The organism is Bradyrhizobium sp. SPXBL-02, from assembly GCF_051853065.1.
Lineage (GTDB): Bacteria > Pseudomonadota > Alphaproteobacteria > Rhizobiales > Xanthobacteraceae > Bradyrhizobium.
This window is the reverse complement of sequence record NZ_CP182474.1, coordinates 1520276-1575492: the sequence shown is the minus strand read 5'-3', so window position 1 is coordinate 1575492 and position 55217 is coordinate 1520276. Positions and strand designations below refer to the sequence as shown.

Below are 55217 nucleotides of genomic sequence, written 5' to 3'. Positions count from 1 at the left end.
CGTTCAAGCCGAACGCGGAGCTGATGAACTACCGGGACAACAACCCGTTCTGGATCTCCTCGCCGACGCTGGCGCACATCAAGCATCTGTTGTTCAACACCGCCTATCCGCAATGGCTGAAGACGACGATGCTGGTCGCGATCGGCTCGACCACGCTGTCGCTGATCGCGTCTACGCTGGCGGCCTATGCGATCGAGCGCCTGCGCTTCCGCGGCAGTCCCTATGTCGGCCTCGGCATTTATCTCGCCTATCTGGTGCCGCCATCGATCCTGTTCATTCCGCTCGCGACCGTCGTGGTGCAGTTCGGCCTGTTCGACTCGCCGCTGGCCCTAATCCTGGTCTATCCGACCTTCCTGGTGCCGTTCTGCACCTGGCTCCTGATCGGGTATTTCAAGTCGATTCCTTACGAGCTCGAGGAATGCGCGCTGGTCGACGGCGCGACGCGCCTGCAGATCCTGCGCCGGATCACGCTGCCGCTCGCGGTGCCCGGGCTGATCTCGGCCGGCATCTTCTCCTTCACGCTGTCCTGGAACGAGTTCATCTACGCGCTCGCCTTCATCCAGAGCGGCGCCAACAAGACGGTGCCGGTCGCGATCCTGACCGAGCTCGTCACCGGCGACGTCTATCAATGGGGCGCGCTGATGGCGGGATCGCTGCTCGGCTCGCTGCCGGTCGCGATCTTCTACTCGCTGTTCGTGGATTATTACGTGTCATCGCTGACGGGGGCGGTAAAGGAGTAGACGAAGCTGCGGCCTTTGGCCCGGCTTCACAATCCTGCAACATGCGATCCGCATAAGCGTTGCGTCCGCCAACAGGAGACGCACATGCGCGCGACTTTTCTTTGCACCGTCGCCACGATGATTCTCACCGCGAGCACCGCGCTCGCGCAGAGCGAGGGCGAATTCCCCGCCAAGCTCGCCGGCCACGTGGTGATGCCGGCTGAAACGTTCATCGAGGCGCCGGCCGATGCCCCCGCCGATCTCAAGGCGGCGGGCAAATATACCACCGGCAAGCGGGTCGACGCGCCCGGCACCGTCATGGGCAAGTCCTTTGAACGTCCGACCGGCGTGTCGCTGCCGTTCAAGGGCCAGCCTCTGCAGGGCCATTCCGGCATCAAGACCATGCCCGACGGCACGTTCTGGGTCCTCACCGACAACGGCATGGGCGCGCGCGCGAACTCGCCGGATTCGATGCTGTACCTCAACCGCTACAAGATGGATTGGGCCAGCGGCAAGATCGAGCGGCTGGAGACCATCTTCCTGCACGACCCCGACAGACGCGTGCCGTTCCGCATCGTGCATGAGGACACCCAGAAGCGCTATCTCACCGGCTCCGATTTCGACACCGAAGGCTTCCAGATCGTCGGCGACACCTTCTGGATCGGCGACGAATTCGGCCCCTATATCCTGAAGGCGGACAAATCCGGCAAAATCCTCGGCGTGTTCGACACGGTGGCCGACGGCAAGCCGGTGCGCTCGCCCGACAATTGGGCGGTGGGAACGCCGGCCGCGCCGGGCGCGACCTACACCAACGTCAATCTCCGCCGTTCCAAGGGCTACGAGGGCTTCGCCGCGTCGAAGGACGGCAAGTTCCTCTACGGCCTGCTCGAGGGACCGCTGTGGGATGCCGAGAAGAAGGATTGGGAGAAGGTCGACGGCAAGGAAGCCTCCCGCATCCTCGAATTCGACGTCGCCGCGGAGAAATTCACCGGCCGCTATTGGCAATATGTGTTCGAGCAGAACGGCAACGCCATCGGCGACTTCAACATGATCGACCAGGCCTCCGGCCTCGTCATCGAGCGCGACAACGGCGAAGGCACGGCCGACAAGGCCTGCCCGCAAGGCCAGCGCGGCGAGAACTGCTTCCCCGACCTCGCCAAGTTCAAGCGCGTCTACAAGATCGAGCTGACCGACGCCAATGTCGGCAAGCCCGTGCGCAAGATCGGCTATGTCGACCTGATGAAGATCAGGGATCCCGACAAGAAGGCGCGCAAGTCGCTCAACGAGGGCGTCTACACCTTCCCGTTCTTCACCATCGAGAACGTCGATCGCGTCGACGACACCCACATCATCGTCGGCAACGACAACAACCTGCCGTTCTCCTCCAGCCGCGATCCCAACAAGGCCGACGACAACGAATTCGTGCTGCTCGAGGTCGCGGATTTCCTGAAGGCGAAGTGAGCGCCCCACCCTCATTGTCATCGCCCGGCTTGACCGGGCGATCCAGTACGCCGCAGCAGTCCTGATGAATCTCGCTGCCTCTGGAATACTGGATGCCCCGCCTTCGCGGGGCATGACACCGAGGGCTACCTCACCGTAAATGCCACCGGAATGGTGAAGCTCATCGCGCCGTTCTTGATCTCATCCGGGATCGGCGGGAACGGGGAGGCCTGGCGGAGCATGGACATCGCCTGGGCGTCGAAGGCGGCGATGCCGGACGCACCACTGAGGCGGCTCGACGTCACCTGCCCGCTGCGGCTGATGGTGAAGCTGAGCCTTGCAACGCCGCGCTGGCCGCCGCCGCCGGCCGGATAGGAATGGAAGCGCATCAGATGCGCGCGGACGCGTTGGTTGAAGGATGCGACCGCGGCGGCCGTCGCACCCGCACTCATGGCGGATGCCATGGGCGCCTCACGCTCGGCGCGCGGCGGTGCGCTGGTGCGCGGCGCCGGAATTGCGTCCGACGGCCTCTTTGCCTCACGTCGAACCACCTTCGGCTTCTCCTGCGCGGGCTTTTCGACCGGCACGATTTTCGCCGGCGCGGGCCTGGCGGGCGTCGGCTCAAGCTTCTGCTCCGGCGGCGCGACCACCTCCGGCCTTTCCTGCGGCGGCGTCGGCGCGATGGTCTCCTCGACGGCCTGCTGCTGCACCGGCTCCGGCGGCGAGGCATCCGCCTCCTGCATCAGCGGCCCCGGCGCGACGTCGTCCAGCGTCGGCTGCGGCGCCGATGTCACCGGCGACATGTCGACCATGATCGCAGGCAGGCTGACGCCCTGCTCGGGCTGCGTCCTGAGCCAGCTCATTGCAAGCAGCGCGGCGGCGACATGCAGCGCCACGATCACGCCCGCCGACAGGCCCCAGCGCGCGCCGTCGCGCTCGCCGAGCGGCTCGTGCAGGGCGAAGGCATTCGCGGCCATCAGCTGCGTCCGTCGAGGCCGACGAGGGCGACCTTGAGATAGCCGGCGTTGCGCAAGGTGTTCATCACCTCCATCAGCTCGCCATAGGAGACGGCCTTGTCGGCACGCAGATAGATGCGCTCGTCCTTGCGGCCCTTGGTGGCGGCATCGAGCGAGGTGCTGAGCACGTCGCGAGCGACGACATCCTCACCGACCGCGATCGAAAGGTCCGGCTTGACCGTGACGAAGACCGGCTTGTCGGGCCGTGGTGCCGGCTCGGCCGCCGTTGCCGGCAGATCGACGCCGATGTCGACGGTGGCAAGAGGCGCTGCCACCATGAAGATGATCAGGAGCACGAGCATCACGTCGATGAACGGCGTGACGTTGATCTCGTGCGTGACCTCGAGCTCGCCGGCATCGCCGCGCGAGCCGAGCTTCGATGTCCCGAGCCTGGCGGCCATGGCCTACTCCGCAGCTCGCGCCAGACGGAAATGGCCGTGGTCGCGCTGGCGGCTCACCAGCAGCATGAGCTGCGCCGAGGCGTCGCCGAGCAAAGCGCGGTAATTGGCGATGCCGCGGACGAGGTGATTGTAGATCACCACCGCCGGAATCGCGGCGACGAGACCGAGCGCGGTCGCGAGCAACGCTTCGGCGATGCCGGGCGCGACCACCGCAAGACTGGTGGTATGGCTCTCGGAGATGCCGATGAACGAATTCATGATACCCCAGACAGTACCGAACAGGCCGACGAACGGCGCGATGGCGCCGATGGTCGCGAGCACGCCAGTGCCGCGCGCGATCTGCCGGGCCATCGCCGCCTCGACCCTTTCCAGCCGCAACGCGATGCGCTCCTGCAGGCCGTCATCGACGATGCCGCCGGAGAGCTCGGCCTCCCTGGCGCAGGACTGGATCAGCTGCGCGACCGCGTCGCGCGCGTCGCCGGTCCGTGCGCATGCTTCGCCCAGCGTCATGTTGCCCTCGAGGGCACGTGTCCGCTGCACGGCGAGCGAGGCCTTGCGGCGCAGCTCGACGGTCTTGGCGAGCCACACCGTCCATGTCACCAGCGAGGCGATGGCGAGGCCGACCATCACGACCTTCACGACGATGTCGGCACCGAGAAACATGCCCCAGGGCGACAGATTGCGCGGCAACAGCGCCGCGTCGATCGCGAAGGCCGGAGCCGGCGCGAGCGCCAGCGCGATTGCTGGGATCACATGCCGAAGCGTGGATTTGCTCTGCATCCTGATCTCCCCAGGTTGAAGCAAACTAGAGTGCGGGCGCGATCCGGTCCGCAAGCTGCCGGAACCGTGCCAGCTGATCCGCCCGCAGCGCCCTCGTCTCGTCGCGGCCGACGAAGACCTTGAACATGATGCCGCCGTCGGCGTTCACGAAGGCGACGAAGGCCGACACCTTGCCCATGAAGGGCCGCTCGACGAAGGCAATTCCTGCGCAGCGCTCGTGGCGGAGATGACCGTGCAGGCCCTTCGGCTGCATCAGGTTGAAATAGCCGCGGCCGACCTCGCCCGCAGGGATCGATCCCGTGAACTCGAAGATCGCGTCATCGGTGTGCACGATCAGCGTCACCTCGCCCCATTCCGAAATGTCCTGCATGGCGGCGGGGAAATGCTCGCCGCCTCCCATGCGCACCATGGACGGCGGCAGCGCCTCGATCACCGCGCGCGGGGTGACCTTGCGCTCGCGCGCAACGTCCTCGACCACCGCGCCGGGATTGTCGGCCATGTACGCCTTGAGATCGGCGAGTTCGGTGCTCAGCATGTCCGGCTTCCTTTCGTCATCGGCCGCGATCAGGCCGCCGCGCTCGCCTTGCGCTCGGTCATGATGACCTCGAAGCCTTCGAACTTCGGATGACCGAGATAGAGGCTCTCGCCGGTCTTGTTGTCGGCGCGCGCATGAGCGCGGCGGAATTCCTCCGAGCGCGTCCAGGCCTCGAAGGCCGCCTTGTCGACCCACACGGTATGCGAGGAATACAGCGTGTGGTCCTCGGCGACCGGCCCCTTGAGCAGATGGAATTCGACGAAGCCCGCCATGCTGCCGAGATAGGACTCGCGGGTCCGCCAGACGGTTTCGAACGCGGTTTCCGAGCCGGGCTTCACCTGGAAACGATTCATGGCGATGAACATTCGACTTTTCTCCTGTGACTTGTAGATCGGCAATTGCCGATCGGATCTTTCATGACGGATCGAAAGCCACGCTGACGCATCAGCGTGGCTTTCGAGATCAGCTCGACATCCCTGGAGAGAACCTCCGGTGTCTCCCTCAGGTGCCGCCAAAGTGGTACTTGAGACCTCCCTTGATCACGAGCCCGGCACCGGCGCTCGCCCACTTCACGTCATTTTGCGTGTCACCCGTGCTACCGACCGGAATGGCGTACGGCCGATAGTAGCGGTTGAAGAGGTTCTCGACCGAGAAGTTGAGCGTGAAATCGCGCGTCGGGTGATACTGCGCGTAAAGATTGACGAGATCGTACGACGTCGCCGGCGTGTAGGTCCTGGGGATGTCGTAGTCGGCGATTGCCGACGTCCACATCATCGAAAGGATGAGGGTGCGGTCGAGCAGACGCACGCCGGCCGTCGTCGTGATCTTCTGCGGCGGAATGCTGTAGAGGCCGAAGCCGGTCTGGAGATTCTTTCCGCTCTGATAGGTCCCGGAGAGGCCGAAGAACCACAGGTTCGCGTCATACATCGCCTCGGCCTCGACGCCTTGAATGAGCGCGGACGCCACGTTCTGATACTGCAGGAACGGAAGCACCGTGATCGACGGTGCCGGTGGCGGCCCGGTCGGGACCACGAGCGGGTTTCCGTAAGCGACCTGATCGATGAAGTCGCTGATGTCGTTGCGGAACACGTTGATCTTGCCGCGCAGCGTGTCGCCCGCCGTGAAGAGATCGTTCTTCTTGATGTTGAAGCCGATCTCCTTGTTCTTGCCGATCTCGGGGCGCAGGTTTGGATTGGGCACGAAGCAGAAGGTCGAATCCGCGCCCGGTCCCGGCGTGCCCGACGGACAACGGAAGAACGAGTCGTTGACCGTCGCGCCGGCATGTGGCCCGCTCACCAGCGTCTCCGTGATCGAGGGCGCCCGATAGCCTTCCGCGTAGCTGGCATAGGGGGTCACCACAGCGGTCGGAACGAGAGCAACGGTGATCTTCGGCGAGAGGCGATCGCCGCCCGACGACGACGCCGAGGAAAGCTGATAATTGTCGTAACGGAGCGCACCGATCACCTCGAGCATCGAGGTGTAGTTCGCCCTCCACTGCACGAAGCCGCCCGATACCGTGCGCTGACCGCCGGGGGTCGTGACCTCGGATGTACCGGTCCTGTCTTGAGATGACACCTTGTCCTGGAACGCATCCAGACCGTAAGTCACCGCGTGGCGCCAGCTTCCCGTTTCGAAGCGCGTCGTGTTGTGCACATCGATGCCGATCGTATCGAGCAGGTATCCGCGATTGCTCCCGATGCATCCCGAGACGGCGTTGCCGGGCACGCCGCCGCAATAAACGGAGGGCGTCGCAGTGGTGTGCCGGGTCTTGATCTGGTCGTTCTCGGTGCGATTCCAGTAGATCTTGGCATCCCAGTCGAACCACTGATCGTCCGGCTGCGCGTATTTCCAACCGAGCGTCGTGGTGTAATTCTTCACGTTGGACGCGTAGATGGATGTGCCGCTCAGATTGTTCGTGCCGTTCGCATTGGTCGAATTGGGATCGCCCGCGCGCCGCGGTGGTTGGCCCACACTGAAGATGTCCTCCTGGAAGATGGCGCCGAGCTTGACTTCGTGGCCGTCGGCCGGACGAACCGTCAGCTTGGCGATGCCGCTACTCAGACGGTTGCCAGTGTTTGCGACTTCATAGCCAGTACCGTCCTTGTAGCTCTCCTGAGTCGAATAGGTCCCCCCTGCGAATACGTCGACATTGGGATTGACGTGAACACCGCCAAAGGCGGATCCGAGTGCACGTCCGTAGTTGCTGCCGAGGATGGTTTTCACGTCGACGCCCCAGCGCTCTCCCACGCGGACAACGTCCTCGATGTCCTTGGTGCGGAGCGAGGCCACGCCGCCGATCGCACCGGAGCCGTAGATGTTCGCGGTCGGCCCGCGCACGATGTCGATGCCGCTGATCAATTCCGGATTGAGGAAGAACGAACCATTGGCGAAGTGACCGGTGCGCTGGTAGTTCTGCCGCGCGCCGTCGACCACGACGGCAACACGGCCGAAATCCTGGAGGCCGCGGATGTTGATCGAGGTGGCCGGATCATCGCCGCGATTCTGAACCCAGACGCCGGGCAAGTTGTATATGAGATCGCCGATGGTGCTGGCTTGGCGGGCTTCGATCTGCTCGGACGACACCACACTGACCGGCGCCAGCGCGTCGACGGCGCGCTCTTCCGTCTTGGTCGCCGCAGCCGTGATCGTGTCGAGCACCTGAACGGGTGCCGTGCTGCCAGCCTGGGCGCGCGCATTCAGGGCGTCAGGCGTCGGCTGCTGTGCGACTTGCGGCTTCGCAGGCTTGCGCTTGGCCTGTTTCGGTCGTTCGGAGGACGCGTTTTCACTCTGCGGCGATGCGGTCTGCGCGAGACTGCCTTCCGCCGTCATTGCCGCAATTGAAACCACCGACGCGCCCAAAATCAGGGCGCGCGCATACCTAGCCCCGTCAGCCATATCAGCCCCAGCCTGCACTTCACTTTAGTTTTTGATTTCGTCTGGCTGGCGTGCGCTCGCAACGCGAGCGACTGGCTGGCTGATTGTCTCGAGAGGCGGGCAAGTTCCCCGCTGCCAGAAATGGTTACGTGGCAACACTCTGACGGTCAATGACATCAGGTTGCAGTTTATATCGATTGTAAACTGCGAACGTTGGAATGCGCTTGGCGCCGCCTATACAAACGGGCGGTACTCCAAGTTTTCGAAAGCGCATCACACCGACTATGTCAGCAACATCAGGAGACAGCAGCGGCAGCGCGGCAGGGCCGGCACAAAGCCCTTCCGCAACAACGCGAACGCTCACCATGCGCGGGAGCCGCATCGACAGCCGCGAGCTGTTTGCCGCCGAGCGCGAGATCATCATTGCGCATGGCGAGGACAGTTATCGTCTCCGCCTGACCTCGCAGAACAAGCTGATCCTGACGAAGTAATTGCAATGACATCTTGCCGCACCCTCGTCAGTCTTCTGCTCTCCGGTGGAATCGCGTTCGCGTCTGCTGCGCACGCCGCGGGCATCACCGTGCATGACGCGCGCAATCGCGACGTCACTGTTGACGATTTTGCCCGCACGGTGTCGATCGGCGGCGCCATCACCGAGATCCTCTATGCGCTGGGATTGGAAAGCCGGCTGGTCGGCGTCGACACCACGAGCCTTTATCCGGCGGCGGCGCTGCACGACAAACCCAATGTCGGCTATATGCGCCAGATCTCGGCCGAGGGCGTGCTCGGTCTCAACCCGACGCTGATCCTGGCGATCCAGGGCTCGGGCCCGCGCGAGACCATGGACATCCTGGAGACGGCGAAGGTGCCGCTGGTGCTGGTGCCCGAGACCTTCTCCGAGGAAGGCCTGATCGAGAAGATCAAGCTGGTCGGCCACGCCATGGGCGTCGATGCGCGTGCCGAATGTCTCAGCGCCGCGGTCGGCGCCGATCTTGCGCAGCTCCGCGCTCTGCGCGCCAAGGTGACGAAGCCGGTGCGCGTGATGTTCGTGATGTCGCTCCAGAACGGGCGGGCGATGGTAGCGGGCCACAAGACCGCGGCGGACGAGATCATCCAGCTGGCGGGCGCGGCCAACGCGGTCGACGATTACGACGGCTACAAGATCATCGGCGACGAGGCGATCGTGGCCGCAAAGCCCGATGTCGTGCTGTCGATCGAGCGCGGCAAGGAATCGCTGCAGGCCGATGCAGTCTACACGCACCCCGGCTTTGCGCTGACGCCGGTCGCGGCCAACAAGAGCTTCATCACCATGGATGGGCTCTATCTGCTCGGCTTCGGGCCGCGCACCGCGGCGGCGGCGCGCGATCTCTCGGTCAAGCTCTACCCGGCCCTGGCTGCGGGCGGCGCATTCACGTCGGCGCTGTCGACGGCGAACTGCCGGCAATGAGCGCGGCCGTCGGGATCGAAGCACGGGGCCCGCGACACAGTGCGGGACGGCGGGCCGCATCGTTCGCGATTCCCCTTCTGCTCGTGGTGCTGGTGATCACCGCGATCGCCGCCCTGACGGTCGGCGCCGCCGGCATCCCGCTCTCCCGGCTGCCTGCCGCGCTGGGCTTGGCCGGCGAAAGCACGGCCATGACGGCACGCGACCAGCTCGTGCTGTGGTCGATCCGCATCCCCCGGATCGCGGCCGCCGCGATGATCGGCGGCCTGCTTGCTGCGGCCGGCGCGATCATGCAGGGGCTGTTCCGCAACCCGCTCGCCGATCCCGCCCTGGTCGGTGTCTCCAGCGGCGGCGCGCTCGCGGCCGCAAGCGCGATCGTCTTCACCGATTCCCGCTTCGGCGAGGCGCTGCGCTTTCTCCAGACCGAGCTGTTGCCGCTGGCGGCCTTCGCGGGCTCGCTGGCGACCACCGCAATCCTCTACGGCATCTCCAGTCGGTCGGGGCGCACCTCGATCGCGATCTTCCTGCTCGCCGGCGTCGCCATCACCGCGATCGCCAATGCGGGCATCGGGCTGCTGGTTTTCATCGCCGACGATCGCCAGCTGCGCGACATCACGTTCTGGATGCTGGGCTCAATGAGCGGCGCAACCTGGACCAAGGCCGCCGTGCTCGCGCCGATCCTCATCGCCGGACTCGCGGCCTGCGCCTTCATCGCCCGCGGTCTCGACCTGCTGGTGCTCGGCGAGGCCGATGCCTTTCACGGCGGCGTCGATGTCGAGCGCCTGAAGCGGATCTCGATCGTGATCGTCTCGGCCATGACCGGCGTCGCGGTGTCGATCAGCGGCGTCATCGGCTTCGTCGGCATCGTGGTGCCGCACCTGCTCCGTCTCGTCATCGGCCCTGCGCATCGCCTGCTGCTGCCAGCCTCGGTACTATCAGGCGCGATCCTGATGGTCGGCGCCGACACGCTGGCACGCACCATCGTCGCGCCGGCGGAGATGCCGATCGGCATCCTGACCGCGGCCGTCGGCGCACCCGTCTTTCTCTTCATCCTGCTGCGGCAGCGCGGGCTCGCAGCGCTATGACAGCGGTGCTCGAGGCACGACACTTGGGCAAGCGCGCCGGCCGCGCGACATTGCTCGACGGCGTCGGCCTGACGGTCGCGGCCGGCGAGATCGTCGCCATCATCGGCCCGAACGGCGCCGGCAAGTCGACGCTGCTGCGGCTGCTCTCCGGCGATCTCCGTCCGAGCGCCGGCGAGGTGCGGCTCAAGCAGCGCGACATCGGTAGCTTCACGCCGCGCGAGCTCGCCGCGCGCCGTGCCATGCTGTCCCAGCACATCAACGTCACCTTTCCCTTCACCGTCGAGGAGATCGTGCTGATGGGCGCGGGCGAGCGCAGCTTGCGCGAGGCTGGCCCGCTCGTCGATGCCGCCCTGGACGAGGTCGGCCTGTCGCATTTCCGCGAGCGGCAATTGCCGACGTTGTCAGGCGGCGAGCAGCAGCGCGCCCATTTCGCCCGCGTGCTGGTGCAGCTCGCCTGCGGCGAGGCCGAGCATGGTCCCGGCCTCCTCCTGCTGGACGAGCCGACCTCGAGCCTCGATCTGCGTCACCAGATCGATCTCGTCGAAGCGGCGCGCCGCCGAGCGGCTGCCGGCACCGCCGTGATCGCGATCCTGCACGATCTCAATCTCGCGATCCGCTTTGCCGACCGACTGGTCGTGCTGGCCGGCGGCAGGCTCGCCGCGGACGGCCCCCGCGCCGATGTCGTCACACGCGAGAGGATCCGGGAGATTTTCGAGATCGACGCTCTCGTGCATCAGGCTGACGGCGTGCCGTATGTGCTGCCGCAGTCGATGCGGGCTGCCCCTCACCTCTCCCCAGCGGGGAGAGGTCGGATTGCGCAGCAATCCGGGTGAGGGGCCGCAGCGACACGTGAGGATGTAACCCCTCACCCGAAACGCATCTTCGATGCGTTTCGACCTCTCCCTATGGGAGAGGTGAAGGCACCACCTCTACCCCGCCGGCACGATCACCATGCTCTTGTCCTTCGGCCAGCGGACGCGCCAGGCGAAGTTGATGTCGCGGGCCTCGCCGGGCTTGGCGTCGAACGACCATTCCAGCACGCCGCGCTTGTCGCGGATGTTGGTTGCGGTCGGCTGGGTGCTCGAGGGCAGCAACTCGACGACGATGTCCTCGTTCTCGCTGACCGGCAGCTGATCCTCGATCGCGACGCGAATCGGGAAATCATGGCCGTTGCGGATCGTGGTCTTGAACGAACGCTCGTCGGTCTTCGACGTCGTGACCAAGAGGCCGGCCGAACCTTCGTTGCGCTTGAGCACGGCGCGCTCGATCTTGACCTTGTCGTCGGCGCCGAAACCGAGCCGCACAATGTCGTCCTTGGCGGACGCCGTGATCTTGCCGCGGCCGACGAAGGTACCGTCGCGGTAGATCGCGACCTTGCCGGGCAGCAGCGTTGTGTCGTCGGTCTGCTTGAAGCTGGCTTCGAGGAACGCGGTCGGATCCAGCACCGGCGCGGCGCGCACCGCGAGATCGGCGGGCACGTTCACCGAAGCGATGCGGAGGCTCTTGGCGCCCTCGGCGGCGCCGAGGCTGACGCGGCCGGGAATCCTGAAGGTCGCCTGGAAGTCGCCGATCTCGGCGATGGCCTGCTGTTCGTCCGCCCGCTCGCGCGACTCGGCCGCCTCTGCGATCTTGGCCATGGCGGGCGATTGCGCCTGGCGCGTCATTGGCGCGGGCCGCGCCAGATCGGAGACCGAACCTGCTGCCAGCGGCTTCGGTACCTGCGGATATTGCGCGATCAGCGAATGCAGCTCCGGCGCACTGCCGCCGCGGCTGATGCGGGTCGTGGAGACGCCGAGCGTCACGTTCGACCAGTCCTCGCCGGTGGATTGCGTCACCTCGGCGCGACGAACCAGTTCGAGCTGCGGCTTGCGATCCCTGGCGCCGGTGTCGAGCCGGGCGTCGTAGAGCGGCACCCAGCGTGCGTTGCGCACGGCATAGGTCACTCGCAGCGTCGCCTTGGTCGCGGCGGCCGAGGCGACGTCGATCCGCACTTCCAGCTTGCTCGGCGGCTTGGCCGAGCGCTCGGCTTCCAATTCCGCGATCTGGCGGTCGAGCTCGCGCTGTTTTCGCGTCGCATCGCGAATTGCGCTGTCGGCGGTCGCGACCTCCTCGGCGACCGCGGCAAAGGCCGCGCGCCATTCGGCGATCGGGCGCGCCTCGCCCTTCTCGCCGAGGCCGGCCGGCGAAGCTTCTGCAAAATGCTGCGCGAACTTGCGCCGGGCATTGGCCGAGTCGATCGCACCCTGCAGGTCGGCCCGCTGATCCCTCAGCGCTTCGAGGCGCTTGTCGAGCTCGGGCTGGTTGACCGGCGGCGCGGCCTTCGGCGGGCGCGCATCGATCGTGCCGATGGTGAGCTTGGCGCCCGCCTCGCCTTCGACGCGGAGGGACGACGGATCGAGCGAGAGTGGAAAATCCTTGGCGACCAGCGTCGAATCGCCGGAGGCCAGATCCAAGGAAATGACGCGGGTGATGGTGGCGCCGTCGGGATAGACGGTCACCGTGTCGATCGCCGACGTGGCGTCCACGTTGGCCGCCCATGACGGCGACGCGAGGGCCGTGGTCACCAGGACCAGGCCCGTGGTTGCCAAATATCTGGCGGTGATGCGCATGAAGTCCCTCCTGCCGGTATCGCCGCGCCGCCAGCCGGACGCGCGCGATGAAATGCCTCGCCATCGTGGTTGGACGCGGCAGGGAAGGAACTGGTTCGATTGAGGTATCCATGGGGCGCCGCCGCGGCGGCACCATGGCCGCGGAACGCTCGGGTGATCCCGGCAGCTTCAGGCCTGGGTCTACGAGCCCTGGCCGAAGATGCGCCGGAGCAGATCGGTGACGTTCTTGGCGCCGGCCTTCTTCAGGATGCTGGCGCGGTAACCTTCGACCGTCCGCGCGCTCAGATGCATCCGCCGGGCGATCCCCTTGTTGGTGAGGCCGGCGGCAAGATGCTCAAGCACATCGGCTTCGCGCGCGGTCAGAGGTTCGCAGCCCGGCAGCCAGCGTTGCCGGATCGCGCCGGGTTGCGCGAATTCATCGATGGCGGCATCGATCCGGCCGACGATGTCGTGGGTCCGGAACGGCTTTGCGATGAAGTCGGTCGCGCCGCTCTTGATGGCGTCGACTGCCATGGCAATGCTGCCGTTCGCCGACGTCACCAGCACCGGCGCCATGCAATTCTCCTCGCGCAACCGCCTGAGCACGTCGAGAGCGGAGCGATCCGGCGGCATCTCCAGCAGCACACAGGCCGGCATCCGGGCCTTGGCTTCCGAGAGCAGAGACGCGCCATCGGCAAAGCAGATCACGTCATAGGCGCTCTGCTCAAGCGCGGCGGAAAGTTGTTCGCGGAAGGCGGCGTCAGTGTCGATGACGAAAACCTCGCCCTTGGAAAGCATGTTCCCCGGCATAGTCCCGATCCAGCAATGTCTTGGTCAAATGGCCGAGACGGCCGGAGGCTCCGTCGCGCCCCGCCGTCGTGCGCACGGCATTCACGCCAGTGCTTCGGTTTCTCTTATGTATGCGCCACCCGGTTCCCGGATTTGACGGATTGAGACAGAAACTTTACATTTCGGGACATCTGCGGGAATGGCTGGCAGGAACGGGTCGCATGACCGACCTCATTCGCAGCGCAGGCTTGAGCTATTACCCCGAGGTCGCCCGGTCGGTCGGGCTCGACCCCAACCAGATGATGCGCAAGGTCAGGCTGCCGCTGGCCTGCCTCGACAAGCCGGACATCCCCATCGCCGTCACGGGCCTGCGCCGCCTGCTGGAATTATCGGCGGCGGCGTCCGGTGCCGAGGATTTCGGCCTGCGTCTCGCCGAGCGCGGCGGCCTCACCAATTTCGGCGCGGTCGGCCTGATCGTGCGCGAACAGGCGACCGTCGGCGAAGCGATCGAGGCGTTCTCGCGTTTCATTCACATCCATCATGACGGCATGCGGCTCGACGTCATGCGCGACAAACGGACCGTGACCATCACGCTGCATTTGCGCGGCCGGCAGCCGCGCGCGCCGAGGCAGTCGATCGACATGGCGCTCGGCAGCGTCCACCGCATCATCCAGTCGCTGTTCGGCGGCGATTGGCGGCCGCTGGAAGTGCATCTGCATTACCCGCCGCCGCACGACCGCAAGCGCTACCGCGACTTCTTCGGCTGCCGGGTGACCTTCAATGCGGATGACGATGCGATCCTGCTGTCGGCGCACGACCTGGAGCGCCGGATTCCGAGCGCGCATCCCTTGATCGCGAATTACTTGCGCAAGCGGATCGAGGCGATCGAGACCAGGCCGGCCAGCTGGGAGGCGAAGGTCGACGAGGTGGTACGCACCCTGCTCGCCAGCGGCGATTGCACGGTCGAGCGCGTCGCCGAGCATCTGGCCTGCACCCGCCGCACCATCCACCGGCGCCTCGCCGCATCGGGCACAAGCTTCTCGGCCATCCTGGACGCGCAACGCGCCGATCTCGTGGTCCAGCTGATCGAGGATCCCGCCCGGCCTCTGGCCGACATCGCGGTGCAGCTCGGCTTCTCCGCGCAGAGCGCCATGGCGCGCTGGTTTCGCGGCCGCTTCGGCTGCACCATCACCGATTGGCGCAAGGGCGTGCGGCCTCCGTCAGCACAGCCCTCGGCGACTGCCGCCTGAATTCAGCGCGCGGGAGCGGGCACGCCCATCGTGGCGAGCGCCCGTCGCCCGCTGCCGGCGAGCAGCGGTCCGAACGCGACGGCAAATCCGAGGAAGGCGATGATCCAGCCGCAGGCGGCAATGTGCAGCAGCACATCGTTATACGCGGGCGACACGACGGCACCGACGCGGGCCAGGGCCGCGATGATGATTGCAGCATAGATTCCCTGGATCGCAGGCGAAGCCGTCAGCGCCTGTCCGGTATGGCCGAGGCTCGCGCGGGTCATCACCGCGAGCGTCATCGTTCCCGCCGCACCTGCCATCCAGGCGTGGATCCCGGCGCTTGGCGGCAGTTCGCCCAAGGCGGCCACAGCATTCAGGATGAAGCCGAGCGGCACGAAGACGTAACCGACATGCAGGATCAGCAGCAGCCGTTCGCGCGTGGTGCGATCGCCGGCCCAGCGTGCAAGCCGAACCAGATGCAGCACGCCAACCACCGCCATCGCAACGCCGGTGATCATGTTCAGCGGCGCCACGATCCACGCGATCAGCGCCAGCGCGCTCAAGCCGATCACCCCGCCGTCAAATCGTCCGAACGGCACCGGCAGGCGGCCGGGATTGAACTTGACCAGCCAGTTTCGGGTGAAGCTCGGAATGATGCGGCCGCCGATAAGGCCGATCAGCAGAATGACCACGCCGATGCCGACGCGGATGCTGACGTCGGCCGCGCCTTCGTAATGCGTTTCGACGTGGAAGGCGACGTTGCCGGCGAGCAGAACCAGCACCAGCCCCACCACGGGCAGGTTGCGCCAGTTGCCGCCCGCGATGATCTCGCGCGTCGCGGCCGCAACGACCAATGCCAGGAACGCCGCATCAACGACCAGCGCAAACGCCCAGCCGGTATTCGCCGACACCGTCACCACGACGCGCCCGGCAAGCCAGACCGTCAGCAAGGCCGCCAGCGGCCCGCCCTGGATCGGCAGGCGCCCGGTCCAGTTCGGGATTGCGGTGAACAGGAACCCGGTGATGACAGCCGGCAGGAAGCCGTAGAGCATCTCGTGGATGTGCCAGTCGCGCGGCGCGAACGCGGAGCTCACCGACAATTCGCCGTAGAACATCGGCAGCCAGGCCAGGATCGAGAGCGATGCCTGGATTGCGGCGAGCAGGAAAAACGGGCGAAAGCTGTTCGCAAACAGCGGCCAGCCCGCAAAGTTGCGGGATCGGGCGCCAGCCATGGGGTCAACTCCAATCGATTCAGACCGTTACCTTGAAAAATACTGCCGCCGGGCCGCCTCGTTTTGCGCTAACGCAAACTCGTTGACGATTGCAGGTGCCATCACACTCCCTGATGCCAAGGAGGCAGAATGGCCAAGGTCGACACATCGCTGGTTGCGCATTTACCCCTGTTTGCGGGGATGACGCCGGAAGCTCTCGACGAGATCCTGCGTGAGGCCCGCTCGGCGCGCTATCCCAAGAACAGCGCGATCTTCGAGCAGGGGGCGGACGCGCAGTCCTTCTTCCTGCTGCTGCACGGCCATGTCCGCGCGGCCAAGACCACGCCGGCGGGCGAGCAGATCGTGGTGCGCTATGTCGCGCCCGGTGAGACGTTCGGGCTCGCGATGGCGATCGGAGCCGCGCGGTATCCGGCGACGGCGATGGCGGTCGACGACAGCGTGGTGCTGATCTGGCCAAATTCGGCCTGGCCACGCCTGGTCGAGCGTTTTCCGGCGCTTGCCGCCAACACGCTGCAGACCGTCGGCACGCGGCTGCAGGAAAGTCACACCCGCATCCTGGAAATGTCGACGCAGCAGGTCGAGCAACGCATCGCGCACGCGCTGCTGCGCCTCGCCAAGCAGTCCGGCAAGAAGCTCGACCACGGCATCGAGATCGACTTCCCGATCAGCCGCCAGGACATCGCGCAGATGACCGGCACCACGCTGCACACCGTCAGCCGCATCCTGAGCGGCTGGGAGAGCCAGGGCCTCGTCGAGAGCGGCCGCCAGCGCATCATCCTGCGCGAGCCGCACAAGATCGTGGTGCTGGCGGAGCGGAGCGCCGACAGCGGCGCGGCGTGAGAACTGACACCTCTTCCCTGAAGATAGGGATGAGGCGCGCTTCCGCTTACGGCGAAAGCGCGCCCTCATCCGGGAATCAGCGCACACCTGCGCGATTCCTGACCGTTTCACGCCGGCACGCACTCGCTCAGCGCGGCGAGGAACTTCTCACGGTCGATGCCATGCTCGCGGCAGGCGTCATCGACCGTGTGGAAGGTCGCGATCGGACAGCCGACGCAAGCCATCCTGAAGGCGAGAAACACGCGGATCGTGTGCGGCGCCGATTGCATGATGTCGTCGACCAGATCGTTGGATCGGAAAGGCATGGACAACTCCATTCCGATTGACGATAGCGGCGCGGGCGGAAGTCTCTTTGTTGAAGCGCAAGCTGGTGCCAGTTCCTCCGCCGTCATTCCGGGGCGCGCCGCTTGGCGCGAGCCCGGAATCCATTGTGCAGCGGATTACGTGGAAGGATGGATTCCGGGCTCGCGCTTCGCGCGCCCCGGAATGACGGGAGGAGAGACCTCACACCGCCCGACTGTGCAGCTGCTTGCCCGGATCCAGATGCGCATCGAACGCGGCGGCGACGCTGCGGACCAGGAAGCGCGAATCCCCGGCGACGGCGAGCCGCTCGCCGTCCAGCCTCACGACGCCGTCGGAGATCAGCGGCTTCAGACGAGACGCCGCTTTCAGCATGGCGCCGGCCTCCGCGCCATGGCGCGCGCAGATGTCGCCGAGATCGGCACCGAACTCGCACATGATGCGTTCGATGATGTCGGCGCGCAGCCGGTCGTCATCGGTGAGGCCATAACCCTTCGCGGTGGCGAGGCGGCCGGCCGCGATGCTCTGCGCATATGCGCCGATCTGCACCTCGTTCTGGACATAGCCCTGCGGCAGGTGCCCGATCGCGCTGGCGCCGAAGCCGAGCAGGACTTCACTCCGGTCGGTGGTGTAGCCCTGAAAGTTGCGCCGCAGCGTGCCCTGCTCGAACGCCACGGCCATGGCATCGTCGGGCCGGGCGAAATGGTCGAGCCCGATCTGCACGTAACCGGCTTCCTTCAGCGCATTGGCGATGGCGCAGGCCTGGTCGTGGCGCGCAAGGCCATCGGGCAAGACGGCCTCATTGATCATGCGCTGGTGCTTCTTGAACTGTGGCACGTGAGCATAGCCGAACACCGAGAAGCGGCTGGGCGCGAGCGCGAGGCTGCGCCGTACCGTCTCCAGGCACGAGGCCACTGTCTGGTGCGGCAGCCCGTAGATCAGGTCGAAATTGATGCCCTCGATTCCGGCGCCGCGGAGCATCTCGACCACGGACGCCGTCTGCTCGAAGCTCTGCACGCGGTTGATCGCCCGCTGCACCACGGGATCAAAGCTCTGCACGCCGAGGCTTGCGCGGTTGACGCCCGAGAGCCGCATCGCCTCGACCATGTCTGCGGTCAACGTGCGGGGATCGATCTCAACCGCGATTTCGGCCGACGGCAGCACGAAGAATTCCTGGCGCATCGTCGCCATCAGTTCGGCAAAGGCGTCCGGCGCCATGATCGTCGGCGTACCGCCGCCGAAATGGATGTGCTCGACCTTGATGCGGTGGCCGATGGCTTCGGCGGTCAACGCGATCTCGCTGCGCAGCATCCGCTGGTAGCCGGCGACGAGATCGTCGCGGCGGACGATCTGGGTATGGCAGCCGCAATACCAGCACATCTCGCGGCAGAACGGCACGTGCAGATAAAGCGAGGCGCTGGCGGCCACCGGCAGCTCCGCCAGCCAGCGGGCATAGGTGTCCGGACCGATCGCGGGCGTGAAATGCGGTGCGGTCGGATAGCTGGTGTAGCGTGGCAGGCGTTCCTCGCCGTAGATCGCCGCAAGATCAGCTCTCATGAGTTACCCATTCGTAAACGTCCGCCGCGCAAGACAATCGCGGCAAATCACGGAATGAATTCAGATAACCCGGATCCGCGGCAGCGACTTTGCGCTCGCGCAAAGCGCGAGGGCCCCGTCTCGGCCATGGTGAGCGATATTCGCGGCCATCCGGAGCGTTTGCCATGGGGCTTTTCGCACTCGAACTCATTCTCTCCCTGCTCGACGTCCGCGGCCATATCCCGCGTTTCGACGACTTCCGGCCCGCGCCGGCCGCGCCTGCCCCGGTCGGCGTGGTGCGCGCCCTGGCTGCCGCAATCGCCGTCTTCGTCGCGCTGGCGCTGGCGATCTGGGGATTGGTCTGGCTCGCCGTGAATCTGCTCTGACCGGCCGTCCGCCAAGCCTCCTTCGCGATCTCACCCACGCGCGCATGAGCCGGGGCGAGATCGCATCCAACTTGAACATGCAAACGAATTGCCGCTGACGTCGATGCGGTTGCGATGACGCTCGGCCTGGATCGGCATCGCCCCTGCGGACGCGGTCAGCCGGTATCGCCGATTCGCTATTCGAGAACCCAAGTCCTGTTGCGGCGGTGAATCCGGCGGAAGCTTGTCGCAGCGCAAACACGCTTGCCGTAACAGGCGCACACTGCACTCCGTCATCAAAACCATTTCAGATGAAGGATGCTTCCGATGTTCACCCGCAGAGCCGCATTGATCAGCGCCGCCGCGACCGCCTTGATGTTGGCGACGCCGGCTTTCGCTGCCAGCGATCTCAAGCTGCCGCGTCAGAAGGTGGAGCTGGTCGCTCCGCCCTTCGTGCACGCGCACGAGCAGGCCACGACACAGGGGCCCAAGATCGTCGAGTTCAGGATGACGGTCGAGGAGAAGAAGGTCGTCATCGACGACAAGGGCACCACCTTCCAGGCCATGACGTTCAACGGCTCGATGCCGGGCCCGCTCATGGTCGTGCACGAGGGTGACTATGTCGAGCTGACGCTGGTCAATCCCGCGACCAACACCATGCCGCACAACATCGACTTCCATTCCGCGACCGGCGCGCTCGGCGGCGGCGAGCTGACGCTCATCAATCCCGGCGAGCAGGTCGTGCTGCGCTGGAAGGCGACCAAGACCGGCGTGTTCGTCTATCACTGCGCACCGGGCGGCCCGATGATCCCCTGGCACGTCGTCTCCGGCATGAACGGTGCCGTGATGGTGCTGCCGCGCGAGGGACTGAACGACGGCAAGGGCCACGCGCTGAAGTACGACAAGGTCTACTATATCGGCGAGCAGGACATGTACGTGCCGCGCGACGAGAAGGGCAATTTCAAGTCCTACGAATCGCCGGGCGAAGCCTTCACCGACACCGAAGAGGTGATGAAGAAGCTGATCCCGACCCACGTCGTGTTCAACGGCAAGGTCGGCGCACTCACCGGCAAGAACGCGCTGACCGCCAAGGTCGGCGAGAACGTGCTGATCGTGCATTCGCAGGCCAATCGCGACAGCCGCCCGCATCTGATCGGCGGCCACGGCGACTATGTCTGGGAAACCGGCAAGTTCGGCAACGCGCCCGAGGTCGGGCTCGAGACCTGGTTCATCCGCGGCGGATCGGCGGGAGCTGCGCTGTACAAATTCCAGCAGCCCGGCATCTACGCCTATGTCACGCATAACCTGATCGAGGCGGCCGATCTCGGCGCCACCGCGCACTTCAAGGTCGAAGGCAAGTGGAACGACGATCTGATGATGCAAGTGAAGGCACCTGCGGAAATACCGGCCGCCACCAACTAGACGCGACAAGGGGCCGGTCATCACCGGCCCCTTTTTTCCTTCTGCGGAGGATCGACCGTGCTGATCGCGTTCAAGCTCAAACTGGCACTCGCCTGCGCGGCCGGGCTTGCGGGGCCGCTGGCCGTTACGCCTCTGGTCTCTGGAATGACGACGCGCCATGCGGGAGGTGAGCCGGCCTTGGTCGAGGTTGCCGCCGGCAGCTTCTCCTATCGCGAAGCCGGCGATTTCACCCGCGACGGACTGCAGGCGGAAGCGCCGCTGCGCCTCATGCGGATGAACCGGCCGCTGCGCATCATGCGAAATCAGGTCGCCTCATCCGACTATCAGCTCTGCGTGCTGGACGGCGCCTGCCGTTCGCTCGACCGCGACGTCGTGGTCGCGCCCGATCGTCCCGCAGTGCAGGTGAGCTTTCACGATGCCGAAGCCTATGCAGGCTGGCTGTCGCGCAAGACCGGCCACCATTACCGCCTGCCGAGCGACGACGAATGGGCCTTTGCCGCCGGCTCCAGATTCCGGGATGACGGTGTACCGGTCGATGCAAGCGACCCTTCGAAGCGTTGGATCAGCCGCTACGAGCGCGAATCCGAGCGCGACCTCTCCGACACCACGGCCTATCGCTTCGGCAAGTTCGGCCCGAACGAGCACGGCGTCGAAGACCTCGCCGGCAATGTCTGGGAGTGGACTTCGACCTGCTTCGTGCGCTCCCGCGTCGACGTTTCAGGCAATCCCGGCCGCGCGACCGTGAATTGCGGCGTGCGTGTCGCCGAGGGCGCGCACCGCGCCTATGTCACCGACTTCATCCGCGACGCCCGCGCCGGCGGCTGCGCCCAGGGCGTACCGCCCGCCAATCTCGGCTTCCGCCTGGTGCGCGAGGAAACGTCGTGGCTGGCTAGTGTCTCGCAGCGCGCGAGCAAGACGAGGCCGCCAAGATCGTAGGGCGCCAATCGTTTCCGATGACCTTCTGGTATTAGAATGAGTCTAAAAGATACTTTGGAATTGCTCTAAGCTCATGCCGTCGCGACATCGCGTCGCTGACTTTGTTCCAACGCCTGCGCTACTCAATCGGCGTTCAATCGCGCGCCTGGGAGCAGCCCTTATGATCTATCTTCGCGTCCTCGCCGCGTCTGCGGCGGTGTTGAGCCTGACCACGTCTTTCGTGTCGGAGGCAGCCGCCAATGGCGAGGTCAACGTCTATACCTACCGCGAGACCAAGCTGATCCAGCCGCTGTTCGATGCGTTCACCAAGGACACGGGCATCAAGGTCAACGTCGTCTCCGCAAGCTCCGGTCTGGAGCAGCGCATGAAGGCGGAAGGGGCCAACAGTCCGGCCGACGTGCTGCTGACGGTGGACATCGGCCGCATCGACGAGGCCGTGCAGGCCGGCGTCACCCAGCCGATCAAGTCGGAGGCGGTCGACAAGGTCGTCCCGGCGCAGTATCGCGATCCTGACGGACACTGGGCCGGCATCTCCATGCGCGCGCGCGTGATCTATGCCTCGAAGGATCGTGTCAAGCAGGACAAGATCACCTATGAGGAGCTCGCCGATCCCAAGTGGAAGGGCAAGATCTGCATTCGCTCGGGCCAGCACATCTATAACAATGCGCTGTTCGCGGCCTACACGGCCAAGTACGGCGAGGCCAAGGCCGAGGAATGGCTGCGCGGCGTGAAGGCCAACCTCGCGCAGAAGCCGTCGGGCGGCGATCGCGAAGCCGCGCGTGACGTCGCCGCTGGCAAATGCGACATCGGTATCGGCAACACCTATTACTGGGCGCTGATGATGAACAACGATCCCGAGAAGAAGCCGTGGGCGGAGGCGACCCGCGTCATCCTGCCGACCTTCGAGGGCGGCGGCACTCACGTCAACCTCTCCGGCGTGCTGCTCGCCAAGAACGCGCCCAACAAGGCAAACGGCATCAAGCTGATCGAGTGGCTCGTGAGCGAGCAGGCGCAGCAGATGTATGCCGACCAGAACTACGAATATCCGGTTCGGAGCGGTGTCGCCGTCAACGCGACCATCGCGGGCTACGGCAAGCTCGGCCCAGATCCGTTGCCGATCGCAAAGATCGCCGCCAACCGCAAGGCTGCGGCCTCGCTGGTGGACAAGGTCGGCTTTGACAACTGATCTCTGGCGGCCCACGTCTCTTACACTGGGAGAAACTTCGGACGCACGGCCTCGCTCGAGACGTCGTGCCTACGCCGGGCGCGCCGCGACCGCAATCGCGATCGCAACCGCGATCATGGTCGCGGCGCCCGTGATCTCGATCGTTTCGCTGGCTCTGCAGCCGGCGCCCGATGTGTGGCACGACCTGATCAGCTACGTGCTGCCGGCCGCCCTGCTGGATACCGCGCTTCTGCTCGTCGGGGTCGGCGCGGTCACATTACTGATCGGCGCCGGCACTGCATGGGTGATATCGCGCCACGATTTTGCCGGCCGGGGCATGCTCCTGTGGCTGATGCCGCTGCCGCTGGCGATTCCGACCTATCTTGCGGCTTACGTCTATGCCGACCTGTTCGAGCCGCTTGGCCTCGTGCATCGCACCCTGGCGATCTGGCTGCCGCTGCGCGATGCACTCGGCCATCTGCCCAACCTGCGCTCGCTGCCGGGCGCCATCTTCGTGATCGGGCTCGTGCTCTATCCTTACGTCTATCTGTCGGCCCGCGCGACGTTCCAGGTTCAGTCTGCCGAATTCGCCGAAGCGGCTAAGACGCTGGGCGCCGGCCGATGGACCGTTTTCTGGCGCGTTTCACTGCCAATGGCGCGGCCGGCGCTCGCGGTCGGCGTGGCGCTGGTCGCGCTGGAAACACTCAACGACATCGGAGCCAGCGAATATCTCGGCATCCGCACGCTGACGGTCTCGATCTTCACCACCTGGCTCAACCGCGGCAGCCTTGCCGGTGCGGCACAACTGGCATGCCTGATGCTTGCGATCGTCGCCGGCCTGATCGCGATGGAGCGTTACGGCCGTCGCAACGCCAGCACCGAGTTCTCGGCCGAAAGCCCGCATGTGAGGCAGCGAACCCCGCTGTCGGGTGCAAGAGCGTCGATCGCGTTCGCGGTCTGCGCGCTGCCGGTGCTGATCGGCTTCGTGGTACCGCTGCTCTATCTGGCGCATCAGGCTCTCGGTCGCGGGCTGCTTGCAAATTTCGACCCGCTGCTGTGGCGCCACACCTTCCATTCGTTTGCCTTTGCAGGGCTCGCGACGCTCATGGCGCTGATGCTTGCGCTCGCTACGACGATCGCGCACCGCTTGCGGCCGGATCCTCTGCGATATGTCGCGCTGAGCATCGCGCAGGCCGGATACGCGCTGCCGGGTCTCGTCATCGCTCTCGGCCTGCTCACCCCGGTCCTGGCGGTCGACAATGCGCTGAGCGCGGTCGCGACCTGGACCGGACGTTCCCTTCCCGGGCTGGTCCTGGTCGGCTCCGGGATGGCCGTCGTGATCGCCTACACGATTCGTTTTCTGGCTGTGCCGGTCGGCATGATCAAGGCCGGATTCGACAGCATTCCGAGCGACTATGACGAGAGCGCGCGCGCGGCCGGCGCAGGCCAGGCAGTCATCTTGAGGCAGATCTATCTGCCGTTGCTCCGGCCCGCGATGCTGGGCGCCGTCATCATCATGTTCGTCGACTGTCTGAAGGAGCTCCCGGCAACGCTGCTCTTGCGGCCCCTCAACGTCGAAACACTGTCGACGTCGATCTACCAATACGCCAGCCGCGGCAATTTCGAGGACGGCGCGCTGGCGGCGCTCCTGATCATCGTCGCCAGCATCGGCCCGGTTGCGTGGCTGACCCGGTTCTCCGAAGTGCCGAGCGGCCCCGCTTGATGGGGCACATCGTCCGCACATTCATGGCGCCTCGACCAATTAGGTCGACGCCTGCTCAAATCTTCCGCGCGAACATGCGAAAACCGGGCGCGCCGATGATTGCCTCGAAATTCGGATCGCGCTTCTCTTCCGCGAAGACAAAACCCGCCTTCGAGTAGGCGCGCTCGGCCGGCTCGTTGCCGATCAGGAACGATATCGTCGCCCGGGCAAACCCAGCTGCCCGCCCTTTGTCCAGCGCATGCGCGATCAACGCCTGCATCAAGCCGCGGCCACGATAGGCAAGGTCAGTCGCGACATGCTCGATCATCCAGTCGCCCTCGCCGCCCTGGACCCAGCAAGCTCGCGAATAGGCACCGCGCTGGCGGATGGCGTCGAGCTCTGACGCCGTGAGCCCAATTGAGAGACCGACCTCTTCGAGCGCGCGCCATGCCGCAGGTCCGGTGCCGGCCGCCGGCACGGCGCAAAGTGCAGCAACTGGCTTGCCATCGATCTCGGCGACCAGGAACTGCGAAACGTGCCACATCGACACCGTTGGGGCGACGGCGACGCGCGCGACGAAAGCGAGGCACTCCGCTTCCGGCCAGCCGAGCGCCACGTCGAACCAGCCGCGCGGCCGGTAGCCGCGCATCGAATTCAGGATGGTTTGTGCGATGAATTCGGCATCTTCGGGACGCGCGGACCGTAACGTCATGCGCGCCCCTTACGACGACCTTAGGTGTTCTTCAGCGCGACGCGGAATTCGGCTTCGGTCTTGGCCTTGACCTCGTCGAGCGAAACGCCGTCGGCGAGCTCGATCAGCGCCATGCCACCGGTGCCATGCTTGTCGATGGTGAAGACGGCGAGATCGGTGACGACCATGTCGACCACGCGTTCGCCGGTCAGCGGCAGGTTGCATGTCTTCAGGAGCTTCGGGCCGTCCTTGGCCGAATGCTCCATCACCACGACGACGCGCTTGACGCCGGCGACGAGATCCATCGCGCCGCCCATGCCCTTGACCATCTTGCCGGGGATCATCCAGTTGGCGAGATCGCCGTTCTGGGCCACCTGCATGGCGCCGAGGATCGACAGATCCATGTGGCCGCCGCGGATCATGCCGAAGGAATCGGCGCTCGAGAAATACGAGGTCGAGGGCAGCTCGCTCACGGTCTGCTTGCCGGCGTTGATGAGATCGGCGTCTTCCTCGCCCTCATAGGGGAACGGCCCCATGCCGAGCATGCCGTTCTCGCTCTGCAAGGAGACGTCCATGCCGTCGGGGATGTAGTTCGAGACCAGCGTCGGGATGCCGATGCCGAGATTGACGTAATAGCCGTCGCGCAATTCCTTCGCTGCGCGCGCGGCCATCTGTTCACGGGTCCAGGCCATGTGAGTCTCCTGTTGCGCTTAGGCGGCGGTACGCGGGCGGGTGTTGCGGAATTCGATGCGCTTCTTGGCCGTGCCGACCTCGACGATGCGCTTCACGAAGATACCGGGCGTGTGGATGTGGTCGGGATTGAGTTCACCGGCGGGAACCAGGTGCTCGACCTCGGCCACCGTGATCTTCGCGGCGGTCGCCATCATCGGGTTAAAGTTGCGCGCGGTCTTGCGGTAGATCAGGTTGCCGGCGGTGTCGCCCTTCCAGGCATGCACGATGGCGAGGTCGGCGAACAGGCCGCGCTCCATCAGGTACTTCTCGCCGTCGAATTCCTTCACTTCCTTGCCTTCGGCGATCAGGGTGCCGACGCCGGTCTTGGTGTAGAAGGCCGGGATGCCGGCGCCACCAGCGCGGATGCGCTCGGCCAGCGTGCCCTGCGGATTGAATTCGAGTTCCAGCTCGCCGGCGAGGTATTGCTGGGCGAACAGCTTGTTCTCGCCGACATAGGACGAGATCATCTTCTTGATCTGGCGGGTTTCGAGCAGGCGGCTGAGGCCGATCCCGTCGACGCCGGCATTGTTGGAGACCACGGTCAGGCCCTTGACGCCGGAGTCCCGGATCGCGTCCGACAGCTCCTCGGCGATGCCGCAGAGGCCGAAGCCGCCCGACATGATCATCATGTTGTCCTTGAGAATGCCTGACAGCGCCGACTTGGCGTCGGGATAGACCTTGTTCATGCAAAAAACCTCGACTGAACCTTCGGCTGGCGGGCGTCGCGCCTCATTGGCGGCGATTATTAGGCGAAATCGTCCGAAGCCGTCAATGATACGGGGTTCTCCGCTCCGCCCCCGGGTGATAGAAGCTGCCCATGCCGTGGGCATAACCGTGCAGCGGCCTTGAAAGCGTCAAGAAAACCCATCAAGTTGCGGCACTTAACACCATAGGATCTGGGCGTCGGCACGCAAGCTTTCGCGGCCCGCCCTTCTGGCTCCAACGACCAACCCGATCAGGACATGCCATTGACCATGGCCCAAGGAATGAAGCGCCTCGGGACGCCGATCGCGGCGCTGCTCGGCATCGCGCTGATCGCCCTGATCGCGACCTCCTGGCTCATCAACCGCGACGCGCTGCGCAAGGCGGTCGAGGCGCAGATCCGCGACGTCACCGGGCTCGAGCTCAATGTCGCCGGCAGCATCGACATCTCGGTGCTTCCGGCGAGCTACATCTCCTTCCGCGACGTCGGCCTCAAGGGCGGCGGCACCAGCGCTCCCGCGCTCCAGGTCGACGTGCTCACCGCGAATTTGCGGCTGCTGCCGCTCTTGCTGCAACGTTTCGAGATCGCCGACCTGACCCTGCTGCGGCCGCGCATCCACGTCAGCCTGCAGCCGGACGGCGAGAGCAACTGGACGCCCTTCATCCAGACCATCGCGCGCACCATGAAGCCCGGAGCCGAGAACCAGGTCTCGTTCTCCGAAATCCGGATCCAGGACGGCGTGCTCGATTACGAGGACGTTGCCACGCATGCCACCGAGAAGCTCGAGGACATCGACCTGTCGCTGGCCTGGCCTTCGATCTCGCGCTCCTTTGCCGCGACCGGACAGTTCGACTGGCGCGGCGAGCGCGTCGACGGCTCGATCAGCTTTTCCGACTTCGTCGCCGCCCTCTCCGGGGACCGCTCCGGCCTGAAGGCGCGCATCGCCAGCGCGCCGCTCAAGCTCGCCTTCGACGGCAGCGTCGCCAACCGCACCAGCCCGATGATGGAGGGCACGCTCACCGTGGACAGCCCGTCCTTGCGCAACGCGCTGCGCTGGACCGGACAGCCGCAGCCCGGCAGCGGCGGCTTCGGCCGCTTCGTGCTGAAGGCGCGCGCCAACGTCGTCGGCGCCTCGATCGCGCTCACCAATGTCAATGTCGAGCTCGACGGCAATGCCGCCGAGGGCGTCATGACCTACGCCAATAACGGCCGGCAGACCCTGCAGGCGACGCTCGCCGCCGACGCGCTCGACTTCACGCCTTATATCTCGACGTTCCGCCTGCTCGCGAGCGGCGCGCGCGACTGGAACAGGCAACTGTTCGATCTCAACGGGTTGTCGACCACCGACCTCGACATGCGCCTGTCGGCGGCAAAGCTGACGGTCGGGCCGACCAAGCTCGGCCGCACCGCGATCGGCGCCAATGTGCGCAATGGCACGCTGGCGCTCTCGGTCGGCGAGGCGCAGGTCTATGGCGGGATCGCAAAGGGCTCGTTCGGCATCGCGCGGTCCGATACGGTCGCCGACATCAAGGCGCAATTCCAGTTCACCGACGTCGATCTGCAGGCCTGCGCCACCGAGCTGTTCGGCCTCAACAAGCTGTCCGGCCGCGGCAACATCAACGTCTCGCTCTTCGCCTCGGGCTCGAGCCCGTTCGGCCTCGTGCAGTCCCTCGACGGCAGCGCCACCGTGACCGGGCACAACGGCGCGATCTCGGGCTTCAATGCCGAGCAGCTGCTGAAGCGGCTGGAGCGACGGCCGCTGTCGGGTGGCGGCAATTTCCGCAACGGCTCGACGCCGTACGACAACCTCACCATCTCGGTGAAATTCTCCGACGGCATCGCCACCGCCGAGGACATCCGCATCGAGGGCCCGGCGGCCAAGATCACGCTGACCGGCACCGCCTCGGTGCCGGCGCGCGAATACGACATGAAGGGCGTGGCGAGCCTCAACACGGCGTCCGGCTTTCAATTGCCCTTCATGGTGCAGGGCCCCTGGGACGACCCGCTGATCTTTCCCGATCCCGAAAGCCTGATCCGGCAGTCGCCTGCAGCGTCTCCCTTCCTCGATCTCCTCAAGCAGCGCATCACGGGAGGCGGAAAGCGCCCCGACGGATCGCCGACGGCGGAGAATGCCAAGGAAAACGCCAAGGAAAATGCCAAGTCCAACTGAGGCATGATCCGGCGCGGCCTCACGCGGCCGATTGGGTCGTCGAAATCCAGCTCTTCTCCTCCCGCACCAGCGGCGCTGCAGCGATCGTCGGCGCGGCCGCGGGCGTGCTGCCCTGGCCGAGCTACCTCGCCTGCTCCGTGTTCGCGAGGTCGATTTCGGCATCAATTTCATCGGGGCTTCGCATGCCGAGATCGAGTTCGAGAAACTGGTGGAGGACCCTTTCGTCCTCGCCTGCCGTCACGACCATTCGCTAGCGTCGCGCAAGCAGGTCAGCTGGCCGGAGATCGTGCCGCACCGGGTCATCACCGTCGGCCGCAACAGCGGCAATCGTGCGCTGATCGACAATGCGCTGGCGCGGCACGGCTTGCAGCTGAACTGGTCCTATGAAGTGGCTCACCTCTCCGGTTCGCTTGGCCTGGTCGAAGCGGGTCTTGGCATCGCCGTGCTACCGAAGCTCGCGATGCCCGCGGCCGGCCATCCGATCATTCAGACCATTCGCCTGATCGAGCCGGAAGTGTCGCGGACGATCGGCATCGTGCGCAGGCGCGGAGCGACTCTGTCCCCTCATGCCAGCCAGTTTCTCAAGATGTTGCTCGAGGCATGGCGCTCTCCTGCTCGCACGAGCGGGCAAGGCAAGCCGCGCGCGCGATCGGCTGACACGAGCCCGACTGCCGCTTCGGCCGGCATCAAGGGGAAGCGCTGACGAGGCCAGACACCACGAGCCGAATTGATTGGCATGTATTGATGCGGCCTTTGGATCGATGCGCGAATTCGCATCGTCGCAGCCTCGCTCCAACCGCGACATAGGTCTGACAAGAAGCCGCTAGATCGGATGACGGCCATGCGCTAGTGTTTTATACGACCGGTTAAAACACCGGCCGTTTGAGGGAGAAAAACGTGAAATCCAAGGTTATTCGCGCAGTTTCATTGGCGGTCGCTGCGGCTGGGCTATTTGCCGCCACCGCACCCGCCTTTGCGCAGCAAAAGACGATTACGGTTTGGTGGGTCAAGGGCTTTTACAAGTCCGAGGACGAAGCGCTCGCCGAGACGATCAAGAAGTTTGAAGCCAAGACCGGCATCAAGGTCGAATTGTCGCAGTACGCAATCCAGGACATGATCCCGAAGACCGTCGCGGCGCTCGATGCAGGCACCGTGCCCGACGTCGCCTATTCCGACAGCTACGACGTGCAGGTACAGGGCAAGTGGGCCTATGAGGGCAAGCTCGAGGACCTCTCCGGCGTCATGGAGCCGATCAAGGATCGGTTCGTGCAGAACACGCTCGACGCCTCGATTCTCTACAACGACGTCACCAAGAAGAAGGCCTATTACGGCTTTCCGCTGAAGCAGCAGAGCATGCACGTTCAGATCTGGAACGACCTGCTGGAGAAGGCCGGCTTCAAGCTGAGCGACATTCCGAACGATTGGGCGGGCTACTGGACCTTCTGGTGCGACAAGGTGCAGCCGGCGATCCGCAAGGCGACCGGCCAGCGCCTCTACGCCGTCGGCCAGCCGATGGGCGTGGAATCCACCGACGCCTTCCAGTCGTTCTACACCTTCATGGACGCCTATCACGTCAAGCTGGTCGACGACGACGGCAAGCTGCTGGTCGACGATCCCGCGGTTCGCGAGAACCTGATCAAGGCGATGAAGGACTACACCGACACCTACATCAAGGGCTGCACCCCGCCGTCCTCGACCACCTGGAAGGATCCCGACAATAACGTCGCGTTCCACAACAAGACCATCGTGATGACCCATAACTTCACGATCTCGATCGCGGCGAAATGGTTCGAGGATTCCCAGAACCAGAACCTCACGCCGGAACAGCGCGAGGCCGGCAAGAAGGCCTATGAACAGGACATCATCACGGCCTCGTTCCCGAAGGCGCCTGACGGTTCGACCATCCGCTACCGCTCCGACGTCAAGACCGGACTGATGTTCACCGCGGCCAAGAACAAGACCGAGGGCAAGCAGTTCATCAGCTTCCTGCTGCAGGAAGAGAACATCCGCCCCTACATCGAGGGCGCGCTCGGCCGCTGGTTCCCGGTGACGAAGGAAAGCCAGGAAAGCCCGTTCTGGCAGGCTGACAAGCACCGCAAGGCCGTCTACGCCCAGTTCAAGGGCGGCACCGCAGCGTTCGACTTCACCAAGAACTGGAAGTTCACGATTCTCAACAACGAGAACGTGTGGGCGAAGGCGATGAACCGCGTCGTCAGCGAGAAGGTTCCGGTCGACAAGGCCGTGGACGAGCTGATCGCCCGGATCAAGCAGGTCGCGGGCTGAGGTCCATCCCTCTCTCCCCGTGGCTCGCAGGGAGTGGTAAACGACAAACACCGGCCGCCTCGTGCGGCCGGAAGTCCTTTCAAAGAGTTTCGAAAGAATGGCGATCACGCTCTCTGGCGATCAGGCAATCCCCGGCCCGCCCCTGTCGTCGCGGCTGACCCCGGCGCAGGTCTGGGGCATCATCCTGCTCGCGCCCTATCTGCTCGTCTTCCTTGCCTTCGTCGTCTATCCCGTTTGCTACGGGCTCTGGCTGGCGCGGGCGCCGTCGAATTACGTGGCGCTGTACAACGACCCGATCTTCGCGCGCGCCGCGATCAACACGCTGATCTTCCTGGTCATCGGCATCAACATCAAGATGCTGATCGCGCTGTTCCTGTCCGGCTTCTTCGCGCAGCAGCGCACCTGGATCAGATGGCTTTCGGTGATCTTCATCCTGCCCTGGGCGGTGCCGTCGATCCCGACCATCCTGTCGGTGCGCTTCATGCTCAATCCCGAATGGGGCGTGATCAACCACCTCATCTTCTCGTTCACCGGCGATGACGGCCCGAACTGGCTGAATGACCCGACCGTGGCGCTCAGCATGGCAATCGGCGTTCACATCTGGAAGTCGCTGCCGTTCTGGACCCTGATCCTGATCACCGGCCGTCTCGCGATCCCGCACGATCTGTTCGAGGCCGCGGAGGTCGACGGCGCGAGCTGGTGGCAGAAATTCCGCTACATCACCTGGCCGTCGATGCAGACGCTGTACGTCACCTGCACGCTGCTCTCGATGATCTGGACGCTGGGCGATTTCAACAGCGTCTACCTGCTCACCGGCGGCGGACCGGCCGACCTCACGCACGTGCTGGCGACGCTCGGTATCCGCTATCTCCGGCTCGACCAGCTCTCGCTCGCGATGGCATCCATCGTCTGCGCGATGCCGTTCGTCCTGCCGCTCGTTTACTTCATGATGAAACGGTTGTCGCGATGAAGCTCCCCTCTCTCCGTGACGTCGCGACGGAAGCGCGGCTGCTGCTGATCGGCATTCCCGTCTTCCTGTGGACGATGATCCCGATCTACCACATGTTCCTGTTCGCGATCTCCCCGAAGGAGGACGCGTTCTCGGGCAAGCTGTGGCCGGACCATCCGACGCTGCACAACTTCGAGATCGTGTTCAAGCAGCAGCACTATTTCCTGCGCGACTTCTACGTCCAGTTCTGGAATTCGACGCTGATCGCGGCTTCCGTCGGCGCGCTGACGCTGGTCATCGCGACCGCAGCCGCGTTCTCGATCTCGCGGCTGAAGGTGCCGGGCGGACGCGCGGTGCTGAACCTCGCACTCTTCACCTATTTCATTCCGGCGGCGTTCCTCGCGGTGCCCATGTATCGCACCATGGGCAATTACGGTCTGCTCAACAATCACTGGTCGCTGATCCTGGCCATGGTGACGATCGCGAGCCCCTACGCCATCTGGGTGCTCAAGCAGGCCTCCGACAAGCTGCCGGTCGAGCTGGACGAGGCCGCGGTGATGGACGGCGCCACCACCCTGCAGATCTTCCGCCTGGTCTACGTGCCGCTGATGATGCCCTCGCTGGTCGCGATCGGCACCTATGCGGTGCTGCTGGCCTGGAACGAATATCTCTACGCGTTCCTGCTGCTGTCGAACGACCGCGAGATCACCCTCCCCGTCGCGCTCGGCAACTTCCTCGCCGCCGACGACTCGCCGTGGGAGCTGCTGATGACCACCGGCTTCATCTACGCGCTGCCGCCGGCCGCGGTCTATTACGCCTTCCGCCGCTACATGGTGGGCGGGCTCACGGCGGGCGCGGTGAAGTCCTGACGCAACAGGACGCAAGGGGTCGCCGCAAGCAAAGCGGTCGAGCAACGGCGTGGGCAATTGAAGATTGTCCACGCCTCATCTAACCTCCGGGTTCCCAAAGGCGGGGGCCGGCATCATGCGAAGCAACGACGCGATCCATCTCGGCCTGATGCTGCTGGCGCTCGCGGCCGCCTATCTGGTGCCGTTCGAGCTGTTGCTGCTGGCCTATGTCGTGCTCGGCCCGGCGCACTATTTCACCGAGATCTCGTGGCTGCATGACCGCAGCTACTACCTGCCCCATCGCGGCATTGCGGCGGTCCTCGCCATCGTCGCCGTGGTCGCGGCGCTGATCGACAACGCCTCGTGGTTCGGTTTTGCGATGTGGGCCGCGCTGGTCGTCTGCGCCATGCTGGCGGCGACCGCCACCGCGATCGAGAGCATGCTGCTGTTCATGGTGGCACTTGCCCTGTCCGCGATCATGTATTCGAGCGGCTCCTCGCTCGCCGTGATCGGCATCCTGATTCCGACGCTGATCCACGTCTCGCTGTTCACGCTGATCTTCATGGTGCTCGGCGCCTACCGGTCCGGCAGCCGCGTGCAGGCCGCGCTGGTGGTGGTCTATCTCGCCGCAATCGCCGCGATCCTGCTGCTGCCGCCCGCCGCCGAAATCCGCATCGCAAGCTTTGCCCGGGTCGGGCAGGACTATTTCGGCAATGTCGGCCCGGCGCTCGGCCGGCTGTTCGGCGTGCCGGGGCTCGTCCTCGACACCAGGCTGACCAGCCTGCTCGCCTTCGTCTACACCTATCACTACCTCAACTGGTTCATCAAAGCCGACGTGATTCGCTGGGCCGAGGTGCCGAAGGCACGGCTCGCGGCAATGGCCGCGGCCAGCGCGGCGGCGACCGCGCTGTATTTCTACGACTACGCGTTCGGCTTCACCTTCCTGCTGGCGCTCAGCCTCATTCACATCCTGCTGGAGTTTCCGCTCAATGCGCTGGCGCTGCGCCAGCTCGGCGCGGCCATGCAGGACGCGGCCCGCGCGCGGTTCGCCGCACGACCGGCTACAGCGGCGCCGCGCTCTCGCCCTGCGAGCTCGACAGCTTCGAAGCGAGCGAGGCGATGACGATGACGACCGCGATCAGGGCGATCACCAGCGTGCAGATCGCGTTGATCTCGGGCTTCACGCCGAGCCGCACCTCCGAATAGATGCGGATCGGCAGCGTCGCCGAGCCCGGGCCGGTGGTGAAGCTCGCGATCACGAGGTCGTCGAGCGACAGCGTGAAGGCCAGCATCCAGCCGGCGACGATCGCCGGCGCGATCAGCGGCAGCGTCACGGCGACGAACGCCCGCACCGGGTCGCAGCCGAGATCCATCGCCGCCTCCTCCAGCGAGCGATCGAGCGATCCGAGGCGCGACTGCACGACCACCGCGACGAAGCACATGGTCAGCGTGGTATGGGCGATCGTCACCGTCCAGAAGCCGCGCTCGGCGTTCAGCGCGACGAACAGCAAGAGCAGCGACAATCCGGTGATCACTTCCGGCATCACCAGCGGGGCATAGAGCATGCCGGAGAACAGGGTGCGGCCGCGGAACCTCTCCCCGCGCGACAGCGCCACTGCCGCCAGCGTGCCCAGCAGTGTCGCGATGGTCGCGGAGGCGACCGCAACCCGCAGGCTCATCCAGGCCGCCTCGATCATGGCGCGATCGTTGAAGAACTCGTGATACCAGCGCAGCGACCAGCCGCCCCACACCGTCACCAGGCGCGAGGCGTTGAAGGAGTACAGGACGAGGATGAGGATCGGCAGATAGAGGAAGGCCAGCCCGAGTGCCAGCGAGGCGATGTTGAAGCGGGACAGGCGGGCGACCTTGCGCATCGTCTCAACGCCCCTGTTCCAGCTGCCGCTTCTGCAGCCGCTCGTACAGCAAAAGCGGCAGCAGCAGCACGACCAGCAGCACGATCGCAGCAGCGGAGGCGACCGGCCAGTCCTTGTTGGTGAAGAATTCGAGCCACAGGGTTTGGCCGATCATCAGCGAATTGGATCCGGCGAGAAGATCGGGAATCACGAACTCGCCGACGATCGGGATGAAGCACAAGAGCACGCCGGCACCGACGCCGGGCAGCGACAGCGGGAAGGTGACGAGCCAGAACACCTGCCAGGGCGGCGCGCCGAGATCGGAGGCCGCCTCCTCCAGCGCCGGCTCCATCTTGGCGAGCGTGGCATAGAGCGGCAGGATCATGAACGGCAGATAGGAATAGACGATGCCGATATACATCGCAGTGTCGGTGGAGAGCCACACCACGGGCCGGCTGACCAGATGCAGCGCGAGCAGGACCTGGTTCAGCAGGCCGTCGTGCTGAAGGATGTTGATCCAGGCGTAGATGCGGATCAGGAACGAGGTCCAGAACGGCACGATCACCAGCACCATCGCCACCGCCTGCCAGCGTTTCGGCAGCCGCGCCATGCCGTAGGCGATGGGATAGCCGATCAGGAGCAGCAGCGCGGTGGCAGTGATGGCGACGGTGAGGCTGCGCACATAGGCGAAGACGTAGATGTCGTCGGAGCCGAGCAGCTTGAAATTGTCGACCGAGAGCGCTGCGAACGCCGCCTTGAGAGCGTCCCATCCCGCCGTCACGTCGAACACCGGCGCGTAAGGCGGCTGCGCGATCGCGGTCTGCGACAGGCTGATCTTGAGCACGAAGGCGAACGGCACCAGGAAGAACAGCACCATCCAGACATAGGGCGCGATCGCGGCGAAGCGCGCCGGCCTTGCGAAGATGCGGCGCGAGCTCATGATTGCAGCACCACGCAATCATCAGGCGTGAACCAGGCGACGACATGCTGGTTCAGGCTGTAGGCGTCGACGTCGAGCCGCGCGCTGTTGGCGACCGACGCCTGCAACATTCCGCCGGTGTCGAGCTTCACCTTGTAGGTGGTGGTGCCGCCGAGATAGCAGATGTCGGCGATCACGCCGTCGAGAGTGTTGATCGCCGTCTCACGACCAGCCTCGCTGACCGGGGCGCGGCGCGACAGCTTGACCTTCTCGGGACGGATCGCGACCGCCAGTTTTCCGGTGCCGACGGCTTCGCGCGGCTCGGCCACCACCAGCGCCCCCGCATCACGCGTGCCGATGACCAGACGATGACCGTCGCGCAACTTGGACTCGCCGTCGAACAGATTGATGTCGCCGACGAACTCGGCGATCCAGCGCGAACGCGGCGCCTCGTAGAGCTCGCGGGGGCTCGCGACCTGGGCGAGCTTGCCTGATTTCATCACACCGATCCGGCTCGCCATCGTCATCGCCTCCTCCTGGTCGTGGGTGACGATGATGAAGGTCATGCCGAGCCGCCGCTGCAGCTCCATCAGCTCGGCTTGCGTGCTCTCGCGCAGCTTCTTGTCGAGGGCCGCGAGCGGCTCGTCGAGCAGCAGCAGTTGTGGGCGGCGCGCCAGGGCGCGGGCCAGCGCCACGCGCTGGCGCTGACCGCCGGACAGCTGGTCCGGCTTGCGCTTTTCCAACCCTTCGAGCTTGACCAGCGCGACCATCTCCGCCACGCGCGTGGCGATGTCGGCGCGCGGCATGCCGGCGCGCTTCAGGCCGAAGGCGATGTTGTCGCGCACCGACAGATGCGGGAACAGCGCATAGTTCTGGAACATCATGTTGATCGGCCGCTCATGCGGCAGCGCCTGCGCGATGTCCTTGCCGCCGAGCAGGATGCGTCCCTCGTCCGGCGCCTCGAAGCCCGCGAGCATGCGCAAGAGCGTGGTCTTGCCGCAGCCGCTCGGGCCGAGCAGCGCGAAGAACTCGCCGGCGTTGATATCGAGCGACACCCCGTCGACGGCGCGGAATGTGCCGAAGGTCTTGGCAACGCCCTCGATGCGCAGCAGCGGCTGGCCTGCGGCCGGAAATGATTCTCCGCCAGCCGGTTCAGCCGCAACGTTCGTTTCGGGCAATTCTTCCGCCATGGTCCCTGCCAACCCCGATTCCGCCGCACGCTAGCGGCCGATCGTGTTTAGCTCAACCGGTTCGGGATGAAACGCTCTCGCCCGCCATGAACGCCGCCAGCGCCTCACGGTCCGCGGCGGGCATGGTCAGGCCGAGCTTGGAACGGCGCCACAGAACGTCATCCGGAAAGCGCGCCCATTCACGGCTCATGAGATAGCGCACCTCGGCGCCGGTCAGTTCGGGTCCGAAGGCCGGGCCAAGCTCCTCGCGTGTCCTTGCTTCACCGAGCATGGCCGACAATCGCGAGCCATAGGCGGCAACCAGGCGCTGGGCTTCCGGCTCCGACAAGAAGCGCCAGCGCTCGCGTGCGAGGTCGACCTCGGTGTCAAAACGGTCCCAGGCGAAATCTCCGCCGGGCAGCGCTGCGCCGGCGGTCCAGGGCGGCGACATCGGGTAGAACGGCGTCAGCTTCGTCACCGCCCGCTCGGCGCGCCGGCGCGAGGTGGTGACGTCGCCGCCGAACATCGTGATCAGCGGCGCCTTGCGCCGACGCGCATGGAACAGGGTCGTGCCCTCGCGTTGCCGCGCGGACGCCGGCCTCAAATTGACGCCCGAGACGGTCCGGACCACGTCGGTCGGGACGATGCGCTCGCGAAAGTAGCGGCTCGCCGCTTCGCAGAGATAATCGACGTCGGCACCGCGCATCGCCACGATGGCGGGGTCGCCGGTGAAATCATGCGTGACCGTGCCGATCAGCGCGAACGCGCGCTCGAACGGGCTTGCGAAGATCAGCCGGCCGTCGCTGTTCTGGAACACGTAGACATTGTCTGAATCGAACAGCCTGGGCACGATGATCTGGCTCATCTGCATGGCCGTCACGGCGGGCTGCGGCTGGCGCAGGACCGTCTCCGCGACGATCGAGGTCCAGCCGCCACTGGTATTGGCCAGCGCCCTGGCTGTGATGGAGCGGCGGTGGCCGCGATCGACCACGGCGAGCCGCCAGATGTCGGTTCGGTCGGCACGCACGCAGCGTGCGCCGGTCCGGATCGCCGCACCACGCTCGGCGGCGTCCAGCGCAGTGAGCACGACAAGGCGCGAATCGTCGACGATACAGTCCGAATATTCGAACGCCGTGCCGAACGGGCGCTTCAGCGCGTTGCCGACCGGGTGATGGGTGATGTCGAGGGTCGCCGACGCGGGCAGGCCGCTCCTGCCGGCGAGGCCGTCATAGAGAAACAGGCCGGCCCGCAGCAACCAGGGTGGACGCTCGTCTACATGCGCGGGAATCACGAAACGCATCGGCCGGACCAGATGCGGCGCGATCCGGAGCCAGATCCGGCGCTCGGCCAGAGCCCGGCGCACCCGCCAGAAGCCGCGGCGCTCCAGCACTGAGAGATCGCCGTGGATCAGCCGCGGTGTGGCCGACGACGCCGCGCCGCCGAGATCGCCTTGCTCGAACAGGATTACCCGCAGGCCGCGGCCCGCCGCATCGCGGGCGAGGCTGACGCCGTTCAGGCCGCCGCCGATGATCGCGAGATCGTAATCCGCCATGAAGCCGTCGAATGGGAGCGAAGCGCTCCCATCACTAACCGGTCTTCAGCGCAAGCTCCATGGCTTCGTCGCGGCCGACGAGGCCGGCATATTTGCCGATCGGCAAGGGCTTGCCGAGCAGGTAGCCCTGCACGCCGTCGCAGCCCTCCTTGGCGAGGAAGGCGAGCTGGTCGACCGTCTCGACGCCCTCGGCGATGATCGACATTTCGAGGCCGTGACCGAGGTCGATGACGGCGCGCACGATCGCCGCCGATTGCGGGTTGCGGCCGAGATTGATGATGAAGGCGCGGTCGATCTTGATCTTGTCGAACGGAAACGCCTGGAGATAGCTCAGCGAGGAATAGCCGCTGCCGAAATCGTCCATGGAGATGCGCACGCCGAGCGCCTTCAGCCGGCGCAGCAGCGCGAGACCGCGGTCGAAATCCTCGATCAGAACACCTTCGGTGATCTCGAGCTCGAGCCGGCCGGGTGCAAGGCCCGTCTCGAGCAGGATCGAATGGACGAGGCCGACCACGTCGCCGTGCATGAACTGCGCCGGGGATAGATTGACCGCGACCTGCAGCGGCTTCGGCCAGGACGCCGCCTCGCGGCAGGCCTCGCGCAGGATCCACTCGCCCATCTCGACGATCAGGCCGCTCTCCTCGGCGATGGGAATGAACTCGGCCGGCGAAACCTGGCCGCGCACCGGATGCTGCCAGCGCGCCAGCGCCTCGAAGCCGATGATCTCGCTCTCGGCGACGCTGTGGCCCGCGGCCCCCTGCGGCTGGAAGGCGAGCGCGAGCTCGCCGTTCTTGACCGCCATGGAGAGGTCCTGGTGCAGCACGCGGCGGTCGCGAATCTGCTGGTCCATCTCGGGCTGGTAAAGGCTGATCGTGCCGCGCGACTTCTGCTTGGCGCGGAACAGCGTGGCACCGGCATTGGCGAGCAGCGAGGCGCCATCGGTGCCATTGTGGGGGAACACCGACATGCCCGTGGTGATGCCGGCGCGGACCGGACGGCCGTCGATCTGAAAATCCTTCGCGACGGCTTCAGCGATCTGCTGCGCCAGCGCGAGGCCGGCCTCGGGCTGCTTGCCGTCGATGATCAGCCCGAACTCGTCCCCGGACAGGCGCGCCACCACGCCGCCGCGCGCGGAATCCTGGAGCCGATGGGCGACCTCGATCAGGAGCTTGTCGCCGAGCGCATGGCCGAAGACGTCGTTGACCTCCTTGAGGCCGTCGAGGTCGACGCAGAGCACGGCGAACTCCTCGCCGGTGCCCTCGCAGGCCTCGATCATCTGGGTCAGCGCCTGCAGGAAGGCGGCGCGGTTCGGCAGATCGGTGAGGCCGTCGTGATAGGCCATGTGCGCCATGCGCGACTCGGTCTGCCGGCGGTCGGTGACGTCCTCGTGGGTCTTGATCAGATATTGCGGCTCGCCGGCCTCGCTGAGCACGGTGGCGCGGCGGGTGAGGAACAGCCGCAGGCCGTCCTTGGTCGAGATCGGATGCTCCTCGGTGATCATCCCGCGTTTCTTGATCGCGGCCTCGTCGCGCGCGACGATCAGCTTGGCTTCCTTGGCGTTGAAGATGTCGGTCGCGGTCAGGCCGGTGGCTTCTTCGCGGCTGCGGTTGAGGATCGTCTCGGCGCTGCGGTTGGCGAGAAGATAGCGGCCGTCCTTGACCTGCTCCACGATCAGCGCAACCGGGATGTTGTCGACCACGAGCTCGAGGAACTTCTTGGTGCTCTCCAGCTCCTCCGACAGCGAGCGGCGGTCAGTGATGTCCTCGAACACGATGAGCAGAAATTCGGGCTTATTGCTCTCGTTGCGGACCACGATCCGGATCGAGGCGACCGTGCGCTGCGCGCCGGCACGATCCACGTCGAACTCGTTGCGGTACTGGCCATCCGGCGAATTGAGTGCCGCCTCGTCGGCCGCCTCGATGCTCGCGGCCGAGGCCGATGCAAACAGCTCCCGCGCATTCCTGCCGACGGCGAAGTCCCGCGACAATCCCCAGAACTTCTCATAGGCGCTGTTGGCGAAGATGTAGCAGCCGTCCTCGATGTTCTTGGCCGCCACGCAGGCCGGCACATGGTCCAGCACCGTCTCCAGGAACTGCTTGGTGGAGGCGAGCTGCCGCGACAGCCTGCGCTCCTCGCTGACGTCGAGATGGGTCGCCACCGAGCCACCGTTCGGCAGCACGAAATATTTCACCAGGATGGCCCGTCCGTCGGGCAGCTCCGTGATCAGGCCGTTGACGCTCGATGCCTTGTCGTAGAACTCGGCGTCGGAGGCGGCATTCAGCACCCCGCGCCTGCGACGAAGCTCGAGAAGGTCGTGGCCATTCATGCCAGGCCGGACTTCCGACCGCGTCAGGCCATAGATCTCGAGATAGCGGTCGTTGCAGAAGATGATGCGGCGCTGCGCATCCGTCATCACCACGCCCTGGTTGAGATTGTTCATGGCGGAGGAGATGAAGGCGTTGCGCCGCAGCTGCAAACGCCTGGACCGGCGCAATGAGGAATGGATCCACAGCCCGATCGCGGCGAGGAACGCGCAGACCACGATGCCGGCGATCAGGGCTTCCCAGATCACGCCCGGATCAAGCCCGGTGAGATCTCCCGCCACGGCAAGGCTGTCCGATGCCGCAAAGGCGCGCGCAGGCGCGCCCGTGCCGGCCAGGCATAGGAGGGCCTGCACAGCAATCGAAAGCGTGCTGCCCACGTGCCAGTTCTTCTCAGCCATCAGCCACCCGCGATTTCAACGTCGGATTGTCTGGCCTCGCGGGTTTGGATCGGGTAAACGCCTGAGGGAACAACAGAATAATGTCACGTGAAATACGGCAATTGCCCTGACATGATAAACGCCTTCTTAACGGAAGCCCCGCCTGCGCGCCCCTGCCCGGGCCATACGCCACCGGTGCTTCCAACTGGTATCCTGCACAACCATGGATAGGGTCGACTGCGTCGTCATCGGAGCCGGCGTGATCGGTCTCGCGGTGGCCCGAAAGCTCGCCCAGGCCGGGCGCGAGGTGATCGTGCTCGAGGAAGCCGAGGCGATCGGCACCGTCACCTCCTCGCGCAACAGCGAGGTGATCCATGCCGGCATCTACTACCGCGCCGGGAGCTGGATGGCGCGCATGTGCGTGGCCGGCAAGCACGCGCTCTACCGCTACTGCGACGAGCGCGGCATCCCGCACAAGAATTGCGGCAAGCTGATCGTCGCGACCAGCCCGAAAGAGACCGAGAAGCTGCAATCGATCAAGGCCCATGCCGAGGCCAACGGCGTACTCGACATGCAGCTGCTCTCGGGGGAGGCCGCACGCGCGCTGGAACCTGCGCTCGCCTGCGACGCCGCGCTGCTGTCACCGTCGACGGGCATCATCGACAGCCACGCCTACATGCTCTCGCTGCGCGGCGAAGCCGAGGACGCCGGCGCGGCTTTCGCGTTTCACACTCCACTGATCCGTGCCAAGGCGGCGGCCGGATTCATCGAGATCGATGCCGGCGGCGAGGCACCGATGACGCTGCAATGCAGCCTCCTCGTCAACGCCGCGGGGCTGTCGGCGACGCATGTGGCGCGCAGCATCGACGGCATGCCGCTGGACCGGATTCCAGCGGCCTATCTCGCCAAGGGAAACTATTTCAGCTGCAACGCCAAGGCGCCGTTCTCGCGCCTGATCTATCCGGTGCCCGAGCCCGGCGGATTGGGGGTGCACCTGACGCTGGACATGGCAGGACAGGCGCGCTTCGGGCCTGACGTCGAATGGATCGAGACGATCGATTACGAGGTCGACCCCTCACGCGCCGAGCGGTTCTATCCCGCGATCCGCAAATACTGGCCGACGCTGCCTGACGGCGCGCTGATGCCGAGCTATTCCGGCATCCGCCCGAAGATCGTGCCCCCGGCCGTGGCCACGCAGGATTTCTTGATGCAGGGCCCGCGCGATCACGGCGTTGCAGGCCTGATCAATCTGTTCGGCATCGAATCGCCGGGATTGACGTCCTCGCTCGCGATCGCCGATCACGTCGCCGAGCTCGCAGACATCGAGAGCGCTTCGAGAAGCGGATAAGTGTTGGTGTCGAGACCACGCGTCCAAACAAGAGTGAGCGCCGCGCAAACCTGTTGCACGGTGCACACCTTGCAGCAGGGATGAGCACGAATGCTCTCATCCCTGCGTGAAGGATGTGATCAACTCTACACTGTCACGGGGGTTACTAGTGGAGCGTGTCGCCTTGCTTCAGACGCTCGATCTGGTCCTTGACCATCAACTTCCGGCGCTTCAACTCAACAATTTGCAGGTCGTCTGTTGAAAGGTGCACGAGAGCTTCGTGCAATTCGTTTTCGAGAAGTTTGTGCTTCCGTTCCAATTCAACGAGATGTGCCTGAATTGTCATTCGAAACCTCCTCGGTAGGGTTGAACCTCAGGATTCGATCCGGACGCCTAAGTCTACATCACCGATTCGTCCTGTCGATGGGTAACCGTCGTCGCGGCGTCATTTTTGAAAGTTCATATGTAACGAAGCGTGACTAGGGGAACCACGCCGGAAAAATCCATGATATCAATGCGCCGGCGCCACGCCGCAGCTCCTCGCAGAAATATCTTGCGGGAGATCGGCGATGCGGGATCGCAGATCGCTTGCGATCACGCGGCGCAAGGACGATAATTTCCACAGGGCATCCACAGCCCAGATCTCACGCCTATCGGTTTTCGGCCACCGCAGACATGACCAATGAAGATGAGCGTGAGCTCGAAGCCGAGCTCACCCGGTTGCAGCAGGAACACCGAGATCTCGATGCGGCGATCGATGCGTTGCATCAATCGCCCGCCCCCGACCTGTTGCGGTTACAGCGCCTGAAAAAGCGCAAGCTGTTGTTGCGCGACCGCATCGCTTTCATCGAAGACCAGATTACGCCCGACATCATCGCCTGAGCCGGTCTCGCGCGGCGCCCGCCGCTTCCGAATCCGCTTGACTCAATAAGAACAAAATAGGAACATTCGCGGGCGCCCCAACACCTCAGAGAACGCTCAAGACAACACACGAGGACAACGCAGATGTCGGCGACCGCCCTTCTCGACAACAGCCATTATGAGCAGGCCTGCGATCAGGCGATCGCGATGTGCGACGGCAATCTGCGCAGCACCATCAAGGCGCTGATCATGGCCAACGAATATCTGGAAGCCGAGCTGGAGGAATTGCAGGCGGCGATTTCCGCGGGCTGCATTCCGGAGACTTCGCGCAGCAAGATGCGGAGCAAGAGCAGCGCCGCCTGATTTTCAAAGCGCGAAGAGACCGCGCTTTGTTTTAAGCATGATCTTGTCGGAAAACCGCTTCACACTTTTCCGGATCATGCTCCATCGGAGCAACGCCATGTCGGATGTGACCTATTACGTTGCAATGCCCTTTTTGATCGATGATGACGGATCCCCCGTCGCAGGCGCGGCAGAGGAGTGTCAGTCCTCGACGGCGGCGCTGCGACGCGCAGAGATTCTGGCGCGCGGCGCCGGCCATATCGGCGCGGTCGCATTCAGCCGCAGCGGCGATCCCATGACCGGCGAGTTCGGGGATGCGACGCTGCTGCGCAAGTTCGGCAACGTGCCGGAAGATCTTGCAACCCTCTAGACGAGCGCTCGCTGCGGAGCCTGATCCGCCGCCTCGTGCCGGCGGTGCGCCTTGCGCACGTACATGGCGGCATCCGCTTCCTCCAGGGCGCGAGCTGCCGCGGACTGCGGACCGAGCAGGGCGACGCCCGCCGAGGCGCCCGCGGTCACGTGCTGGCCGCGAAAGACGAAGGACAATTCGTCGATCGCCTGCTCCAGGGCGGCGGCCTTCGCCTTGGCATCGGTCTCGCTGAGATTCCAGAGCAGCAGCGCGAACTCATCGCCGCCGAGGCGGCCGACCACGTCGGAGGCGCGGACCTGTCGCGTCAGCGTGGCGACAATCGCCTTGAGCACCTCATCGCCGGCGGCATGACCGAAGGAATCATTGATCGGCTTCAGCCGATCGACGTCGAGCACGATCAGCGCCCCGCTGGCGCGGTAGCGCTTCATGTAGGCGATGGCGCGCGCGAGCTCGCGCTCGAAACCGCGCCGGTTGGGGATATCGAGCAGGAAATCGGTGTCGGCGGCCGCCTCGAGTTCCGAGATCCGCAGCAGGGCTGCCTTGAGCTTGCTCCTGAGGCCGCGAATGGCCGCCTTGCTGTCGTCGGCAGCAGGCGCTCCGCGCAAGGCCGGTTTGGCCGCGCGGCTCGAAGCGGCTTTGGATCGGCCGGCGCTGATGGTCCGGCCCTTTCCGGCCTTCGCAGAGCTCGCCCTTTTTGGTTTCTTCATGGGCATCCTGCTCAATGAAGGCTTGCGGGGATTCACCAAGACAGGATAGTGGATTCCCTTCTCCTTGCCACCGCCTTGCGAGCCGCCGGCCGGAAACATTAATCTGGCCTATCTTTCTGTTTTTCTGGGCACAATTGACCTCATGACCGCGCCAATCGCCATCATCATGGGAAGCCAGTCGGACTGGGACACGATGCGGCACGCCGCCGACACGCTTGACGCGCTCGGCATTGCTGCCGACAGCCGCATCGTCTCGGCCCACCGCACACCCGACCGGTTGTTCGCCTTCGCCAAGGGCGCCAAGGCCGCGGGTTACAAAGTCATCATCGCCGGGGCCGGTGGCGCGGCACATCTGCCCGGCATGGCGGCAGCGCTGACGGAACTCCCGGTGTTCGGCGTTCCCGTCGAATCCAGGACGCTCAAGGGCGTCGATTCGCTCTATTCGATCGTCCAGATGCCCGCGGGCATCCCGGTCGGCACCCTCGCCATCGGCAAGGCCGGCGCGATCAATGCCGCGCTGCTGGCGGCCGCCGTGCTGGCGTTGTCGGACCCGGCCCTGTCGGATCGCCTCGCCGCCTGGCGCAAGGCGCAGACGGAGGCGGTCGCCGAGCGCCCGGAGGACCAGGCGTGACGGACACCAGGCACGTGAAGCTGAAGCCCGGAGACACCATCGGAATCCTCGGCGGCGGACAATTGGGCCGGATGCTGGCCATGGCCGCGGCGCGGCTCGGCCTGCGCTGCCAGGTGTTCTCGCCCGATCCGGATTCGCCGGCCTTCGACGTCGTGCTGAACGCGACCTGCGCCGAATATGCCGACGTCGAGGCGCTCGAATTGTTCGCGCACGATGTCGACGTCATCACCTATGAATTCGAGAACGTGCCGGCGGCAGCCGCGCTGGTGCTGGACGCGCGCCGCCCGGTGCTGCCCAACCGCAAGATCCTCGAGACCACCCAGGACCGGCTCGCCGAAAAGGATTTCGTGACGAAGCTCGGCATCGGCACTGCCGCCTATGCCGACGTCACCTCCGTCTCCTCGCTGCGCGAGGCGATCGCCAGGATCGGCCTTCCGGCGGTGCTGAAAACCCGCCGCTTCGGCTATGACGGCAAGGGCCAGGCCATCATCCGCGAGGGCGACGACATCGCGAAAGTGTGGACCAGCCTCGCCACCAAATCGGCGATCCTGGAGGCCTTCGTGCCCTACGAGCGCGAGATCTCCGTGATCGCCGCGCGCTCCGCCACCGGCGAGGTCGAGTGCTTCGACGTCACCGAGAACGAGCACCGCGACCACATCCTGAAGATATCGCGTGCACCCGCGCCGATCCCGGATGCGCTCGCCGAGGAGGCGCGCAGCATCGCCGGCAAGATCGCAACCGCGCTCGACTATGTCGGCGTGCTCGCGGTCGAGATGTTCGTGCTCGCCAACGGCACCGGGCCGAAGGTGCTGGTCAACGAGATCGCGCCGCGCGTGCACAATTCCGGACACTGGACGCTCGACGGCGCCTCCATCTCGCAGTTCGAGCAGCACATCCGCGCCATCGCCGGCTGGCCGCTCGGCAAGCCGGTGCGCCACGGCGACGTCGTCACCATGACCAACCTGATCGGGGACGAGATCAAGGACTACGAAAAGTGGCTGAGCGTGCCGGGCGCGACCGTGCACATCTACGGCAAGGGCACGCCGCGCCCCGGCCGCAAGATGGGCCACGTCACCGAAATCAGGCCGCCCCGGGACGAGTGACGGGATCGCAGCAAAGGCTGCAATCCCGCCGGGTGCTTTTCGATTACGCCGTCTTCACGCCCGCAACGACGCCGGTGGGCTCCTCGCTGAGCCAGCGATAGATCACCCCGCCGAGCGCGCCGCCGATCAGCGGCGCGATCCAGAACAGCCAGAGCTGCGACAGCGCCCAGCCTCCGACGAACAGCGCCGGGCCGGTGCTGCGCGCCGGGTTCACCGAGGTGTTGGTGACGGGAATGCTGACGAGATGGATCATCACCAGCGCGAGCCCGATCGCCAGCGGTGCGAAACCCGCCGGCGCGCGGCCATGGGTGGCCCCCATGATGATGAACAGGAACATCATGGTCATCACCACCTCGGTGAGGAAGCACACGATCATGCTGTACTGGCCGGGCGAATGCGCGTCATAGCCGTTGGAGGCAAAGCCCTTGCCGACGTCGAAGCCGGGCGCCCCGCTGGCAATGACATAGAGCAGCCAGGCGGCAATGATCGCCCCCGCCACCTGGGCGACGATGTAAGGCAGGACCCGCCCCGCCGGAAAACGGCCACCGGCGGTAAGACCGACCGTGACGGCCGGGTTGAGATGGCAGCCGGAGATGTGGCCGATCGCATAGGCCATGGTGACGACGCTCAATCCGAAGGCCAGGGACACGCCGACCAGCCCGATTCCCACCTGCGGGAAGCCGGCCGCAATCACCGCGCTTCCGCAGCCCGCGAATGTGAGCCAGAAGGTGCCGATGGCTTCGGCAGCATATTTTTTGATGTCCATTGTGGTCCCCTCATTGCAAGATTCCGGAACAAAGCTCCGGCGCGGCCCCGTCCTCGGCGCCAAACCGCCCAAATCGGGGCCGCATGGAGGTATTTTCGCCGCATTTAATGGCCGAACTTGGCCCGAAAATCCGCTTGGCCGGTGGACATCTGCTGTTTTGTCTGATACATCCGCGCGCTCAAGGTTAAGGGCTTGCGCGTTTCGCCATCCCCTTTGACTTACCAGAATTCAAATCCGATCCACTTGAAGAGGATGCCGCGTGCAGGTTCTCGTTCGCGATAACAATGTTGATCAAGCCCTCAAGGCGCTGAAGAAGAAGATGCAGCGCGAGGGAATTTTCCGCGAGATGAAGCTCCGCGGTCATTACGAGAAGCCCTCCGAGAAGAAGGCCCGCGAAAAGGCCGAAGCCGTGCGCCGTGCGCGCAAGCTCGCCCGCAAGAAGCTGCAGCGCGAAGGCCTGCTGCCGATGAAGCCGAAGCCGGTGTTCGGCGCCGGCCCGGGCGGCGATCGCGGCGGTCGTGGCGGCCCCGGTGCAGGTCCGCGCGGACCGCGCTGATCCGATTCAGCAAGACTTCAGTTTTCGATGACGCGGGCCCCAGGCCCGCGTTATTGTTTTGAGGACTTGTCGGATCAAGCTCTAGCGCGAGCGAACCGTAGATGGCCTCCCCTTTCCCTCAGCGCGGCTTTGCGCGACGGCGTCGGATCTGGCAGCCGCCGCTCGCGGTGGCGTTGACGGGAATCGCGCTGTGCGGCTGCTCGTTCGATCTGGGATCGCTGATGCCGGAGAAGGACAAGCCGCAGGAAGCGCCCAAGGCCGCCACGCCGGCCGAGAGCGCGGTAAGCGCCGGCAACGTCACCGAAGCCCAGGCCCATACCGCGAAGGCCCAGTCCCTGGCGAAGTCAGGCGAGACCGCGGCAGCGCTCGACGAGTTCAACCGCGCGGTCGGCCTCGATCCCTATAATGCGCAGGCGCTCTATGGCCGCGCCCTGATCTACCAGAGCAACAACCAGCACGACTTCGCGATCGCCGATTTCAGCGCCGCCAGCGGCCTCAACCCGCAAAAGGCCGAGCCGCTGCTCGGCCGCGCCATCAGCTATCTCGCGCTCGGCAAGGTCAAGGAGGCCGCAGCCGATCTCGATGAAGCCTCCGAGGCGGATCCGCACAATGCCCAGGTCTGGACCGCGCGCGGTCAGGCCTATGAGCGGCTGGGCGACAAGGCAAAAGCGGCGGCGTCCTACACCAGGGCGGTCGCGCTTCGTCCACGCGACGAACCCGCCCGCAGCGGTCTCGCCCGCGTCGGCGGCTGACCGTTTGGTGTAGCCTGAGCGTAGTTCTAGTCGGGCGTAGCGCTCTTGGGCAGAACGGCGTTGAACATCGACTTCATGCCCGACAGCATCTCGTCGGCGACATTGGTCTTCTTCGGCCGCGGCATGGAGGCGCCCGCATCGGCACGCAGGTCGAGCGGGGGCGCGATCACCGGCACGGGAATGTCGGCCGGCGGCGTCACCCGATTCGGATCGTCGTTGCCGACCGAGGCCGTGTAGGGCGGATTGGAGCCCGCATTGCCATAGGCCTCGGGCGAAGGCGTCGAGACATTGATCGGCGGCGGCAGCGGACGGACCGGGGACGGCTCCACATTCACGACCCGCGGGGCCTCCGGCGTGCGGGCAGCGTCCCGCACCGCAGGCTCGGCCGGCTTGGTCTCCGAAGCGCGAGCCTCGGCAGGCCTGGTTTCCGACGATTTGGCCTCGGCAGCCTTGCCCTCGGGCGATTTGCGCAGGCGCTCGATCGCAGCACGTGCCAGATCGTTGGCGTCGGGAGCCGGGGAAGCCGCCGCCGGGGCTGAATTGGCCTCGACCACCGGAGCAGAGGCAGCCGGTGCGGATTTCGCCGCGGCCTTGTCGCGGGTAGAGGGTCGGCCGCGCGGGGCGGCGTCAGCGGGAGCCACGTCTGCGGCCTTGGTCTCGGCGGCCGGCGGCCGATCGGCCGGCTTCTCGGCTGCCGCCTTGTCCGTCACGCTCTTCTCGGGAATGCCCTTGGCCTTGACGCCAGGCGCGGGAAGGTTGGCGCTATCGGTCGGCTTGCCGTCGGCGCCGGTCTGGGCAGGCGCGGTCACGGCGGCTGGGGTGTCGGCGGCCGGCTTGGCGTTGATGTAATGATTGACGATGTAGGCCCCGATGATCGTCGCGAGCACCGAGGGGAAGATATCCATCGAAATTTTTGCGAGGTATTTCAGCATTCCGACCACTCCCCGCGCGACCTGATGCGGGAACTTTAGGGCATTGTGAGGGATCAACTGCGACGGATCGATGGCAAAGGGTGGCGCGCCCCTAGCGTTTCAGCTCAATTTCAAGGAACACGATCTCAGTTGAGGTTTCGTTAAGTACGTCATGCTGGACGCCGGCCTTGCGGAAATAGGATTTACCGGCGGAAAGCTGCGCCTTGGACCGTTCGCCATTGGGCGCCACGATGGTCATCTCGCCGGCGGCGACCGGAACGATCACATAGTCCATCCCATGGGTGTGATGGCCGGTGGCGCTGCCGGGGGCAAGCCGCCATTCGGTCACCCGGACCTCTTCGTTGTCGATCTGGACGTCGGACTTGGCGGCAAGCACCGGGAGCTCCTTCTACGGCACGAAAACCATGAACACGTAGACGGCAAATACCACCATATGCACCAGGCCGAACAGGACATTGGTTCTGCCCGTGCCGAAGGTCAGCATGCTCAGGAAGAAGGTCAGCAGCAAAAGGACGCTGCCCTGGGCGCTGAGGCCGAGCTCGAGCTCCTTGTCGAGCGCATAGGTCGCGACGCCGACGGCAGGAATGGTCAGGCCGATGGTCGCCAGCGAAGAACCGAGGGCGAGATTGATGCTCTTCTGGAGGTCGTTCCTGCGCGCCGCCGCGACGGCCGCAACGCCCTCGGGCATCAGGATCAGCAGCGCGACCAGAAGGCCGGCGAAGGCCGGTGGCGCGCCGATCCTGGCGCCCACGGCATCGACCACCAGCGAGAATTTCTTGGCGAGCAGCACGACCGCCAGAAGCGAGACCAGGAGCAGCACCACGGTGAGCGCGAGTGCCCCTGCAGACACGTGCGCCGCCCCGCCCTCGCCGTCGGCACGTTCGTGCACGAAGTAATCCTTGTGCAGGACGGTCTGGGTGTAGAGAAACACCGCATAGAGCGCCAGCGTGACCACGTCGACGAAGCCGAGCTGGACCGCGGAATAGACCGGCCCCGGCGTGGTGGTGGTGTAGTTCGGCATGATCAGCGTGATGGTCGCGAGCGCGAACAGGACGCTGAGGTAGACGTTGGCGCCGGAGAGCTGAAAGCCCTGCTCGCGATAGCGCAGGCCGCCGATGAAGATGCAGAGCCCGACCAGGCCGTTGCAGACGATCATGACCACGGCGAACACGGTGTCGCGGGCCAGTGCCGGGGCAGGCTTGTCGCCCAGCATGATCGTGGTGATCAACGCGACCTCGATGATGGTCACCGAGAGCGTCAGCACCAGCGTGCCATAGGGTTCGCCGACCCGCTCCGCGATCACCTCGGCATGATGAACCGCAGCGAACACCGTGCCGAACAGGATGACCAGGAGGACGATTGCGAAGAGCAGTCCGCCAAACGACAGCGTGAACACGTAACCCGTCGCGCTGACGGCCGCGAACAACAGCACGGCCAGCGCCGGAAAGACCCAGGCCGACCGGGGCATCGGATCATGCGCGCTCATCCACCGGCTCCAATCTCAGCATGATCCGGAAAAGTGTGTTGCGGTTTTCCGATATGATCATGCGCAATCGAAAAACCGAGGTGCGATGAAATTCATCGCAGCTCGGCCGAGCAGTAGCAAATCGGCCGGCAGATTCAATGCCAGTGCAGGATCGGCGCGACCGGCAGGAACGTCAGCAACAGGAACAGCGGGATCAGCACGGCGCCCGCGCGCAGGAGATAACCGAAGAAGCTCGGCATCTCGATGCCGTTCTCGCGGGCGATGCTGCTCACCATGAAGTTCGGCGCGTTGCCGATATAGGTGAGCGCTCCCATGTAGACGGCTCCCATCGAGATCGAGGCGAGCGTGCCCGAGAGCTCATGCATCAGCACCTGCGGGGCGCCGCCGGCGAGCTCGAAGAACAACAGATAAGTCGGCGCATTGTCGAGGAATGCCGACATCAGTCCGGTGAACCAGAAATAGGCGACCTCGCGCGGGGTGCCGTCCGGCGCCGTCACGGCCGACAGCAGCCAGGCGAACGCGCCGTGATGGCCGGCATTGAGCATGGCAATGACCGGGATGATGGCGACGAAGATGCCCGCGAACAGCTTTGCGACCTCGCGGATCGGCTCCCAGGTGAAGCCGTTGGCCTGCCTGTGCTCGTCGGGCGTCAGCCATACCGACAGCGCCGCGATGGCCAGCAGCACCAGATTGCGAACGAGGTCCTCCAGGTCCAGCCTGGTGCCGAGAACATCGAACGCGATGCCGGGCCTCCACATCGCGGAGGCGAGCAGGCTGGCGACGATGGCTGCGATCAGCACCAGATTGACGAGGCCGCGGATGCGCAACGGCTCGCCACGGCTTGTGTCAGTCGGAGGCGGCTCGCTGCGAAAGCGCCAGACGTCGATGACGGCGAAGATCGCGAGCAACAGACCGGCAACCAGCGCGGTCTGCAACCAGATGGTCCGCGTGGTCCAGAAGAAGTCGACACCGTGGAGGAAGCCGACGAAGAGCGGGGGATCGCCGAGCGGGCTCAGCGCGCCGCCGACATTGGCCACCAGGATGATGAAGAAGATGACGACATGGGCGTTGTGGCGCCGCAGCCGATTGGCGCGGATCAAGGGGCGGATCAGGATCATCGCGGCACCCGTGGTGCCGACGATGCTCGCCCCCAACGTGCCGAGCGCGAGGATGCCGACATTCGCCGCCGGCGTGCCCTTGATGTCGCCCGTGATGAGAATGCCGCCGGCAACGACATAGAGCGCGAACAGCAGCACGATGAAGCCGAGATATTCGGCGAGGATGGCATGGACCAGCGCCGCCAGCATCGCCATGCCGCCGGCGAAGACGACGAGCGCGGCGAGCGCCAGCAGCGACCAGGCAGCTGTGATCTTGCCGTAATGGTGATGCCAGATCTTCGGCAACAGCAGCGGCCCCAGTGCGATCGACAGCAACAAGCCGGCAAAGGGCAGCGCATGGGGCCAGCGCATCGCCGCGCCGTCGAGCCCGGTCGCGGCAAGCGCATTCTGCGGCAGAAACGTCAAGCAGGAGACGGCGAGCGCGGGAACGTAACGTTGAGCCAAGCCGTCAGTCGCCAATGAAGCCTCTCGCCGTTTCGATCGCGCCATATTGATCGAGATTGTCGTGCCCGCCGCCCTCCATGCGAACGAACCGCTTGGGCTCGCGGGCGAGTGCGAACAGACGCTCTCCGAAGACGATCGAAATGACAAGGTCATTGGTGCCATGCATCACCAGGAGCGGCACCGTGACGCGCGAGATGCGCTCGTCGGAGGGAAACGGGTCGCGCATCAGCAGGCGCACCGGCACGAACCGGAACGACGAAGCTGCAATGTCGGCCGTCGACGTATAGGGGGCTTCCAGGATGAGCTTTCCAATGCGCTGCTCCGAGGCGAGCGCGACCGCCACGCCGGTCCCGAGCGAAAAGCCCCAGGCGACGATTCGTTCCGCCGCGTAGCGCGCGGTCGTGAAGGCGTAGGCGGCCGCGGCATCGCGCAACAGGCCCTCCTCGCTGGGCGCGCCGCTGGAGCCGGCATAGCCGCGATAGGACAGCGCGACGAGGCCGGTACCGTCTGCGGTCATCGCCTTGAAGCGGCCGACAGGACCGGCGAGAAAATCACCATTGCCTGGAAAATACAGGATCACGGGACGACCGGGTTTCGCCGGCACGTGCCAGACGATGACCTTCTCGCCGTCCGAGGTAGTCAGGACATGCTCTTCCGCCTCGGGAAGGCCCGCAGCATCGGGTGCGGTGCGACCGACGGGCGGGATCGGAAACAGCATCTCGCGCTGGCGGAGATACAGCACGACGAGACCGGCAAGATAGACGGCCACGAGCAGGATGACGGTCCATTTGACGATGGTGATCATTGCGCGGCCGGCCCCGATCCAGACTAGGGCTTGCGACGGCTCCGCAGCAATTTCATGACGTCGGGCCGGAGACTCGCCGGAACGTCGCGGCAGCCGCACGCCGCCTTGTGGGCAGCGTGCCAGGCGATGCGCTGCTCGCGCGTCGCCTTGGGCGGCATGCGATGGGACCGGTGCCATTCCTTGTTGATGGCCACGGTCCCTCCCTCGCTACATCGCCTTGACGATGTTCTCGGTGACCTTCTTGGCGTCGCCGAGGAGCATCATGGTGTTGTCCCGGTAGAACAGCGGATTATCGATGCCCGCGTAACCCGAGGCCAGCGAGCGCTTGATGAACATCACCGTGCCGGCCTTCCAGACCTGGAGCACCGGCATGCCGTAGATCGGCGAGGACTTGTCCTCTTCGGCCGCCGGGTTGGTGACGTCGTTGGCGCCGATCACGAAGGCGATGTCGGCCTGCGCGAATTCGGAGTTGATGTCCTCGAGCTCGAACACCTCGTCATAGGGCACGTTGGCCTCGGCGAGCAACACGTTCATGTGGCCGGGCATGCGGCCCGCGACCGGGTGAATGGCGTATTTCACCTCGACGCCTTCCTTCTTCAGGATGTCGGCCATCTCGCGCAGCGCGTGCTGCGCCTGCGCCACCGCCATGCCGTAGCCGGGCACGATGATGACCTTGGAGGCGTTCTTCATGATGAAGGCGGCATCGTCGGCCGAGCCGAGCTTTGCCGGCTTCTGCTCGCCCGTGCCGCCGCCGGCCGCAGCGGTCTCGCCGCCGAAGCCGCCGAGGATGACCGAGATGAAGGACCGGTTCATCGCGTGGCACATGATGTAGGACAGGATCGCGCCCGAGGAGCCGACCAGCGCGCCGGTAATGATCAGCGCGGAATTGCCGAGCGTGAAGCCGATGCCGGCCGCGGCCCACCCCGAATAGGAGTTCAGCATCGAGATCACGACCGGCATGTCGGCGCCCCCGATCGGGATGATCATGAGCACGCCGAGCAGAAGCGCCAGGATGACGTTCAGCCAGAAGAACACGGGGCTGCCGGTGACGACGAGACCGACGATGCAGGCGACCAGCGCCACCGCGAGCGCGATGTTGATCACGTGGCGGGCCGGCAGGATGATCGGAGCGCCGCTCATCCGTGCCGAAAGCTTGAGGAAGGCGATCACCGAGCCGGTGAAGGTCAAAGCGCCGATGGCGACACCGAGCGACATTTCGACCAGGCTCTGGGTGTGAATATTGCCCGGCGTGCCGATGTCGAACGCCTCGGGCGCATAGAACGCGCCGGCGGCGACCAGCACCGCGGCCATGCCGACCAGCGAGTGGAAGGCCGCGACGAGCTCCGGCATCGACGTCATGGGCACGCGCCGCGCGATCACCGCGCCGATCGCGGCGCCAATCGCGATGCCGACGATCACCAGCACCCACGCGAGACCGTCAGCCGGCGGATGGTTGGCAAGCGTGGTGGCGACCGCGATCGCCATGCCGATCATGCCGAACAGATTGCCCTGGCGCGACGAAGCCGGGCTGGATAGCCCACGCAGCGACAGGATGAACAGCACTCCCGCCACGAGATACAGAAATGCAGAGAGGTTGGCGCTCATCTCAGGTCCCCATAGATCCCATCAGCCCGAGGTGGCCGCTCACTTCGACTTCTTCTTGTACATCGCCAGCATGCGCTGGGTGACAAGGAAGCCGCCGAAGATGTTGATGCAGGCAAAGATCAGCGCGACGAAGCCGAAGGCTCGCGCCCAGCCGGAGCCGCTCGAAACATTGGCGACGCCGCCGGCAAGCAGCGCACCGACCACGATCACCGAGGAGATCGCGTTGGTCACGCTCATCAGCGGCGTGTGCAGCGCGGGTGTCACCGACCACACCACGAAATAGCCGACGAAGACGGCGAGGACGAAGATCGACAGCCGGAAGATGAAGGGGTCGACGACCTGTGCAGCGTGCTCCATAACGGGTCTCCTTAAGCCTTCGGCTGGAAGTTCGGGTGGATCACGGCGCCGTCCTTGGTGAGCGCGGTGGCCTTGACGAGCTCG

58 protein-coding genes (2 of these 58 running past the window's edge) are annotated in these 55217 nt (G+C 65.3%); 27 read left to right on the top strand and 31 right to left on the bottom strand.

All coding sequences use genetic code 11. From position 1 onward, the window contains the following. Positions 1–740, top strand: partial view of a carbohydrate ABC transporter permease gene (locus tag ACNJYD_RS07400; protein WP_212254314.1) — the 3' portion only. 163 nt of this gene lie to the left of the window's left edge; 740 of the gene's 903 nt are visible here — the last part of the coding sequence; its start codon lies off the left edge, out of view; it ends in the stop codon at positions 738–740. Positions 741–824: 84 nt separating this feature from the next. Further along, complete coding sequence (locus ACNJYD_RS07395; RefSeq protein ID WP_439365777.1) at positions 825–2180, top strand: esterase-like activity of phytase family protein; 1356 nt, start codon at positions 825–827, stop codon at positions 2178–2180. Positions 2181–2305: 125 nt separating this feature from the next. Here ACNJYD_RS07395 and ACNJYD_RS07390 read toward each other — a convergent pair whose 3' ends face one another. The 6 genes from ACNJYD_RS07390 to ACNJYD_RS07365 form a co-directional block, all read right to left on the bottom strand. Beyond that, positions 2306–3136, bottom strand: a complete 831-nt coding sequence (locus tag ACNJYD_RS07390; protein ID WP_439365776.1) for a TonB family protein — start codon at positions 3134–3136, stop codon at positions 2306–2308. After that, entirely contained in the window at positions 3136–3576 is a 441-nt protein-coding gene (gene exbD, locus ACNJYD_RS07385) for a TonB system transport protein ExbD (RefSeq protein ID WP_212254311.1), read from the bottom strand. The genes ACNJYD_RS07390 and exbD overlap by 1 nt, the downstream gene beginning before the upstream one ends. Positions 3577–3579: 3 nt before the next feature. After that, positions 3580–4356, bottom strand: a complete 777-nt coding sequence (gene exbB / locus ACNJYD_RS07380; RefSeq protein ID WP_439365775.1) for a tonB-system energizer ExbB — start codon at positions 4354–4356, stop codon at positions 3580–3582. Positions 4357–4381: 25 nt separating this feature from the next. Then, positions 4382–4891 carry a heme utilization cystosolic carrier protein HutX gene (gene hutX / locus ACNJYD_RS07375; RefSeq protein ID WP_439365774.1) on the bottom strand — a complete coding sequence of 170 codons (510 nt, stop codon included), beginning with the start codon at positions 4889–4891 and terminating at the stop codon, positions 4382–4384. 29 nt (positions 4892–4920) lie between these two features. Further along, on the bottom strand, positions 4921–5256 hold the full coding sequence (locus ACNJYD_RS07370; RefSeq protein ID WP_172784714.1) for an antibiotic biosynthesis monooxygenase family protein: 336 nt from the start codon (positions 5254–5256) through the stop codon (positions 4921–4923). Positions 5257–5392: 136 nt separating this feature from the next. Further along, a complete protein-coding gene (locus ACNJYD_RS07365; RefSeq protein ID WP_439365773.1) occupies positions 5393–7786 on the bottom strand; it encodes a TonB-dependent hemoglobin/transferrin/lactoferrin family receptor in 2394 nt (797 codons plus the stop codon). A 263-nt stretch (positions 7787–8049) separates the two neighbouring features. Between ACNJYD_RS07365 and ACNJYD_RS07360 the strand changes: the two genes are divergently transcribed. From ACNJYD_RS07360 to ACNJYD_RS07345, 4 genes are read left to right on the top strand one after another with little or no spacing between them, the layout of a single operon-like run. Beyond that, positions 8050–8256, top strand: coding sequence for a hemin uptake protein HemP (locus ACNJYD_RS07360; protein ID WP_246504594.1), 207 nt, complete (start codon positions 8050–8052; stop codon positions 8254–8256). A 5-nt stretch (positions 8257–8261) separates the two neighbouring features. After that, a complete protein-coding gene (locus ACNJYD_RS07355) occupies positions 8262–9212 on the top strand; it encodes a heme/hemin ABC transporter substrate-binding protein (RefSeq protein ID WP_439365772.1) in 951 nt (316 codons plus the stop codon). Then, on the top strand, positions 9209–10294 hold the full coding sequence (locus tag ACNJYD_RS07350; protein ID WP_439365771.1) for a FecCD family ABC transporter permease: 1086 nt from the start codon (positions 9209–9211) through the stop codon (positions 10292–10294). Before ACNJYD_RS07355 ends, ACNJYD_RS07350 begins: the two co-directional genes overlap by 4 nt. After that, positions 10291–11127: a heme ABC transporter ATP-binding protein gene (locus tag ACNJYD_RS07345; protein ID WP_439365770.1), complete on the top strand. Its 837-nt coding sequence runs from the start codon at positions 10291–10293 to the stop codon at positions 11125–11127. The genes ACNJYD_RS07350 and ACNJYD_RS07345 overlap by 4 nt, the downstream gene beginning before the upstream one ends. A 96-nt stretch (positions 11128–11223) precedes the next feature. Here ACNJYD_RS07345 and ACNJYD_RS07340 read toward each other — a convergent pair whose 3' ends face one another. Continuing rightward, the gene (locus ACNJYD_RS07340; protein ID WP_439365769.1) at positions 11224–12903 is read right to left on the bottom strand and encodes a mucoidy inhibitor MuiA family protein; all 1680 of its coding nucleotides are present in this window, start codon (positions 12901–12903) and stop codon (positions 11224–11226) included. A 180-nt stretch (positions 12904–13083) separates the two neighbouring features. Beyond that, positions 13084–13692, bottom strand: coding sequence for a response regulator transcription factor (locus tag ACNJYD_RS07335; protein ID WP_172784719.1), 609 nt, complete (start codon positions 13690–13692; stop codon positions 13084–13086). Positions 13693–13892: 200 nt separating this feature from the next. Here ACNJYD_RS07335 and ACNJYD_RS07330 point away from each other — a divergent pair, with 200 nt between their 5' ends. Next, positions 13893–14921: an AraC family transcriptional regulator gene (locus ACNJYD_RS07330; RefSeq protein WP_212254304.1), complete on the top strand. Its 1029-nt coding sequence runs from the start codon at positions 13893–13895 to the stop codon at positions 14919–14921. Positions 14922–14923: 2 nt separating this feature from the next. Here the strand turns inward: ACNJYD_RS07330 and ACNJYD_RS07325 are convergent, their stop codons facing one another. Next, positions 14924–16135 (bottom strand): NnrS family protein, encoded by a 1212-nt coding sequence (locus ACNJYD_RS07325; RefSeq protein ID WP_212254303.1) that lies wholly within the window; start codon positions 16133–16135, stop codon positions 14924–14926. A gap of 129 nt (positions 16136–16264) precedes the next feature. Between ACNJYD_RS07325 and ACNJYD_RS07320 the strand changes: the two genes are divergently transcribed. Further along, the gene (locus ACNJYD_RS07320) at positions 16265–16975 is read left to right on the top strand and encodes a Crp/Fnr family transcriptional regulator (protein WP_172784722.1); all 711 of its coding nucleotides are present in this window, start codon (positions 16265–16267) and stop codon (positions 16973–16975) included. Positions 16976–17082: 107 nt separating this feature from the next. Here the strand turns inward: ACNJYD_RS07320 and ACNJYD_RS07315 are convergent, their stop codons facing one another. Continuing rightward, positions 17083–17280 (bottom strand): DUF1858 domain-containing protein, encoded by a 198-nt coding sequence (locus ACNJYD_RS07315; protein ID WP_172784723.1) that lies wholly within the window; start codon positions 17278–17280, stop codon positions 17083–17085. 199 nt (positions 17281–17479) lie between these two features. Then, a complete protein-coding gene (gene hemN / locus ACNJYD_RS07310) occupies positions 17480–18832 on the bottom strand; it encodes an oxygen-independent coproporphyrinogen III oxidase (RefSeq protein ID WP_439365768.1) in 1353 nt (450 codons plus the stop codon). A gap of 164 nt (positions 18833–18996) precedes the next feature. On the opposite strand from hemN, the gene ACNJYD_RS07305 reads away from it, so the two are divergent. The 5 genes from ACNJYD_RS07305 (at position 18997) to ACNJYD_RS07285 (ending at position 24422) form a co-directional block, all read left to right on the top strand. Further along, on the top strand, positions 18997–19197 hold the full coding sequence (locus ACNJYD_RS07305) for a hypothetical protein (protein ID WP_172784725.1): 201 nt from the start codon (positions 18997–18999) through the stop codon (positions 19195–19197). A gap of 306 nt (positions 19198–19503) precedes the next feature. After that, complete coding sequence (nirK, locus tag ACNJYD_RS07300) at positions 19504–20598, top strand: copper-containing nitrite reductase (RefSeq protein WP_172784726.1); 1095 nt, start codon at positions 19504–19506, stop codon at positions 20596–20598. A gap of 57 nt (positions 20599–20655) precedes the next feature. Then, a complete protein-coding gene (locus tag ACNJYD_RS07295) occupies positions 20656–21534 on the top strand; it encodes an SUMF1/EgtB/PvdO family nonheme iron enzyme (protein ID WP_212254300.1) in 879 nt (292 codons plus the stop codon). 160 nt (positions 21535–21694) lie between these two features. Beyond that, on the top strand, positions 21695–22720 hold the full coding sequence (locus tag ACNJYD_RS07290) for a Fe(3+) ABC transporter substrate-binding protein (RefSeq protein WP_260382158.1): 1026 nt from the start codon (positions 21695–21697) through the stop codon (positions 22718–22720). A 115-nt stretch (positions 22721–22835) separates the two neighbouring features. Further along, positions 22836–24422 carry an ABC transporter permease gene (locus ACNJYD_RS07285; protein WP_212254298.1) on the top strand — a complete coding sequence of 529 codons (1587 nt, stop codon included), beginning with the start codon at positions 22836–22838 and terminating at the stop codon, positions 24420–24422. 55 nt (positions 24423–24477) lie between these two features. On the opposite strand, the gene ACNJYD_RS07280 is transcribed toward ACNJYD_RS07285, so the two are convergent. Genes ACNJYD_RS07280 through ACNJYD_RS07270 form a run of 3 tightly spaced genes read right to left on the bottom strand, consistent with a single transcriptional unit; the run spans position 24478 to position 26510 of the window. Then, positions 24478–25113 carry a GNAT family N-acetyltransferase gene (locus ACNJYD_RS07280; protein WP_439365767.1) on the bottom strand — a complete coding sequence of 212 codons (636 nt, stop codon included), beginning with the start codon at positions 25111–25113 and terminating at the stop codon, positions 24478–24480. A 20-nt stretch (positions 25114–25133) separates the two neighbouring features. After that, complete coding sequence (locus tag ACNJYD_RS07275) at positions 25134–25784, bottom strand: 3-oxoacid CoA-transferase subunit B (protein WP_172784730.1); 651 nt, start codon at positions 25782–25784, stop codon at positions 25134–25136. Positions 25785–25802: 18 nt separating this feature from the next. Further along, positions 25803–26510 carry a CoA transferase subunit A gene (locus ACNJYD_RS07270; protein ID WP_035998773.1) on the bottom strand — a complete coding sequence of 236 codons (708 nt, stop codon included), beginning with the start codon at positions 26508–26510 and terminating at the stop codon, positions 25803–25805. Between the two features lie 288 nt (positions 26511–26798). On the opposite strand from ACNJYD_RS07270, the gene ACNJYD_RS07265 reads away from it, so the two are divergent. The 6 genes from ACNJYD_RS07265 (at position 26799) to ACNJYD_RS07240 (ending at position 33900) form a co-directional block, all read left to right on the top strand. Further along, positions 26799–28697 (top strand): AsmA family protein, encoded by a 1899-nt coding sequence (locus ACNJYD_RS07265; RefSeq protein WP_212254884.1) that lies wholly within the window; start codon positions 26799–26801, stop codon positions 28695–28697. A 31-nt stretch (positions 28698–28728) separates the two neighbouring features. After that, on the top strand, positions 28729–29400 hold the full coding sequence (locus tag ACNJYD_RS07260) for a LysR substrate-binding domain-containing protein (protein ID WP_439365766.1): 672 nt from the start codon (positions 28729–28731) through the stop codon (positions 29398–29400). 194 nt (positions 29401–29594) lie between these two features. Further along, a complete protein-coding gene (locus tag ACNJYD_RS07255) occupies positions 29595–30980 on the top strand; it encodes an ABC transporter substrate-binding protein (RefSeq protein WP_172784732.1) in 1386 nt (461 codons plus the stop codon). Between the two features lie 97 nt (positions 30981–31077). After that, a complete protein-coding gene (locus ACNJYD_RS07250; protein WP_212254293.1) occupies positions 31078–31950 on the top strand; it encodes a carbohydrate ABC transporter permease in 873 nt (290 codons plus the stop codon). Beyond that, complete coding sequence (locus ACNJYD_RS07245; protein ID WP_172784734.1) at positions 31947–32798, top strand: carbohydrate ABC transporter permease; 852 nt, start codon at positions 31947–31949, stop codon at positions 32796–32798. Before ACNJYD_RS07250 ends, ACNJYD_RS07245 begins: the two co-directional genes overlap by 4 nt. A gap of 115 nt (positions 32799–32913) precedes the next feature. Next, positions 32914–33900 carry a hypothetical protein gene (locus ACNJYD_RS07240; RefSeq protein WP_172784735.1) on the top strand — a complete coding sequence of 329 codons (987 nt, stop codon included), beginning with the start codon at positions 32914–32916 and terminating at the stop codon, positions 33898–33900. Here the strand turns inward: ACNJYD_RS07240 and ACNJYD_RS07235 are convergent. The 5 genes from ACNJYD_RS07235 to ACNJYD_RS07215 are packed head-to-tail and all read right to left on the bottom strand — an operon-like array spanning position 33839 to position 40992. Then, positions 33839–34651: an ABC transporter permease gene (locus ACNJYD_RS07235; protein WP_260382152.1), complete on the bottom strand. Its 813-nt coding sequence runs from the start codon at positions 34649–34651 to the stop codon at positions 33839–33841. The genes ACNJYD_RS07240 and ACNJYD_RS07235 overlap by 62 nt on opposite strands. A 4-nt stretch (positions 34652–34655) precedes the next feature. Further along, positions 34656–35570: an ABC transporter permease gene (locus tag ACNJYD_RS07230; RefSeq protein ID WP_439365765.1), complete on the bottom strand. Its 915-nt coding sequence runs from the start codon at positions 35568–35570 to the stop codon at positions 34656–34658. Beyond that, the gene (locus ACNJYD_RS07225; protein ID WP_439365764.1) at positions 35567–36739 is read right to left on the bottom strand and encodes an ABC transporter ATP-binding protein; all 1173 of its coding nucleotides are present in this window, start codon (positions 36737–36739) and stop codon (positions 35567–35569) included. Before ACNJYD_RS07225 ends, ACNJYD_RS07230 begins: the two co-directional genes overlap by 4 nt. Before the next feature lie 52 nt (positions 36740–36791). Then, positions 36792–38270, bottom strand: coding sequence for a glycerol-3-phosphate dehydrogenase (locus tag ACNJYD_RS07220; RefSeq protein ID WP_439365763.1), 1479 nt, complete (start codon positions 38268–38270; stop codon positions 36792–36794). A gap of 34 nt (positions 38271–38304) precedes the next feature. Then, positions 38305–40992: an EAL domain-containing protein gene (locus ACNJYD_RS07215; RefSeq protein ID WP_439365762.1), complete on the bottom strand. Its 2688-nt coding sequence runs from the start codon at positions 40990–40992 to the stop codon at positions 38305–38307. Positions 40993–41194: 202 nt separating this feature from the next. Here ACNJYD_RS07215 and ACNJYD_RS07210 point away from each other — a divergent pair, with 202 nt between their 5' ends. Further along, complete coding sequence (locus ACNJYD_RS07210; protein ID WP_439365761.1) at positions 41195–42319, top strand: NAD(P)/FAD-dependent oxidoreductase; 1125 nt, start codon at positions 41195–41197, stop codon at positions 42317–42319. A 145-nt stretch (positions 42320–42464) separates the two neighbouring features. On the opposite strand, the gene ACNJYD_RS07205 is transcribed toward ACNJYD_RS07210, so the two are convergent. Next, positions 42465–42644, bottom strand: coding sequence for a YdcH family protein (locus ACNJYD_RS07205; RefSeq protein ID WP_025034152.1), 180 nt, complete (start codon positions 42642–42644; stop codon positions 42465–42467). 329 nt (positions 42645–42973) lie between these two features. On the opposite strand from ACNJYD_RS07205, the gene ACNJYD_RS07200 reads away from it, so the two are divergent. The 3 genes from ACNJYD_RS07200 to ACNJYD_RS07190 all read left to right on the top strand — a co-directional run bounded on the left by ACNJYD_RS07200 (position 42974) and on the right by ACNJYD_RS07190 (position 43871). Beyond that, on the top strand, positions 42974–43180 hold the full coding sequence (locus ACNJYD_RS07200) for a YdcH family protein (RefSeq protein ID WP_008546179.1): 207 nt from the start codon (positions 42974–42976) through the stop codon (positions 43178–43180). Between the two features lie 123 nt (positions 43181–43303). Continuing rightward, entirely contained in the window at positions 43304–43522 is a 219-nt protein-coding gene (locus ACNJYD_RS07195; protein WP_007596256.1) for a hypothetical protein, read from the top strand. A 97-nt stretch (positions 43523–43619) separates the two neighbouring features. Beyond that, positions 43620–43871 carry a hypothetical protein gene (locus ACNJYD_RS07190; protein WP_172784742.1) on the top strand — a complete coding sequence of 84 codons (252 nt, stop codon included), beginning with the start codon at positions 43620–43622 and terminating at the stop codon, positions 43869–43871. On the opposite strand, the gene ACNJYD_RS07185 is transcribed toward ACNJYD_RS07190, so the two are convergent. Then, positions 43868–44578: a GGDEF domain-containing protein gene (locus tag ACNJYD_RS07185; protein ID WP_212254285.1), complete on the bottom strand. Its 711-nt coding sequence runs from the start codon at positions 44576–44578 to the stop codon at positions 43868–43870. The genes ACNJYD_RS07190 and ACNJYD_RS07185 overlap by 4 nt on opposite strands. 142 nt (positions 44579–44720) lie before the next feature. Between ACNJYD_RS07185 and purE the strand changes: the two genes are divergently transcribed. Then, complete coding sequence (purE, locus tag ACNJYD_RS07180) at positions 44721–45209, top strand: 5-(carboxyamino)imidazole ribonucleotide mutase (RefSeq protein ID WP_172784744.1); 489 nt, start codon at positions 44721–44723, stop codon at positions 45207–45209. Beyond that, positions 45206–46312 (top strand): 5-(carboxyamino)imidazole ribonucleotide synthase, encoded by a 1107-nt coding sequence (locus ACNJYD_RS07175; RefSeq protein ID WP_439365760.1) that lies wholly within the window; start codon positions 45206–45208, stop codon positions 46310–46312. Before purE ends, ACNJYD_RS07175 begins: the two co-directional genes overlap by 4 nt. Positions 46313–46355: 43 nt before the next feature. Here ACNJYD_RS07175 and aqpZ read toward each other — a convergent pair whose 3' ends face one another. Next, positions 46356–47078, bottom strand: a complete 723-nt coding sequence (gene aqpZ / locus ACNJYD_RS07170; RefSeq protein ID WP_439365759.1) for an aquaporin Z — start codon at positions 47076–47078, stop codon at positions 46356–46358. 259 nt (positions 47079–47337) lie between these two features. Between aqpZ and rpsU the strand changes: the two genes are divergently transcribed. Then, positions 47338–47634, top strand: a complete 297-nt coding sequence (rpsU, locus tag ACNJYD_RS07165) for a 30S ribosomal protein S21 (protein WP_008546194.1) — start codon at positions 47338–47340, stop codon at positions 47632–47634. Between the two features lie 101 nt (positions 47635–47735). Beyond that, positions 47736–48386, top strand: coding sequence for a tetratricopeptide repeat protein (locus ACNJYD_RS07160; RefSeq protein WP_439365758.1), 651 nt, complete (start codon positions 47736–47738; stop codon positions 48384–48386). 26 nt (positions 48387–48412) lie between these two features. Here the strand turns inward: ACNJYD_RS07160 and ACNJYD_RS07155 are convergent, their stop codons facing one another. From ACNJYD_RS07155 to ACNJYD_RS07115, 9 genes are all read right to left on the bottom strand, one after another. Then, positions 48413–49318 (bottom strand): hypothetical protein, encoded by a 906-nt coding sequence (locus tag ACNJYD_RS07155; RefSeq protein ID WP_439365757.1) that lies wholly within the window; start codon positions 49316–49318, stop codon positions 48413–48415. 91 nt (positions 49319–49409) lie between these two features. Then, positions 49410–49694 carry a cupin domain-containing protein gene (locus tag ACNJYD_RS07150; protein WP_172784749.1) on the bottom strand — a complete coding sequence of 95 codons (285 nt, stop codon included), beginning with the start codon at positions 49692–49694 and terminating at the stop codon, positions 49410–49412. Positions 49695–49706: 12 nt separating this feature from the next. Further along, a complete protein-coding gene (locus ACNJYD_RS07145; protein ID WP_172784750.1) occupies positions 49707–50804 on the bottom strand; it encodes a calcium:proton antiporter in 1098 nt (365 codons plus the stop codon). Positions 50805–50938: 134 nt separating this feature from the next. Next, entirely contained in the window at positions 50939–52411 is a 1473-nt protein-coding gene (locus tag ACNJYD_RS07140; RefSeq protein WP_439365756.1) for a sodium:proton antiporter, read from the bottom strand. After that, on the bottom strand, positions 52371–53168 hold the full coding sequence (locus ACNJYD_RS07135; protein ID WP_260383616.1) for an alpha/beta hydrolase: 798 nt from the start codon (positions 53166–53168) through the stop codon (positions 52371–52373). Before ACNJYD_RS07135 ends, ACNJYD_RS07140 begins: the two co-directional genes overlap by 41 nt. Positions 53169–53194: 26 nt before the next feature. Beyond that, positions 53195–53365: a hypothetical protein gene (locus ACNJYD_RS07130; RefSeq protein WP_271503798.1), complete on the bottom strand. Its 171-nt coding sequence runs from the start codon at positions 53363–53365 to the stop codon at positions 53195–53197. Positions 53366–53378: 13 nt separating this feature from the next. After that, entirely contained in the window at positions 53379–54776 is a 1398-nt protein-coding gene (locus ACNJYD_RS07125) for an NAD(P)(+) transhydrogenase (Re/Si-specific) subunit beta (RefSeq protein ID WP_172784751.1), read from the bottom strand. A 39-nt stretch (positions 54777–54815) separates the two neighbouring features. Continuing rightward, entirely contained in the window at positions 54816–55133 is a 318-nt protein-coding gene (locus ACNJYD_RS07120; protein WP_014492434.1) for a proton-translocating transhydrogenase family protein, read from the bottom strand. An 11-nt stretch (positions 55134–55144) separates the two neighbouring features. Further along, a protein-coding gene (locus ACNJYD_RS07115) for a Re/Si-specific NAD(P)(+) transhydrogenase subunit alpha (RefSeq protein WP_439365755.1) crosses the window boundary here: on the bottom strand, positions 55145–55217 show its 3' portion. It continues 1055 nt past the right edge of the window; the window shows 73 of its 1128 coding nt (coding positions 1056–1128); the start codon falls outside the window, past its right edge; it ends in the stop codon at positions 55145–55147.

What these genes read in the sequence shown, in the direction of transcription:
- ACNJYD_RS07395 (WP_439365777.1), top strand. Translation starts at nt 825, where the DNA reads ATGCGCGCGACTTTTCTTTGCACCGTCGCCACGATGATTCTCACCGCG.
- ACNJYD_RS07160 (WP_439365758.1), top strand. Translation starts at nt 47,736, where the DNA reads ATGGCCTCCCCTTTCCCTCAGCGCGGCTTTGCGCGACGGCGTCGGATC.
- ACNJYD_RS07360 (WP_246504594.1), top strand. Translation starts at nt 8,050, where the DNA reads ATGTCAGCAACATCAGGAGACAGCAGCGGCAGCGCGGCAGGGCCGGCA.
- ACNJYD_RS07345 (WP_439365770.1), top strand. Translation starts at nt 10,291, where the DNA reads ATGACAGCGGTGCTCGAGGCACGACACTTGGGCAAGCGCGCCGGCCGC.
- nirK (WP_172784726.1), top strand. Translation starts at nt 19,504, where the DNA reads ATGTTCACCCGCAGAGCCGCATTGATCAGCGCCGCCGCGACCGCCTTG.
- ACNJYD_RS07250 (WP_212254293.1), top strand. Translation starts at nt 31,078, where the DNA reads ATGGCGATCACGCTCTCTGGCGATCAGGCAATCCCCGGCCCGCCCCTG.
- hutX (WP_439365774.1), bottom strand. Translation starts at nt 4,891, where the DNA reads ATGCTGAGCACCGAACTCGCCGATCTCAAGGCGTACATGGCCGACAAT.
- exbD (WP_212254311.1), bottom strand. Translation starts at nt 3,576, where the DNA reads ATGGCCGCCAGGCTCGGGACATCGAAGCTCGGCTCGCGCGGCGATGCC.
- ACNJYD_RS07390 (WP_439365776.1), bottom strand. Translation starts at nt 3,136, where the DNA reads ATGGCCGCGAATGCCTTCGCCCTGCACGAGCCGCTCGGCGAGCGCGAC.
- ACNJYD_RS07235 (WP_260382152.1), bottom strand. Translation starts at nt 34,651, where the DNA reads ATGCGCAAGGTCGCCCGCCTGTCCCGCTTCAACATCGCCTCGCTGGCA.
- ACNJYD_RS07210 (WP_439365761.1), top strand. Translation starts at nt 41,195, where the DNA reads ATGGATAGGGTCGACTGCGTCGTCATCGGAGCCGGCGTGATCGGTCTC.
- ACNJYD_RS07120 (WP_014492434.1), bottom strand. Translation starts at nt 55,133, where the DNA reads ATGGAGCACGCTGCACAGGTCGTCGACCCCTTCATCTTCCGGCTGTCG.
- ACNJYD_RS07315 (WP_172784723.1), bottom strand. Translation starts at nt 17,280, where the DNA reads ATGCCTTTCCGATCCAACGATCTGGTCGACGACATCATGCAATCGGCG.
- ACNJYD_RS07240 (WP_172784735.1), top strand. Translation starts at nt 32,914, where the DNA reads ATGCGAAGCAACGACGCGATCCATCTCGGCCTGATGCTGCTGGCGCTC.
- ACNJYD_RS07320 (WP_172784722.1), top strand. Translation starts at nt 16,265, where the DNA reads ATGGCCAAGGTCGACACATCGCTGGTTGCGCATTTACCCCTGTTTGCG.
- ACNJYD_RS07185 (WP_212254285.1), bottom strand. Translation starts at nt 44,578, where the DNA reads ATGAAGAAACCAAAAAGGGCGAGCTCTGCGAAGGCCGGAAAGGGCCGG.
- ACNJYD_RS07265 (WP_212254884.1), top strand. Translation starts at nt 26,799, where the DNA reads ATGGCCCAAGGAATGAAGCGCCTCGGGACGCCGATCGCGGCGCTGCTC.
- ACNJYD_RS07280 (WP_439365767.1), bottom strand. Translation starts at nt 25,113, where the DNA reads ATGACGTTACGGTCCGCGCGTCCCGAAGATGCCGAATTCATCGCACAA.
- ACNJYD_RS07275 (WP_172784730.1), bottom strand. Translation starts at nt 25,784, where the DNA reads ATGGCCTGGACCCGTGAACAGATGGCCGCGCGCGCAGCGAAGGAATTG.
- ACNJYD_RS07305 (WP_172784725.1), top strand. Translation starts at nt 18,997, where the DNA reads ATGGGGCTTTTCGCACTCGAACTCATTCTCTCCCTGCTCGACGTCCGC.
- ACNJYD_RS07350 (WP_439365771.1), top strand. Translation starts at nt 9,209, where the DNA reads ATGAGCGCGGCCGTCGGGATCGAAGCACGGGGCCCGCGACACAGTGCG.
- exbB (WP_439365775.1), bottom strand. Translation starts at nt 4,356, where the DNA reads ATGCAGAGCAAATCCACGCTTCGGCATGTGATCCCAGCAATCGCGCTG.
- ACNJYD_RS07200 (WP_008546179.1), top strand. Translation starts at nt 42,974, where the DNA reads ATGACCAATGAAGATGAGCGTGAGCTCGAAGCCGAGCTCACCCGGTTG.
- ACNJYD_RS07220 (WP_439365763.1), bottom strand. Translation starts at nt 38,270, where the DNA reads ATGGCGGATTACGATCTCGCGATCATCGGCGGCGGCCTGAACGGCGTC.
- ACNJYD_RS07215 (WP_439365762.1), bottom strand. Translation starts at nt 40,992, where the DNA reads ATGGCTGAGAAGAACTGGCACGTGGGCAGCACGCTTTCGATTGCTGTG.
- ACNJYD_RS07330 (WP_212254304.1), top strand. Translation starts at nt 13,893, where the DNA reads ATGACCGACCTCATTCGCAGCGCAGGCTTGAGCTATTACCCCGAGGTC.
- ACNJYD_RS07365 (WP_439365773.1), bottom strand. Translation starts at nt 7,786, where the DNA reads ATGGCTGACGGGGCTAGGTATGCGCGCGCCCTGATTTTGGGCGCGTCG.
- ACNJYD_RS07245 (WP_172784734.1), top strand. Translation starts at nt 31,947, where the DNA reads ATGAAGCTCCCCTCTCTCCGTGACGTCGCGACGGAAGCGCGGCTGCTG.
- ACNJYD_RS07155 (WP_439365757.1), bottom strand. Translation starts at nt 49,318, where the DNA reads ATGCTGAAATACCTCGCAAAAATTTCGATGGATATCTTCCCCTCGGTG.
- ACNJYD_RS07195 (WP_007596256.1), top strand. Translation starts at nt 43,304, where the DNA reads ATGTCGGCGACCGCCCTTCTCGACAACAGCCATTATGAGCAGGCCTGC.
- purE (WP_172784744.1), top strand. Translation starts at nt 44,721, where the DNA reads ATGACCGCGCCAATCGCCATCATCATGGGAAGCCAGTCGGACTGGGAC.
- ACNJYD_RS07125 (WP_172784751.1), bottom strand. Translation starts at nt 54,776, where the DNA reads ATGAGCGCCAACCTCTCTGCATTTCTGTATCTCGTGGCGGGAGTGCTG.
- ACNJYD_RS07230 (WP_439365765.1), bottom strand. Translation starts at nt 35,570, where the DNA reads ATGAGCTCGCGCCGCATCTTCGCAAGGCCGGCGCGCTTCGCCGCGATC.
- ACNJYD_RS07355 (WP_439365772.1), top strand. Translation starts at nt 8,262, where the DNA reads ATGACATCTTGCCGCACCCTCGTCAGTCTTCTGCTCTCCGGTGGAATC.
- ACNJYD_RS07325 (WP_212254303.1), bottom strand. Translation starts at nt 16,135, where the DNA reads ATGGCTGGCGCCCGATCCCGCAACTTTGCGGGCTGGCCGCTGTTTGCG.
- ACNJYD_RS07340 (WP_439365769.1), bottom strand. Translation starts at nt 12,903, where the DNA reads ATGCGCATCACCGCCAGATATTTGGCAACCACGGGCCTGGTCCTGGTG.
- ACNJYD_RS07190 (WP_172784742.1), top strand. Translation starts at nt 43,620, where the DNA reads ATGTCGGATGTGACCTATTACGTTGCAATGCCCTTTTTGATCGATGAT.
- ACNJYD_RS07145 (WP_172784750.1), bottom strand. Translation starts at nt 50,804, where the DNA reads ATGAGCGCGCATGATCCGATGCCCCGGTCGGCCTGGGTCTTTCCGGCG.
- ACNJYD_RS07225 (WP_439365764.1), bottom strand. Translation starts at nt 36,739, where the DNA reads ATGGCGGAAGAATTGCCCGAAACGAACGTTGCGGCTGAACCGGCTGGC.
- ACNJYD_RS07370 (WP_172784714.1), bottom strand. Translation starts at nt 5,256, where the DNA reads ATGTTCATCGCCATGAATCGTTTCCAGGTGAAGCCCGGCTCGGAAACC.
- ACNJYD_RS07290 (WP_260382158.1), top strand. Translation starts at nt 21,695, where the DNA reads ATGATCTATCTTCGCGTCCTCGCCGCGTCTGCGGCGGTGTTGAGCCTG.
- ACNJYD_RS07270 (WP_035998773.1), bottom strand. Translation starts at nt 26,510, where the DNA reads ATGAACAAGGTCTATCCCGACGCCAAGTCGGCGCTGTCAGGCATTCTC.
- ACNJYD_RS07285 (WP_212254298.1), top strand. Translation starts at nt 22,836, where the DNA reads ATGGTCGCGGCGCCCGTGATCTCGATCGTTTCGCTGGCTCTGCAGCCG.
- ACNJYD_RS07335 (WP_172784719.1), bottom strand. Translation starts at nt 13,692, where the DNA reads ATGCCGGGGAACATGCTTTCCAAGGGCGAGGTTTTCGTCATCGACACT.
- hemN (WP_439365768.1), bottom strand. Translation starts at nt 18,832, where the DNA reads ATGAGAGCTGATCTTGCGGCGATCTACGGCGAGGAACGCCTGCCACGC.
- aqpZ (WP_439365759.1), bottom strand. Translation starts at nt 47,078, where the DNA reads ATGGACATCAAAAAATATGCTGCCGAAGCCATCGGCACCTTCTGGCTC.
- ACNJYD_RS07140 (WP_439365756.1), bottom strand. Translation starts at nt 52,411, where the DNA reads ATGGCGCGATCGAAACGGCGAGAGGCTTCATTGGCGACTGACGGCTTG.
- ACNJYD_RS07205 (WP_025034152.1), bottom strand. Translation starts at nt 42,644, where the DNA reads ATGACAATTCAGGCACATCTCGTTGAATTGGAACGGAAGCACAAACTT.